Annotated in this window: 41 protein-coding genes (2 of these 41 only partly in view); 20 read left to right on the forward strand and 21 right to left on the reverse strand. The window is 72.8% G+C overall.

Annotated features, from left to right (window positions below; genetic code table 11):
• Positions 1–264 carry the final stretch of a LacI family DNA-binding transcriptional regulator gene (locus IG94_RS0108545; RefSeq protein WP_031033109.1) on the forward strand. 735 nt of this gene lie to the left of the window's left edge, so 264 of the gene's 999 nt are visible here — the last part of the coding sequence; the start codon falls outside the window, past its left edge; the stop codon is at positions 262–264.
• A gap of 83 nt (positions 265–347) precedes the next feature.
• Here IG94_RS0108545 and hisD read toward each other — a convergent pair whose 3' ends face one another.
• Complete coding sequence (hisD, locus tag IG94_RS0108550) at positions 348–1,709, reverse strand: histidinol dehydrogenase (protein ID WP_031033110.1); 1,362 nt, start codon at positions 1,707–1,709, stop codon at positions 348–350.
• Positions 1,710–1,806: 97 nt separating this feature from the next.
• A complete protein-coding gene (locus IG94_RS0108555) occupies positions 1,807–2,718 on the reverse strand; it encodes a LysR family transcriptional regulator (protein ID WP_031033111.1) in 912 nt (303 codons plus the stop codon).
• Between the two features lie 314 nt (positions 2,719–3,032).
• Here IG94_RS0108555 and IG94_RS0108560 point away from each other — a divergent pair, with 314 nt between their 5' ends.
• On the forward strand, positions 3,033–3,908 hold the full coding sequence (locus IG94_RS0108560; protein WP_031033112.1) for a carbon-nitrogen hydrolase family protein: 876 nt from the start codon (positions 3,033–3,035) through the stop codon (positions 3,906–3,908).
• 21 nt (positions 3,909–3,929) lie between these two features.
• Here the strand turns inward: IG94_RS0108560 and IG94_RS0108565 are convergent, their stop codons facing one another.
• The 4 genes from IG94_RS0108565 to IG94_RS0108580 all read right to left on the reverse strand — a co-directional run bounded on the left by IG94_RS0108565 (position 3,930) and on the right by IG94_RS0108580 (position 8,929).
• Positions 3,930–5,621 carry a glycoside hydrolase family 13 protein gene (locus tag IG94_RS0108565; protein WP_052410593.1) on the reverse strand — a complete coding sequence of 564 codons (1,692 nt, stop codon included), beginning with the start codon at positions 5,619–5,621 and terminating at the stop codon, positions 3,930–3,932.
• 148 nt (positions 5,622–5,769) lie between these two features.
• A complete protein-coding gene (locus IG94_RS0108570) occupies positions 5,770–6,618 on the reverse strand; it encodes a carbohydrate ABC transporter permease (protein ID WP_031033115.1) in 849 nt (282 codons plus the stop codon).
• Positions 6,615–7,607 carry a carbohydrate ABC transporter permease gene (locus tag IG94_RS0108575; RefSeq protein WP_043483162.1) on the reverse strand — a complete coding sequence of 331 codons (993 nt, stop codon included), beginning with the start codon at positions 7,605–7,607 and terminating at the stop codon, positions 6,615–6,617. Before IG94_RS0108575 ends, IG94_RS0108570 begins: the two co-directional genes overlap by 4 nt.
• A complete protein-coding gene (locus IG94_RS0108580) occupies positions 7,604–8,929 on the reverse strand; it encodes an extracellular solute-binding protein (RefSeq protein ID WP_031033118.1) in 1,326 nt (441 codons plus the stop codon). The genes IG94_RS0108575 and IG94_RS0108580 overlap by 4 nt, the downstream gene beginning before the upstream one ends.
• A 167-nt stretch (positions 8,930–9,096) precedes the next feature.
• Here IG94_RS0108580 and IG94_RS38460 point away from each other — a divergent pair, with 167 nt between their 5' ends.
• The 5 genes from IG94_RS38460 (at position 9,097) to IG94_RS0108605 (ending at position 15,028) form a co-directional block, all read left to right on the forward strand.
• A complete protein-coding gene (locus tag IG94_RS38460) occupies positions 9,097–10,176 on the forward strand; it encodes a LacI family DNA-binding transcriptional regulator (protein WP_308043538.1) in 1,080 nt (359 codons plus the stop codon).
• Between the two features lie 243 nt (positions 10,177–10,419).
• On the forward strand, positions 10,420–11,553 hold the full coding sequence (locus IG94_RS0108590; RefSeq protein WP_031033120.1) for a PQQ-dependent sugar dehydrogenase: 1,134 nt from the start codon (positions 10,420–10,422) through the stop codon (positions 11,551–11,553).
• A 193-nt stretch (positions 11,554–11,746) separates the two neighbouring features.
• Positions 11,747–12,652, forward strand: coding sequence for a cyclase family protein (locus IG94_RS0108595; RefSeq protein WP_052410594.1), 906 nt, complete (start codon positions 11,747–11,749; stop codon positions 12,650–12,652).
• Between the two features lie 196 nt (positions 12,653–12,848).
• Complete coding sequence (locus tag IG94_RS0108600) at positions 12,849–13,394, forward strand: EF-hand domain-containing protein (protein WP_031033122.1); 546 nt, start codon at positions 12,849–12,851, stop codon at positions 13,392–13,394.
• 131 nt (positions 13,395–13,525) lie between these two features.
• On the forward strand, positions 13,526–15,028 hold the full coding sequence (locus IG94_RS0108605; protein WP_031033123.1) for a multicopper oxidase family protein: 1,503 nt from the start codon (positions 13,526–13,528) through the stop codon (positions 15,026–15,028).
• 190 nt (positions 15,029–15,218) lie between these two features.
• Here the strand turns inward: IG94_RS0108605 and IG94_RS0108610 are convergent, their stop codons facing one another.
• Positions 15,219–17,420, reverse strand: a complete 2,202-nt coding sequence (locus tag IG94_RS0108610) for an MMPL family transporter (RefSeq protein WP_031033125.1) — start codon at positions 17,418–17,420, stop codon at positions 15,219–15,221.
• A 95-nt stretch (positions 17,421–17,515) separates the two neighbouring features.
• Here IG94_RS0108610 and IG94_RS0108615 point away from each other — a divergent pair, with 95 nt between their 5' ends.
• The 3 genes from IG94_RS0108615 (at position 17,516) to IG94_RS0108625 (ending at position 21,199) form a co-directional block, all read left to right on the forward strand.
• Positions 17,516–18,094 carry a TetR/AcrR family transcriptional regulator gene (locus IG94_RS0108615; protein ID WP_031033126.1) on the forward strand — a complete coding sequence of 193 codons (579 nt, stop codon included), beginning with the start codon at positions 17,516–17,518 and terminating at the stop codon, positions 18,092–18,094.
• A 104-nt stretch (positions 18,095–18,198) separates the two neighbouring features.
• The gene (locus tag IG94_RS0108620; protein WP_157852225.1) at positions 18,199–18,426 is read left to right on the forward strand and encodes a beta/alpha barrel domain-containing protein; all 228 of its coding nucleotides are present in this window, start codon (positions 18,199–18,201) and stop codon (positions 18,424–18,426) included.
• Positions 18,427–18,508: 82 nt separating this feature from the next.
• Positions 18,509–21,199 (forward strand): AAA family ATPase, encoded by a 2,691-nt coding sequence (locus IG94_RS0108625; protein ID WP_031033129.1) that lies wholly within the window; start codon positions 18,509–18,511, stop codon positions 21,197–21,199.
• A 56-nt stretch (positions 21,200–21,255) separates the two neighbouring features.
• Here the strand turns inward: IG94_RS0108625 and IG94_RS0108630 are convergent, their stop codons facing one another.
• A complete protein-coding gene (locus IG94_RS0108630) occupies positions 21,256–22,344 on the reverse strand; it encodes an alcohol dehydrogenase catalytic domain-containing protein (RefSeq protein ID WP_031033130.1) in 1,089 nt (362 codons plus the stop codon).
• Positions 22,345–22,739: 395 nt separating this feature from the next.
• On the opposite strand from IG94_RS0108630, the gene IG94_RS0108635 reads away from it, so the two are divergent.
• Positions 22,740–24,383: a serine/threonine-protein kinase gene (locus IG94_RS0108635; RefSeq protein WP_078892223.1), complete on the forward strand. Its 1,644-nt coding sequence runs from the start codon at positions 22,740–22,742 to the stop codon at positions 24,381–24,383.
• A gap of 31 nt (positions 24,384–24,414) precedes the next feature.
• Here the strand turns inward: IG94_RS0108635 and IG94_RS0108640 are convergent, their stop codons facing one another.
• The 3 genes from IG94_RS0108640 to IG94_RS0108650 form a co-directional block, all read right to left on the reverse strand.
• Positions 24,415–24,888, reverse strand: a complete 474-nt coding sequence (locus IG94_RS0108640) for a MarR family winged helix-turn-helix transcriptional regulator (RefSeq protein ID WP_031033133.1) — start codon at positions 24,886–24,888, stop codon at positions 24,415–24,417.
• The gene (locus IG94_RS0108645; protein WP_031033134.1) at positions 24,885–25,973 is read right to left on the reverse strand and encodes an alkene reductase; all 1,089 of its coding nucleotides are present in this window, start codon (positions 25,971–25,973) and stop codon (positions 24,885–24,887) included. The genes IG94_RS0108640 and IG94_RS0108645 overlap by 4 nt, the downstream gene beginning before the upstream one ends.
• A 98-nt stretch (positions 25,974–26,071) precedes the next feature.
• Positions 26,072–26,986 carry an NADP-dependent oxidoreductase gene (locus IG94_RS0108650; RefSeq protein WP_031033135.1) on the reverse strand — a complete coding sequence of 305 codons (915 nt, stop codon included), beginning with the start codon at positions 26,984–26,986 and terminating at the stop codon, positions 26,072–26,074.
• A 261-nt stretch (positions 26,987–27,247) separates the two neighbouring features.
• Here IG94_RS0108650 and IG94_RS0108655 point away from each other — a divergent pair, with 261 nt between their 5' ends.
• Entirely contained in the window at positions 27,248–28,942 is a 1,695-nt protein-coding gene (locus IG94_RS0108655; RefSeq protein ID WP_031033136.1) for a serine/threonine-protein kinase, read from the forward strand.
• 56 nt (positions 28,943–28,998) lie between these two features.
• A complete protein-coding gene (locus tag IG94_RS0108660) occupies positions 28,999–30,927 on the forward strand; it encodes an FHA domain-containing protein (protein WP_031033138.1) in 1,929 nt (642 codons plus the stop codon).
• Between the two features lie 57 nt (positions 30,928–30,984).
• Here the strand turns inward: IG94_RS0108660 and IG94_RS0108665 are convergent, their stop codons facing one another.
• Positions 30,985–32,805, reverse strand: coding sequence for a glycoside hydrolase family 3 protein (locus IG94_RS0108665; protein ID WP_031033139.1), 1,821 nt, complete (start codon positions 32,803–32,805; stop codon positions 30,985–30,987).
• 250 nt (positions 32,806–33,055) lie between these two features.
• On the opposite strand from IG94_RS0108665, the gene IG94_RS0108670 reads away from it, so the two are divergent.
• Both IG94_RS0108670 and IG94_RS0108675 read left to right on the forward strand, forming a co-directional pair.
• Positions 33,056–33,838, forward strand: coding sequence for a thioesterase II family protein (locus IG94_RS0108670; protein WP_031033141.1), 783 nt, complete (start codon positions 33,056–33,058; stop codon positions 33,836–33,838).
• Positions 33,839–34,059: 221 nt separating this feature from the next.
• Positions 34,060–35,163 (forward strand): serine hydrolase domain-containing protein, encoded by a 1,104-nt coding sequence (locus tag IG94_RS0108675; RefSeq protein ID WP_052410604.1) that lies wholly within the window; start codon positions 34,060–34,062, stop codon positions 35,161–35,163.
• A 78-nt stretch (positions 35,164–35,241) separates the two neighbouring features.
• Here the strand turns inward: IG94_RS0108675 and metX are convergent, their stop codons facing one another.
• From metX to IG94_RS0108700, 5 genes are all read right to left on the reverse strand, one after another.
• Complete coding sequence (gene metX, locus IG94_RS0108680; protein WP_078892224.1) at positions 35,242–36,390, reverse strand: homoserine O-acetyltransferase MetX; 1,149 nt, start codon at positions 36,388–36,390, stop codon at positions 35,242–35,244.
• Positions 36,387–37,748, reverse strand: coding sequence for a bifunctional o-acetylhomoserine/o-acetylserine sulfhydrylase (locus tag IG94_RS0108685; protein WP_078892225.1), 1,362 nt, complete (start codon positions 37,746–37,748; stop codon positions 36,387–36,389). Before IG94_RS0108685 ends, metX begins: the two co-directional genes overlap by 4 nt.
• 496 nt (positions 37,749–38,244) lie before the next feature.
• On the reverse strand, positions 38,245–38,850 hold the full coding sequence (locus IG94_RS0108690) for a dihydrofolate reductase family protein (protein ID WP_031033146.1): 606 nt from the start codon (positions 38,848–38,850) through the stop codon (positions 38,245–38,247).
• Between the two features lie 46 nt (positions 38,851–38,896).
• The gene (locus IG94_RS0108695; RefSeq protein WP_052410596.1) at positions 38,897–39,706 is read right to left on the reverse strand and encodes a helix-turn-helix transcriptional regulator; all 810 of its coding nucleotides are present in this window, start codon (positions 39,704–39,706) and stop codon (positions 38,897–38,899) included.
• 162 nt (positions 39,707–39,868) lie between these two features.
• Positions 39,869–40,741: an aldo/keto reductase family oxidoreductase gene (locus tag IG94_RS0108700; RefSeq protein WP_031033149.1), complete on the reverse strand. Its 873-nt coding sequence runs from the start codon at positions 40,739–40,741 to the stop codon at positions 39,869–39,871.
• Positions 40,742–40,871: 130 nt separating this feature from the next.
• On the opposite strand from IG94_RS0108700, the gene IG94_RS0108705 reads away from it, so the two are divergent.
• Positions 40,872–41,318 carry a winged helix-turn-helix transcriptional regulator gene (locus IG94_RS0108705; RefSeq protein WP_031033150.1) on the forward strand — a complete coding sequence of 149 codons (447 nt, stop codon included), beginning with the start codon at positions 40,872–40,874 and terminating at the stop codon, positions 41,316–41,318.
• Positions 41,319–41,376: 58 nt separating this feature from the next.
• Here IG94_RS0108705 and IG94_RS0108710 read toward each other — a convergent pair whose 3' ends face one another.
• Positions 41,377–41,661 carry an ArsR/SmtB family transcription factor gene (locus IG94_RS0108710; RefSeq protein ID WP_107060473.1) on the reverse strand — a complete coding sequence of 95 codons (285 nt, stop codon included), beginning with the start codon at positions 41,659–41,661 and terminating at the stop codon, positions 41,377–41,379.
• A 168-nt stretch (positions 41,662–41,829) separates the two neighbouring features.
• On the opposite strand from IG94_RS0108710, the gene IG94_RS0108715 reads away from it, so the two are divergent.
• The 4 genes from IG94_RS0108715 to IG94_RS0108730 all read left to right on the forward strand — a co-directional run bounded on the left by IG94_RS0108715 (position 41,830) and on the right by IG94_RS0108730 (position 46,633).
• Entirely contained in the window at positions 41,830–42,921 is a 1,092-nt protein-coding gene (locus IG94_RS0108715; RefSeq protein WP_031033152.1) for an NADH:flavin oxidoreductase/NADH oxidase, read from the forward strand.
• 83 nt (positions 42,922–43,004) lie between these two features.
• Positions 43,005–45,260 carry a telomere-associated protein Tap gene (gene tap / locus IG94_RS0108720; protein ID WP_031033154.1) on the forward strand — a complete coding sequence of 752 codons (2,256 nt, stop codon included), beginning with the start codon at positions 43,005–43,007 and terminating at the stop codon, positions 45,258–45,260.
• A gap of 9 nt (positions 45,261–45,269) precedes the next feature.
• Positions 45,270–45,827 (forward strand): telomere-protecting terminal protein Tpg, encoded by a 558-nt coding sequence (tpg, locus tag IG94_RS0108725; RefSeq protein WP_031033156.1) that lies wholly within the window; start codon positions 45,270–45,272, stop codon positions 45,825–45,827.
• A 230-nt stretch (positions 45,828–46,057) separates the two neighbouring features.
• Positions 46,058–46,633, forward strand: coding sequence for a hypothetical protein (locus IG94_RS0108730; protein WP_031033157.1), 576 nt, complete (start codon positions 46,058–46,060; stop codon positions 46,631–46,633).
• 176 nt (positions 46,634–46,809) lie between these two features.
• Here the strand turns inward: IG94_RS0108730 and IG94_RS0108735 are convergent, their stop codons facing one another.
• The 3 genes from IG94_RS0108735 to IG94_RS0108745 form a co-directional block, all read right to left on the reverse strand.
• On the reverse strand, positions 46,810–47,640 hold the full coding sequence (locus tag IG94_RS0108735; RefSeq protein ID WP_031033159.1) for an SAM-dependent methyltransferase: 831 nt from the start codon (positions 47,638–47,640) through the stop codon (positions 46,810–46,812).
• 71 nt (positions 47,641–47,711) lie between these two features.
• A complete protein-coding gene (locus tag IG94_RS44025) occupies positions 47,712–51,806 on the reverse strand; it encodes a type I polyketide synthase (RefSeq protein WP_052410598.1) in 4,095 nt (1,364 codons plus the stop codon).
• 54 nt (positions 51,807–51,860) lie between these two features.
• Positions 51,861–57,671 carry the end of a type I polyketide synthase gene (locus tag IG94_RS0108745; RefSeq protein WP_031033161.1) on the reverse strand. It continues 6,003 nt past the right edge of the window, so 5,811 of the gene's 11,814 nt are visible here — the last part of the coding sequence; the start codon falls outside the window, past its right edge; it ends in the stop codon at positions 51,861–51,863.

Consider the following 57,671-nt stretch of genomic DNA (forward strand, 5'->3'; position numbering starts at 1 on the left):
GTCGCCATCGGCGTGCTGAACGCGGCACTCGCCGCCGGCGTCAAGGTCCCCGACGACCTGACCGTCGTCGGCTTCGACGACCTCCCGATGGCCGCCTGGGAGGTCTTCCGGCTCACGACCGTCCGGCACGATCTGGGGGAGCTGTCGCGCCAGGCGGCACGCCTGCTGGTCCGGCGGATCGCCGGGGAGGTGGACCCGGGCGGCGAACGGCTGGTGCTGCCCACCGAGTTCGTGCCCCGCGCCACCCACGCCCGAGCCCACTGATCCGTCGGCGGGCCACCGGCTGATCGTGTGCCGTGGCACTGGCTGATCGTGTGCCGTGGCACTCGGTGGGGCCGCACGCTCGGTCAGAGCTGCTCGCGGAGCGCGGCCGGGATGGCGTCGAAGGCGCCGGACGTCCGCCCGACACGGTCGATGCGGAGCGTCGCCGTGGCGCCGTGGGCGGCCAGCCCCTCGAAGGCCGAGACCCGTTCGACGGCCGGTGCCAGCGACACGGTCCCCTCCTTCGAGGCGCGCTGGTACGTCAGCGGCCTGAGGAAGCGCGAGACCGAGAGCCCCGCGTTGTAGCGGGCGGTCTTTCCGGTCGGCAGCACGTGATTGGTGCCCGCGATGCCCTTGTCGGAGTAGGCGACCGTCGACCACGAACCGATGAACAGCGAACCGTAGTTGGAGAGGTTGCGCAGATAGTAGTCGTCGTCCTCGGTCTGGATCTCCAGGTGCTCGGGAGCGATCACGTCGGCCACCGCGACGGCCCCGGCCCGGTCCTCCACCACGACGACGGAACCGAAGTCGCGCCACGCCGGACCCGCGATGTCCCTCGTCGTCAAGGTCTCCAGCTGGCGCTCGATCTCCGATACCACCTTGCGTCCCAGCTCCTCCGACGTGGTGACCAGGGCGGCCGGGGAGTTGGGTCCGTGCTCGGCCTGGCCCAGCAGGTCCGCCGCGACCCAGACGGGGTCGGCGCTCCCGTCGGCGACGACCGCGACCTCCGAGGGCCCGGCCAGCAGGTCGATGCCGACCCGGCCGAAGAGCTGCCGCTTCGCCTCGGTGACGTATGCGTTGCCCGCGCCGACCAGCATGTCGACCGGTGCCTCACCGAGCAGGCCGAAGGCCATGGCCCCCAGCGCCTGGACGCCGCCGAGCGCGAACACCCGGTCCGCACGCGACAGGTGGGCGCCGTACAGCACGGCGGGGTGCGCGCCGTGCTCCCCGGACGGGGGAGTGCAGGCGAGGACCGTCGGGACGCCGGCCGTCTTCGCCACGTTGACCGTCATGAAGGCACTGGCCAGCAGCGGGAACCGGCCGGCCGGGAGGTAGGCGCCGACGCGGGAGACGGGAACGTGGCGCTGGCCGCCGGCGACGCCGGGGGCGACCTCGATCTCGAAGTCCGTCAGGTGCTCGCGTTGAGCGGCCGCGAAGCGGTGGGTGCGTTCGTAACCCATCTCCAGCGCGGTACGGACGTCCGGGGGCAGTGCGTCCCCCGACTTCTCCAGCTCGGCGGCACCGATCTCCAGGTCGCCGGACCAGCCGTCCAGCTCCTGGGCGTAGGCGCGGACGGCGTCCATGCCCTTGCGCTCGATCTCGCTCAGCATCTGCGAGACCCGCTCGACCACCGAGGGGTCGCGCTGGGCGGGCGGACCGTCCACGGCGGGCTTCTTGAGCCACTGGAACGGGGGGAGGGACTGTGCTTCGTGCTGCGTGATCTGCATGGAAGGGACGCTAAACGCCGTGCGGCCACAGGACTAGAGGGTCCTTTCCTGTCCAGTCCACAGGGAAAACCTGTGCCTTCCACGGCCCGGAGCAGGCTCAGAATCCGCGTGCGGCGCGGATCTCGCGCAGGGTGTCCTCGGCGATCCTGGCCAGCTCCCTCGTGGCCCGCGACAGGGGATGTCCCCGCCGCTTGACCAGGGCGATCGTGTCGTAGAGGGGGTCCGCGAACGGCACGGTGCGCAGCATCGGCGGGAAGGAGGCCGCGCCGACCACGGCCCTGCTGGCGATCGTGTCGCCCACCCCGGCCGCCACCAGACCCAGTGCGGCCTCCACGTGCTCGAGCTCGATCAGCGGGTCGATGCCGACGCCGGCCAGCTGCGCCCGTTCCGCGAGCTGGCGCCGGGTGGGGTCCTGCCAGCCGTAGTGCGCGTCGTACAGGACCAGGGGAGCCCGGGCGAAGGCGTCCATGGTCATCGGTGTGCGGGTGCGTTCCTCGCTCGCGCTGACGAAGAGGACCTCGTCCCGCAGCAGCGGGGTCACCGCCAGCCCCTCGTCGTCGATCGGCAGTACCACCAGGCCCGCCTCGATCCGCCCCGCCGCCACGGCCGCCGCCGTCTCGGCGGAGTTCTGCCCCACCAGCCGGACGCGGACGGACGGATAGCGGGAGTGGAACATCTGCACGAGGTTGGACAGCAGGTAGTAGTCCGCGTTGCGCAGCACGCCGAACGTGGCGGTCCCGCCGCCCAGCGAACCCAGGGACCGCACCGCCCGGGTGCCGCTGTCGGCGGCCTCCAGCGCCTGCCGGGCGTACGGCAGCAGCTCCTGGCCGGCCGACGTCAGGGTCAGGGTGCGGCTGCCGCGTGCGAACAGCTCGGCGTCCAGTTCCGTCTCCAGACGGCGCACCAGTTCGGAGGCCGACGCCTGGGCGATGTCCATGGCCCGCGCCGCCGCGGTGAACGACCCGAGCCGCTCCGCCTCGACGAAGGCCCTCAGCTGGTTGAGGGTCATGTGCTGTCCGTGTTCTGTCGAGGTTCTTTCGAGGTTCTGTCGAGCTGGTGATCCGCGTCCGGGGACGCGACGAACCTCGTTCTACCACGGCGACCGGCCGGGCACGGGCCGGGGCGACGGGCCGCGCGCGGGCCGGGGTGACCGGCCGGGCACAGGACGGGCAGCCGACCGGACAGCGGTCGGTCCGTCCCGCGCGAAACCCCAGGATCTTCCTGTGGGTGCCGCAGGAGGAAGGGATCTTGTCCCGTGGGCGGCGCAGTGGTTGGCTCGGTTCCGTCCCCGGACGTCACCGAAAGCGGAAGGCTGCCCCCACGATGACGAACCGCCTGTCCCTCGGCCTCGTCCAGACGGCCGCCCGGCACCATGCGGCCGGCGACCCGGACGCGTTCGCCGCGGACGTGCGCGGGGTCATCGCGGACCACCCGGACGTCCGGCTGCTCGCCTACCCGGAGCTGCACCTGTGCGGGCACCAACCCGGTGAGGATCCCAGGACGGTGATGACCGCGGCGGCGGAGCCGTTGGACGGACCGCGCGGCGCCCGGCTGTCCGCACTCGCCCGGGAACTGGGCATCTGGCTCGTGCCCGGCACCGTCTACGAGCTGGGCGACGACGGCCGGGTCTACAACACCGCCCCGGTCTACTCGCCCACCGGTGAACGGGTCGCCGCGTACCGCAAGATCTTCCCGTGGCTGCCCCACGAGACCACGGCGGCCGGCGACACCTTCGTGGTCTTCGACCTGCCGGGCCACGGTCGTGTGGGTCTGACCATCTGCTACGACGCCTGGTTCCCCGAGACCACCCGCCACCTGGCGTGGCAGGGCGCCGACCTCGTACTCAACCTGGTGCGCACGCCCACCGTCGACCGGGCCCAGGAAGTCGTGCTCGCCCGGGCCAACGCCATCGTGAACCAGGTGTTCATGGCCAGCCTCAACGCGGCGGCGCCGGACGGCGTCGGCCGCAGCCTCGTGGTGGACCCCGAGGGCCGGGTGCGCGGCGAGGCCGGACCAGGGGCGGAGGAGGTCCTGACGGACGTTCTCGACCTGGCCGAGGCGCGCCGGGTGCGGGAGCGGGGAACCGAGGGCATGGCCAGGGTGTGGGACCCCTTCGAGGAGGGCCGGCCACCCCTCGAGCTTCCCCTGTACGCCGGCCGGGTGGATCCGGACCGCTGGCGCCGGGGCGCCCGTCCGTGAGCCGCGGGCGGCCGGCCCTGCTCACCGGCCGGGCGCCCGCTCCGTCCGCAGCCAGACGGTGGTCCACGGGGCGAGCGCGTCGCCGGTCAGCGGGCCCGAGGCGATGAGCACCTCGCCCCGCGGCATCGGCACGGGCTCGTCGGAGAGGTTGCTGACCGTGTGCCACCCACCGGCGCGGGTGAAGTGCAGCAGCCCCTGACGGATCCGCTCCCGCGGGCCCGCCCACTCCAACTCCTCGTCGACCACGAGCGTGCGACGCAGCCGCAGTGCCTCGCGGTACAGCTCCAGGAACGAGTCCTCGTCCCCCAGCTGCCCGTCCGCCGCGTACCGCCCCCAGTCGGCGGGCTGCGGCAGCCACGAGCCGCCGGGGCCGAATCCGAAGCTCGTCCCCTCGCTCGTCCACGGCAGCGGCACCCGGCAGCCGTCCCGCCCCTTGACCCGGCCGCCGCTGCGGACCCACATGGGATCCCGCAGGTCCGCCCGGTCGAGGCCGGCGACCTCGGGCAGCCCCAGCTCCTCGCCCTGGTAGACGTACGCCGATCCGGGCAGCGCCAGCATCAGCAGCGCCGCGGCGCGTGCCTTGCGCACCCCCGCCGCCGAGTCCGGCGCCGGTTCCGTGCCGTCGGTGAGCAGCCAGGCCTCGATGTCCTGCTTGGTGAAGTCGCCGGGCAGGGCGTAGCGCGAGACATGCCGCACCACGTCGTGGTTGGAGAGCACCCAGGTGCTGGTCGCCCCGGCCCGGCGGGCGTCGGCCAGGGCGGTGTCGATGGTGGTGTGCATCTCGGCGGCGGACAGGGGCGTGCCGAGGAAGTCGAAGTTGAACGCCTGCCCCAGTCCGTCCGCGGCGGCGTAGGCGGTCCGCCTGGACGTGCCCACCCAGGCCTCGGCGACGGCGAAGCGCGGAGGGTCGTACGCGTCGAAGACCTGCCGCCAGCCGCGGTAGATCTCGTGCACCTCGTCGCGGTCCCACAGCGGATGGCTGCCGTCGACCGGCAGCGCGGCCGGCTGGTAGCTGCGGCGCTCGCCGAGGTCGCGCAGCGGCGCCCGCAGATCCTTGGCCAGCCCGTGGGCGACGTCGACGCGGAACCCGGCGACCCCCCGGTCCGACCAGAACCGCAGGGTGCGGTGGAAGTCCTCGCGCACCTCGGGGTTGTCCCAGTTGAAGTCGGGCTGCTCGGGCGCGTACAGGTGCAGGTACCACTGCCCGTCGGGCACCCGGGTCCAGGCGGGCCCGCCGAAGCTGGACGGCCAGTCGGTGGGCGGCAGTCCACCGTCCGGACCGCGGCCGTCCCGGAAGACGTAGCGCTCGCGGGCGGCGGAGCCGGGCGGGGCCGCGAGTGCCTCCTGGAACCAGACGTGCCGGTCGGACGAGTGGTTGGGCACGATGTCGACCATGATCCGCAGACCGAGCCGGTCGGCCTCCGCGACCATCCGGTCGAAGTCGTCGAGGGTGCCGAGGCGCGGGTCGACGTCGCGGTAGTCGGCGACGTCGTAGCCTCCGTCGGCGAGTTGCGAGGGGTAGAACGGGCTCAGCCAGACGGCGTCCACGCCGAGGCGGGCCAGGTAGGGGAGCCGGGACGTGACGCCGGGGATGTCGCCGATGCCGTCGCCGTCGGAGTCGGCGAAGCTGCGGGGGTAGACCTGGTAGACGACGGCCTGCCGCCACCAGCCCGCGTCGTGCGGCGAGGGGGCGGGGAAGTCGTGGTGGAGCATCGGTGAACCTTTCGGGCGCGTGCCCGGGCTGGGGTGCGGACGGGCGGGGATGTGGACGGGCGAGGATGTGGACGGGCGGGGATGCGGACAGAGACGACGCGGGCGGAAGCGGCCGGCCGTCGGGCCGGGGAGGGTGGGAGGAGACCTCTCAGCCCTTCACGGCGCCGGTGGTCATGCCGGAGACGACCGAGCGGCGGAAGACCAGTACCAGGACCGCGATCGGCACGGTGGCCACCATCGCGCCGGCGAAGATCACGCCGTACGGGACCTGGTACTGGCTGGTGAACAGCGCGATGCCGACGGAGACGGTGCGCCGGTCGTCGGAGCCGTTGAAGGTGAGCGCGAGCAGGAACTCCGACCAGGTCGCGGTGAAGGCGAAGACACCGGCCGTGAACAGCCCCGGGCGGGCCAGCGGCAGGATCACCGTCACGGCCGTGCGCAGCGGCCCGGCCCCGTCCACGACGGCCGCCTCCTCCAGCTCGCCCGGGATGCCGCTCAGGTAGTTGCGCATGATCCAGATCGCGAACGGCAGGTTCAGCGCCACATACGGGACGATCAGCCCCGGGTAGCTGTTGAGCAGCCCCGCCTGGCGCTCCATCAGGAACAGCGGAACGAGCAGCGCGATCGGGGGGAACACGGACAGCATCAGCAGCGCCGTCATGACCGCCCCGCGCCCGCGCAGCGGCAGCCGGGCGAGGGCGTACCCGGCGAAGAACGCCAGGGACAGGATCAGTACGGTCGACACGCAGGCCACGACGACGCTGTTGAGGAAGTAGTGGCCGATCCCGTTGCGTACGAAGGCGGTCTCGTAGTTGCCGAGGGTGGGGTCCTCGGGCAGCAGGGAGGGCGGCGTCGCGCTGATCTCACCGGGGCCCTTGAAGGAGGCGGACGCCATCCAGACCAGGGGCAGCGTGGCGCACCCGGCGATCAGCAGACCGCCAAGGTTGACGACGTTGACGTACCGGCGCACACCGGTGCGCGGGATGTGGCGGCTCATGCCCTGCCCTCCTCGTCGACGTGGGCGCGGAAGACGCGCAGGAACAACAGGCAGCAGCCCATGACGATGACGGCGGTCGTCACGGCCACGGCGGCACCGCCGCCGAAGTCGAGGTTCTGGAAGAGGATCCGGTACCCGAGGATCGCCACCGACTGGGTGGCCGTGCCCGGCCCGCCCTGCGTCAGCACGAACGGCAGGTCGAAGATGCCGAACGCCTGGAGGATGCGGAAGAGCACCGCGATGGCGACGATGGGCCGCAGCTGCGGCAGCGTCACCTTCCAGAACGTGGTCCAGGGACCCGCGCCGTCGATCTCCGCGGCCTCGTAGACGTCGCCGGGGATCAGCATGAGTCCGGCGAGCACCACGATGGCGACGAAGGGCGTCGTCTTCCACACGTCCACGACGACCATCGCCGCCATCGCCGGAACCGGCTCCCCCAGGATGTCCGGCTGGGTGCCGAACAGCTGCTCGCAGAGCCAGCCCACCGCGCCGTAGGTGCCGTTGAAGAGGTACGACCACAGCTGGGCGGCGATCACGTTGATCAGCGCCCAGGGCAGCAGGAGCAGGGCCAGGATCCAGCCGCGGGCGGCGCCGAGCCGTTCCAGTACGAGCGCCACGAGGGTGCCCAGGACCAGCTCGGCGAAGACGGAGACGACGGTGAAGCCCAGCGTGAACGCGAGGGCCCGGTACCACTCGGGATGGGTCAGCAGCGCCTCGTAGTGCCCGAGCGTGGGCGAGCCGAGCCGCAGCCCGCCGTAGTCCAGCCGGACCTCGCAGAATGACAGCACCAGCGAGAAGAGCACGGGGAAGACGGTCACGGCGGCGACGACCAGCAGGGCGGGGGAGGCGAAGAACCACCCGGCGCGCGCCCGGCGGCGGGCGACCGAGCCCGGCCGCGCGCTCCCCGGTGGTGGGGCCCCGGTCCGGGCGCGCCCGTCCCCGCCCTCCGCCGGCGTCTTCGACGTCCTCGTCGGCAGTGCGGAACTCACAACGCCTTTCCTTCCAGTGCCGTGCGCAGACCCTCGCGGGCCTCGCGGACGCCGTCCGCGGGGGAGAGGTCACCGCGTACGACCGCGTTCGCGGGGGTGTAGAGGGCCTTGCTGACCTGCGGGTAGTAGGGGGTCACGGGCCGGGCGACGAGTCGTAGATCGGCGGCGCGCAGGACGGTCGGGTCGCCCGCGGCGCGCGCCTCGGGCCCGGTGAGCACCGAGGTCATGGCCGGGACGACGCCGGCTTCCCGAGCGAGCAGGCGCTGCACCTCCTCCCCGGCGCAGAACCGGGCGAACTCCATGGCGGCGCCCAGCGCCTGCGAGCTGGGGTTGACGAAGTTGCTCCAGCCGCCGGCGCACGAGACGCCGGAGCGGCCGGTGCCCTCGAAGCCCGGTCGCGGCACCGCCCCGATCCTCCCCGCCACGTGGGAGACCCCCGGGGCGCTCGCGTTGACCCACGCGTACGACCAGTTGCGCAGGAACAGCCCCCGACCGCCGGTGAAGGCGTCCTGGGAATCCGACTCCTCGTACGTGGCCACGGTGCCGGGCGTGACTCCGCTCCCGGTGAACTCGGCCATCAGGGAGAACGCCCGTTCCGCCGCGGCTCCGCCCAGCGCGGCCCGGCCGCGCCCGTCGAGGACGGCGGCACCCGCGTCGGCCAGAAACTCCGTGACGTTGGCCGTCAGGGACTCGGTCACCGCCGCCTGCCACAGGAACCCGGCCTCGACGTCACCGGCCCGCTGCACCGTGCGGGAGGTGTGCAGCAGCTCCTCCCAGCTGCGGGGGAGGCGCAGGCCGTGCTTGGCGAGGAGGTCCTTGCGGTAGAAGAGGTAGGCGCTGTCGGTGAAGAACGGGACCGCGTACACCTGGCCCCCGTGGGTGGAGCCGGTGCGCAGGGCCGCCGGGTAGGCGTCCCAGAAGCCGTCCGGGAGCAACCGTTCCACGGGCAGCGCGAGCGACGAGTCGCCGAACTGCGCCGGCCACGTCGTGTCGCCCAGGTAGACGTCGGGCTGGGGGGAGCCGCCGGCGAGCTGGGTGGCGATGGCGCTGCGGTTGCCGTCCGAGGTGGACAGCGCGTTGATCTTCGAGACGCTGATGCGGGGATGCCGCCGCTCGAAGGCCTTGATGATCAGGTCCGCGACGATGCCGCCCCGGCGCGAGGGGATCTCCGAGACCCACCAGGTCAGCCGCGCCGGACCCCGGGGAACGGCCGCGGCCCGCGTGAGCAGGTCGTCGAGGTCCTTCCCTCCGCACCCGGTCAGCAGGCCCGCCGCGGCGGCGCCGAGGGCGCCGGTGAGCAGTGTTCTGCGGCGCAGGGACATGGCGTACCCCTCCTCTCTGGGGCTGCCCTATGACAGCGCTGTCACGCTAGGGAGTGCCATTCTGATATGTCAATGGTCGAAACGTGTAGCGAGTTGAAAGATTCGGAATGGCAGCGCTGTCATGGTGCCTGACCTGGTGCGGCGGTCCCTGTGTTAGCGTCCCGCACATGGTCGGTGAAGCCGTTGAAAAGGGCGCCACGCTGGCGGACGTCGCCGAGAGGGCCGGAGTCTCACCCTCGACCGTCTCACGCACCCTGCGCGGTCTGTCCACCGTCTCGCCCCAGACTCGCGCGCGTGTGGAGAAGGCGGCACGCGAGCTGTCGTTCGCCATCTCCCGCAGCGCCTCCAGCCTGGTCACGGGACGCACCGGCCGGGTGGCCGTGCTCGTGCCCAACCTGGACTCCTGGTTCCTCGGCGCGGCGCTCGCCGGCCTGGCCCCCGCCCTCAACGCGGCCGGCCTCGACATGCTGGTCTACAGCGTCACCACCGCCGAGCAGCGGGCCGAGTTCTTCGACCGGCTGCCCGCCCGCCGCAACGCCGACGCGCTGCTCGTCGTGAGCTTCGCGCTCTCCCCGCGGGAACGGGCGCGGCTGGACGACCTGGGCATGCCGCTGGTCTTCGTGAGCCAGCACGAGCAGGGCAGGGCCGGCGTCTACGTCGACGACGTGGAGGCCGCCCGCCGGGGTACCCGGTACCTGCTCAACCTCGGCCACCGGCGCATCGCGTACCTGGAGCCCGCCGACCCCTCGGGCTTCGCCTGGAGCAGCAGGGCCCGCCTCGACGGCTACCGGGAGGCCCTGGCCGAGGCCGGCGTCGACCGGGACGACGAACTCGTCCGGCGGGTCGCCGACTGGCAGGGGCCGAGCCTGGATGCCGCGGTGGGGCGCCTGCTCAGCCTCGCCGAACCCCCGACAGCGGTCTTCGCGGAGACGGACGACATCGCCTTCCGGCTCCTCACGGTGCTGCGCGGCGTCAACGTCCCCGTCCCGGCGCGGATGTCGGTCCTCGGCTTCGACGGGCACGCGATGGCCGAGCCGTGGGACCTGTCCACCCTGGCCCAGCCCGCCCGCCGACTGGGCGAGGCGGCCGCGGAGTTGGCCCGCCAGGTGATCCAGGACCCCGCAACGCACGGGGAGCGCCACGTGGTCCTGCCTGTCGAACTCGTCCCCCGGGGCAGCACGGGACCGGCACCGGGTTCGCGGGACGAAGGGGACAAGGGCGAGGAGGACGTCCGCAACGGGGGGTGACGGTCGCCTCCGCCTCGGCGGCGTGCGCGATGCGTGCGATGCGTGCGCGATGCGTGCGCTCGGGCGGGCGAGAAGGTGGCGTGCATTGGTATGGGCCAGAACGCCTGGGACTCGTATGCTCTGTGGGGCCGGTGGCACGACCCTCCCCCACCCGAGTTGTGTGCCGGCTCGGGCGACGCCCCATCCACTCCGACCCGAGCAGCCGGGTGAACTCCCCCCACTCACCGCCTCAGGGAGGCCATGGTGAAAGTCCGCACCAGAATATCGGCGATCATCGGCGCGCTGGGACTGGTAGGGTCCCTGGCCGTGGCGACGGCGACCGCCGAGCCCGCGACCCGAGAGGGCGCCGCGCAGATCGCCCTGACGGAAGTGGCCAGTGCCACGAACCCGACCGCCGGTGCCGCGGGACCCGGTGGGACGGTGTGGATCGCCGAACGCGCGGGCACCGTCCGGGTCCTGTCGGACGGCGGACTCGGCGAACCGGTCCTCGACATCTCCGACGAGACCACCACCGACGGCGAACGCGGTCTGCTCGGCCTGGCCTTCGATCCGGACCTCGCCCACCTCTACATCTCCTTCACCGACCTCGAAGGCACCAGCACCATCGACGAGTTCGCCGTGCAGGACGGGACGGTCCAGCAGGACACCCGGCGCACCGTCCTCACCCAGGAGCAGCCCGAGACCAACCACAACGGCGGCGACATCAAGTTCGGCCCCGACGGCTACCTCTACGTCGCGTTCGGCGACGGAGGCGGCGGCGGAGACCCGGACGGCAACGGACAGAAGCTCGACACCCTGCTCGGCAAGCTGCTGCGCATCGACCCGCAGGGCGGCGACCCGTACGCGATCCCGGAGGACAACCCCTTCGCGGGCGACCCGGACGCCCGGGGCGAGATCTGGTCGTACGGGCTGCGCAACCCGTGGCGGTTCTCCTTCGACGCCGGCTCGGGCGACCTGCTGATCGGCGACGTCGGCCAGAGCGAGTGGGAGGAGATCGACTGGGCGCCCGCGGACAGCAAGGGCGGTGAGAACTACGGCTGGTCCCAGATGGAGGGCACGCACCCCTTCCGCGGCGGCACCGAGCCCGACAACCACGTCCCGCCGGTCCACGAGTACGACCGCACCGGCCTCGGCTGCTCGGTCACCGGCGGCTACGTCTACCGCGGGGACGCCGTCGAGGACCTCGTGGGACAGTACGTGTACAGCGACTACTGCGACGGCATGCTGCGTTCCCTGGAGATCGAGAACGGGGCGGTGACGGCCGAGAACGACCTCGGTGTGAACGGCGGCGAGGTGGTGTCCTTCGCCCAGGACGCCGACGGCGAGTTGTACGTCCTCGCCATCGGCGGCACCGTCTCCCGCGTCGACCCGGCGTGATCCCGGCACCCGGCTGAGCGTCACCGCGGCCCCCTTCGGACAAGGAGGGGGGCCGCGCTCCGTCCGGGGACTCCGCGCCGGACAGCCGTCGATCCAGGTGCTTCCCACCGACGCGAACACCGGCCGGGCCGTGAGACGTTGAGACCGGAGGCGATCCGGCCTCCGCCCGACGGACACGAAAGACGGCCCCACCATGCCCGAGCCCACTGAGCCCACCGAGTCCGAACTGCCCGTCGAGCCCGAACTGCCCGACAACTGGGGCAGGTGGGGGGACGACGACGAACTCGGTACGCTCAACCTGATAACCGACGCGGTGCGCGCGAGCGCCGCCGCCGAGGTGCGAACCGGCCGCTGGGCATCGCTGGCGCAGCCGATCGCGCCCAACCCGATGATCAGCAGCCCCTTCGCTCCCACGACGGTGGACGTCTCTCCGGTGCAGCACATGATGGCCCACACGGGGGTCGCCGTGGCGGCCGACTGGATGCTGGTGACGAACCACCACGCGAAGTCGACGCACCTCGACGCGCTGGCCCACTGGTCGCGGGACGGCGACGTCTACCCCGGGCGCCCCCGGGGCGAGGTCGTGACTCCGGCGGGCGTCACCCACGCGTCGTCGGCGTCCTTCGCCGCCGGGATCGTGACCCGGGGCGTCCTGCTCGATCTGGCCTACCAAGGGCCCCTGCCGCCCGCCTACGCGGTGACCTCGCGGGACTTCGAGGAGGCCGAGGAACGCCAGGGCGCCGAGGTGCGCTCGGGCGACGCGCTGGTCCTGAGGCTCGGATGGCCGAGTACGCCGGTCCCCGGCACGCCGACGCCGGGGATCAGTCTCGACGCCGTGCGCTGGATGCACCGCCGGGGAGTCTCCGTGTGCGCCGCCGACAGGGGGGACGCGCACCCCCCGCTGGAACCGGGGGAACCCTCCCCGCTGCACGGGGTGGCCCTGGGCCGGATGGCCATGCCGCTCATCGACGCGGCCGAACTGGACGACCTCGCGGCGCTCTGCGTCGAACTGCGGCGGTACAGCTTCCTGCTCACCGTCGCCCCACCGCGCATCCACGGTCTGACCGGAGTCCCCGTCAACCCGATCGCCACCTTCTGACCGGGCCGCCGGACCTCACGGACGGAAGCACTGCGGGGCACCGTGACCTCGCACCGGGAGCCGGGCCAAACCGGCGCCCGGTGCGTTCGCAGGGGGTGCGGCCGCACGCGCGGTCACCCGAGTGCTCCGGGGCGCCGTTGAGGAGCGGACGGTACTGGACAGCCTGTTCCCGACACGAGGAGTGAGGGGGCTCGGGATGGCCAGTGGGTTCCAGCGGGCGAAGGTGCAGGCGATGTTCGACGCGTTCGACGCGGACGGCAACGGCTGCCTGGACGAGGACGACTTCGAGGCGCTCGCGGCGCGGTGGGGGCGGATGCCCCGCGTGGCCGGGGACCCGGAGCTGGCGCAGCGGGTGCGCAGCGTGATGATGGGGTGGTGGGAGCACCTGTCGGCCGTGGGGGAGACGGCCGGCAGCGGCAGGGTCGACATGGACGCGTTGATGGCCATGGTCGACCGTCTCCCGGCCATGCCCTGGACCGTCACGGCCACGGCCGACACCGTGTTCGACGCGGTGGACGAGAACGCCGACGGCCGTATCTCCCGGGCCGAGCACCAGAAGCTGATCGACACGTGGCACGGCCGTCGGACGCCGACGCAGCACGTGTTCGACCGGCTCGACCAGGACGGCGACGGCAGTCTCAGCCGGCCGGAGTTCGCCGTGCTGTGGACGCAGTTCTGGATCAGCGACGACCCCGCCGAACCCGGCAACCTGATGTGCGGGCCGCTCCCTCCCACCGCCTGACACCGCGGCCCCGCCTGCTCCACTCCGACTGGGGGCGGGTCGGCCGCAGCCCTCCGGCCCAGGAACGTGCGCGCGGCTGTACGTAGTTCTCGCCGACGCGACGACCTCCGCGGCCGGGGCATCGTCGTCCCATGAAACGCCGCACACTCTTCAAGGCCCTGGGCTTCGGTGTCGGGGGCGCGGTCGTCCTCGGCGGCGGTGGCTTCGGTGTCTACTACGCCACCGCGAAGCAGGACACCGTCGGGGACGTCTCCTTCGACACGCCTCTGTCGATTCCCCCGACGGCCGCGGCGGAACGCGGTGGGTCGGGAAGCCGGGTGTTCAGGCTGGGCATCCAGTCCGGTGAGACCCGGTTCAAGGACGGCCCGGCCACCCGCACCTGGGGCGTGAACGGCACCTACCTCGGCCCGACCGTCCGCGTCCGGCGCGGTGAGCAGGTCGCGTTCGCCGTGCACAACGGCCTGTCCGAGGAGACCTCGCTCCACTGGCACGGCATGCACCTTCCCGCCGCCATGGACGGCGGCCCGCACCAGCCGGTTGCGCCCAACGGGACCTGGGCACCGCGGTGGACGGTCGACCAGCCCGCCGCGACCCTCTGGTACCACCCGCACGTGCACGGCTCGACCGGGACGCACATGTACCGGGGCCTGGCCGGACTGCTCATCGTCGACGACGAGGAGACCGACGCGCTGAACCTCCCGTCCGAATACGGCGTCGACGACGTACCGATGATCGTCCAGGACCGGGCGTTCGACGGGGACAACCAGTTCGAGGAGCGGGTGCCCCTGGGAGGGTCGCTGGGCATGATCGGCGACGAGATACTCGTCAACGGCACGCTCGGACCGTACTTCGACGTCACGACCAGGCTCGTGCGGCTGCGCCTGCTGAACGGCTCCAACGCCCGCCTCTACCACTTCGGCTTCTCCGACGACAGGAAATTCTCCCTCGTCGCGACGGACGGCGGCCTGCTCGCCGAGCCCTGGCAGACCGAGCGGCTGTACCTGTCGCCGGGCGAGCGCGCCGAGATCGTCGTGGCCTTCGAACCGGGGGAGCGGGTCGAGCTGCGTTCCCACCCCTCCGAGTACGGGGGCACCCTGGGGCGTCTCGACGGCTTCGACGACCGCCTGGACATCTGCCAGTTCCGGGCCGCCGCCACCCTGTCCGACGACACCGAACTCCCCGCCGTGCTCGGCACCGCGCCCGCCCTGCAAGGCGAAACGGTCGCGGAAGAACGGTCCTTCGTACTCGCGTCGGACCAGATCAACGGCAAGTCCATGGCCATGGACCGTATCGACTTCGGCGTGCACGAGGGCACCGTCGAGGTGTGGGAGGTGAGCAACGACAACGGCTTCCTGCACAACTTCCATGTGCACGACGTGCAGTTCCAGGTGCTCACGGTCGACGGCGAGAGGCCGCAGCCGCCCCTGCGCGGCTGGAAGGACACCGTCATGCTGGTCCAGGGGAAGCGGTACCGCCTGGCGATGCGCTTCCGCGACCACACCGACCCGAACGTGCCGTACATGTACCACTGCCACCTGCTCCAGCACGAGGACGACGGCATGATGGGCCAGTTCGTCGTCCTGGACAAGGGCGAGCGGGTCGGGGCGGTACCGCACGTGCACCACCACACCTGAGCCGCCGTCGGCCCCGGTCCGATCATGTGTGGGCGCGTTCTGCGGCGTCGTCCAGGCGGACGCCGGAACCGGGGCCCGATGTCCCAGTGCGCCCGTCCCGCAACATGATTGACATGGTGGGCGCCCGGACGACGCCACCCCGGCCGCCCACGCCGGTGCACGGCGCGGGCGGCCGGGGTGGCCCGCCGGATCAGACCGGGTTGGTGACCCGCTCGGCGGATCCGGCATCGTCGGAGGCCGTGCCGGACGGCAGCCGGGCCCCTTCGATGTCGATGTGCGGGATCAGGCGCTCCATCCGCGCCGGAAGCCTCCAGGCGCGGTCGCCCAGGAGAGTGAGGGCGGCCGGGACCAGGATCATGCGGACGACGAACGCGTCGGCGGCGACACCGAAGGCCAGGGCGAATCCGATGGACTTGACGATCGGGTCGTGGTTGAAGATGAAGCCCGCGAACACCGCGGTCATGATCAGGGCGGCCGCGCACACCACGCGTCCGCTGCGCGCCATGCCGTGCACCACCGCCTCCTTGGCGTCGCCGGTGCGCTCGTAGTGTTCGCGCATGCGGCTGACGAGGAAGACCTCGTAGTCCATCGCCAGGCCGAACAGGACACCGATCAGCAGGACGGGCAGGAAGCAGGCGATCGGTGCGGCGGCGGCCACGGCGAACGGGCCGCTGAGATGACCGTCCTGGAAGACCCAGACACTGGCGCCGGTGGCGGCCGCCACCGACAGCAGGAACCCGACCACCGCCTTGAGGGGCACGAGCAGGGAACGGAAGGCGGCGGTCAGCAGGACGAGGGCCAGCAGGACGATGATCGCCACGAACAGCGGGAGGGCGTCGGCGAGTTTGTCCGAGACGTCGATGGTGGACGCGGTGGTGCCGGCGATGTACAGGGTGCCGCCGGCGTCGTCGACGGCGGCCGCCTCGTCGGCGCGCATACCGTGGACGAGGTCGGTGGTGGCCGGGTCGTCGGGCCCGGTGGCCGGGACGACGCCGATCAGGTAGACCGTCTTGTCGGCGTTGGCCTGGGGCATCGCCGCGGCGGTGACGCCCGGCCGGCCACTCAGATCGGTGTGCAGGTTCTTGACGGTGGTGGCGCGCCGGTCGGCGGGTATGCCGCGCACGTCCACGACCGCGGCGAGGGTGGCGTTGAAACCGGCGCCGAAGCCCTCGCTGAGCAGGTCGTAACTCTGGCGCTGGGTGGAGTCGGTGGCGCGCGCGTTGTTCCCGGGCAGGCCCAGGCGCAGGTCGAGGGCGGGCACGGCGACGGCCAGCAGGGCGACGGTGCCGGTGAGGAGGGAGACCAGGGGCCGCCGGGTGACGAAGCGGCCCCAGCGCAGTCCCCAGGTCCCCGGCTCACGGCCGGTCTCCTGGGGGGTACGGGGCCGGGGGCGCAGCCGTTCGCCGGTGAAGGCAAGCAGGGCGGGAACCAGGCTGACGGCGATCAGCACGGCGAGCAGGACGGTGACGGCGGCGGCCACGCCCATGGCGCTCAGGAAGGGAATCCCGGTCGCGCAGAGGGCGACGAGCGCGATGACGACGGTGGCGCCGGCGAAGACGACGGCACTGCCGGCCGTCGCGACGGCACGGGCGATGGAATCCTCGAGGTCCGTCCGCGGGTCGGCGAGTTGCTCACGGTGGCGGGCGAGGATGAACAGCGCGTAGTCGATGCCGACGGCCAGGCCGAGCATGACCGCGAGCACGGTCGCCGTGCCGGTGAGTTCGACGAAGCGCGAGACGAACATGACGCCCAGCACGCCGATGCCGACGCCGACGGCCGCGGTGAGCAGCGGCAGGCCGGCGGCGATCAGGCTGCCCAGGGTGACGGCAAGGACGACGACCGCGACAACGACCCCGATGGCCTCGGCGACACCCCCGATCTCGGTGGGCGGCGACATCGCGTTGCCGCCGAACTCGACCTGGAGGCCCGCGTCCCGGGCGGCCGAAGCGGCCTTCTCGACCTCGTCGGGGACCGAGGCGGCCAGGTCGGAGGGCGGGTCGGAGAAGGTGACGTCGGCGTAGGCGACGGTGCCGTCCCGGGAGACGGTGCGCGCGGCCGACGGATCGGAGACGTTCGTGACGCCGTCCACCTCCGCCGCCTTCTTCAGGGTCGCCTCGATCCCCGCCTTGTACGCGGCCCCGGTGACGGGTTCCTGACCGGGCGAGGCGAAGACGATCCTGGCCTGGGCGCCGGACGCCTGCGGGAACTCCTTCTTGAGCAGATCCTGCGCCTGCTGCGACTCCACCCCCGGGACGGTGAACTCGTTGCTGGTCTTGCCCGGCAGCGCCAGGGCCAGGGCGGCTACGGCGGCGAGCAGCACCAGCCAGGCCGATGTCACTAATTTCCGGTGGCGGATCACCCACCGCGCCCACGAGTACAGGCGAGAGGCCATGCCGTTGTCCCTTCCGTACGAACCGGGGAGTCGTCACACACTAAGCTGATTTTGCACTCAGTGTAAATTTCTCGGTGTGACGGTACGATGGGGGCATGGGGAGTGGCGAAGGGCTGCGCGAGCGCAACAAGACCAGGAAGCGGCAGGCGATCCTGAAGGCCGCGTACGAACTCTTCATAGAGCGCGGGTACGACGCGGCCACGCTCACCGACATCGCCCAGCGGGCGGAGGTCTCCCGCCGGACGCTGACGCTGTACTTCCCCACCAAGCTTAGCCTCGCCCTGGCCCACCTCGACGCCGTCGACCAGCGCCTGTACGCCGCACTGGACCGCCGCGGACCGGACCAGAGCTCCATCGACGTGCTGGAGCAGTGGCTGTACAGCGAGCGGGAGCATCATGACGACGAACTGAGCACCCTCGCCGACACCATGCTCGCCGTCAATCCTCAGCTGCAGGGCGCCCAGCAGGCGCGCATCGCCGAAAGCGTCGAGAGCGGTGCCCGCCACCTGGCCGAGGAGAGCGGCGCGGCACCCGGCGACCGGGACGCCCGCATGACCGCGGCCGCCGCGGCGGCGGTCATCGGGGCGCTCGACCCGCGCCCCGCCCGGGACGACATCGCCGCCGCCGTGGCCTTCCTCCGGGCCGGCATGGCCGCGTTGGAGGAGCGCCGCTGAGCCCGTCGTCCGACCGCGCCCGTCCGGACGGCGGGCGCGAAGGCGTCCGTCCAGGTGGCTTCAGAGGCGTCGGGCCACGTCCAGGGCCGCCTCCCGTACCGCGGGTGCGAACGCCCGCAACTCCGCCGGGCCCCTTCCAGGTGCCGGAGGTGCGGCCGGTGGCCGACGCCGCGGACCGGCTCCTCGTCGAGGGCGGCCTGACCCCCTCGGAGCTGCGGACCGCCGCGAACCGCGGAGTGGCCAAGCTCTTCCCCGCCCACGTCGGCGGAATCCAGTACCTCAAGCCGCTGCTCGCCGTACTCCCCGGCGCCCGCGTCATGGCCACCGGGTAGACCTGCGCACACGGGGACGGCGGAAGCGCGGCCCCCGGAGCCCCTTTGTCCGGGCTCCGGCGGCTGGCCTACCGTATGCGCCATGAGAACGGTGCACTTCTCCGGTCGGCTCGTCGGCAGGCAGGAGGAGACCGGTCGTCTGGCCGGACTGACCGCCGCCGCACGAGCCGGACGCGGCGGCGCCCTCGTCCTGACGGGTGAGCCGGGCACGGGAAAGAGCGCCCTTCTGGACCACGCCCGGCGGACGGCCGACGGGATGCGACTCGTGCGGGCGTGCGGCTCGCGGTTCGAGAAGGAGCTGCCGTTCGCCGCCCTCCACCAGCTCTGCCTGCCGATGCTGGGGCACCTCTCCGAGCTGCCCGCGCAGCACCGTGACGCGCTGCGGTCCGCGTTCGGGCCGGCGGCCGGTGCGCCCGACGTCTCCCGCGTCGGTCCGGCCGCGCTGGACCTGCTCTCCCGCGCGGCCCGTGCGCAGCCGCTGCTGTGCCTGATCGACGACGCCCACTGGCTGGACTCCGCGTCGTCGCACGTGCTGGCCTTCCTCGCCCGGCGCATCGCGGGCGAACCCGTCGCCATGGTGTTCGCCGCCCGACCGGTGGGCGTGGCGGGGGAGTTGACCGGGTTGCCCGGCCTGTCGCTGAGCGGGCTGAGTGACACCGACGCACGGATGCTGCTGGCATCGCTCAGCCACACGGCCGTCGACGACCAGGTGCGCCGGCGGCTCGTCCTGGAGGCGCGCGGCAACCCCCTGGCGCTGCTCGAAGTCCCGTCGGCCGGGGGATACGCACCGCTGGACACGTCGTCGGTGCCGTCCCCCACGGAACGCGGCCACCGGTCCAGGATCGAGGCGCTGCCCGCCGCCGTGCGGCTGCTGCTGACGGTGGCGAGCGCCGACCCGACGGGCGACGCCGCGCTGCTGTGGGCCGCTGCCCGGCACCTGGGCATCGACGCCACGGCGTCCGCCGCGGCCGCGACCGCGGCCGGGTTGGCCGAGTTCGCCACGCAGGTGCGCTTCTGTCACCCACTGGCCCGTTCCGCGGTCTACCGGGCCGCCGCGCCCGGGGAACGCCGGCGGGTCCACGGGGCGCTGGCCGCGGTGACCGACCCGGCCACCGACCCCGACCGGCGGGCCTGGCACCGCGCCCAGGCAGCCTCCAGCCCCGACGCCGACGTCGCCGCGGAACTGGAGCGCCACGCGCCGCGTGCCCAGACGCGCGGCGGTACGGCGGCCGCGGCGGCGTTCCTCGAACGGGCCGCCGCGCTGTCGCCCGACACCGCCGAGCGGACCGCGCGGACGCTCGCCGCGGTGCGGGCGCACATCGACGCAGGCATGGGGGAGAGGGCGCGGCAACTCCTCGCGACGGTCGAGGACACGGCCATGGGCCGGCACCGGCTCGCCAGGGTCGACGTCCTGCGCGGACAGCTCGCCCTGTTACGTCAATCCGGGGGCAGCGGACCGGTGTTCGCCCTGCGCGCCGCCCGGCGACTCGCCGAGGTGGACCCGGCAGGCTCCCGCGCCCACCTCCTGGACGCGCTCGAGATGAGCCTGAGCACCGGCCGCGTCACCGGGGCACTGGACGTCGTCCTGGCGGCCGCCCGGACCGCGGCACCCGCACCGCGCTCCCCGGACGCCCTGGACGCCTTCGTCCGGCTGACCACGGAGGGCCCCCGGGCGGCGTATCCCTTGCTGCGGAGGGTCCTCGACGGGGAGGACGCCCCGATGTGGACCCGGCGGCCCGCACTCGCCGTCGTACTCGCCTCGGAACTGTGGGATCCGCACACCCACACCGAGATCACCGAGTGGCTGATGAAGACCGGCCGTGCCTCGGGCTCTCCGCCGCTGCTCCGACTGGGTCTGGTGCGGACCGCGACCGGCAGCGCCCTCTCCGGCGACCTCGGGCGGGCGCAGGCGGCGATCGCCGAGGAGGAGGCCGTGGCCCACGCGGTCGGCGGGCCCGCGGTGACGTACCACAGGCTGCAGCTGGCCGCGATGCGCGGCCGCCGCGACGAGGCCGTCGCGCTGTTCGAGGCAGTCGGTGCGGCGGCGAGGGCCGACGGTACCGGGCAGCCGGACACCGACGTCCACTGGGCGGCCGCCGTACTGCACAACGGCCTGGGCGAGTACCCCGCAGCGCTGGCCGCGGCCCGGCGGGCCGTCGCGCACGGTGGCCTCCAGCCTGCCGGACTGGTCCTGCCGGAACTGGTGGAGGCGGCCGTCCGGTGCGGCGAGCACGCCGCCGCGGCGGCCGCTCTGGAGCCGCTGACCGAGAGCACCGGGGCCGGCGGAACCAGCTCGGGTCTGGGCATCGCGGCCTATGCGCGCGCCCTGGTCACCGGGCGGGAGGAGCACTACCTGGAGGCCGTCGAGCACCTGGAGAAGAGCCCCCTGGCACCCTACCGGGGCAGAGCCAGGCTGCTGTACGGGGAATGGCTGCGCCGCCGGGGCCGCAGACGCGACAGCCGCGCCCAGCTGCGCGCCGCGCACGAGCTGCTGTCGGCGGCCGGGGTCGAGGCGTTCGCCCGGCGAGCCGCGGACGAACTGCGTGCGACCGGAGAACGGGCCCAGAGCCGCTCCCGGGCGGCGGCGGACCGGCTCACCGAACAGGAAACGCACATCTCACGGCTGGTGTCCACCGGTGCCACCTCGAAGGAGATCGCCGCCAGGCTGCACCTCAGCCCGCGCACCGTCGACGCACATCTGCGCAACATATTCCGCAAACTCGGCATCACCTCGCGCCGACAGCTCACGGGCCACCCGGCGCTGGACGTCTGACGCCTTCCGGCCGCCGGGGCAGAACCGCGTCCCGGCCCGCCGCATACCCGTTCCCGTCAGCCGGCCGGAGGAACGAGGACCGTGCGGTCGAACGGGCCACCGTGCGCGGCGGCGTGGGCGACGGCGTCGTTGACGGCGTCGAGGCCGAACGTCCGCACCCGCTCGGGGGCGAGATCCAGGGCGCCCGACGCCACGAGGCGGACCATGCCGACGTTGGCGGTGCGCGGGTACATCCACTGGCCGCGCACGGTGACCGAGTTGCGCATGATCCACCGGTACGGAAGCGCGATGTCCTCGCCGCCGAGCATGCCGACGCCGCCCATGAGGACGACGCGGCCGTTCGCGCGCACGGTCATGGCCGCCGTGCGCGACACCGAGCCGGGCGCGCTCGGCGGGAGCAGGTCGATCACCATGTCGACCGGGCCGTCCGCCGCCGCCGACATCGCCGCGCGGTCGGCGGCCTCGTCCCCGGTCAGCAGGACCGGGCGGAGACGGGAACCGAACCGGTCGGCCAGCAGGTCGAGGGCGGCCCGGTTGCGGCCCGGGGCGACCACACGGCCCGCCCCCATCGCGACCGCGACGGCGACCGCGCTGCTGCCCAGGTTGCCGGTGGCCCCGCTGACGAGCAGCGTCTCGCCGGCCGCGAGCCCGCCTGCCAGCAGGCCCCCGTAGGGGATGCAGTGCACACCGAGCGCCGCCCAGCGCGCCGGATCGTCCGCCGCAGCGGCCGGCAGCGGGTAGGCGTTCTCGGTCGGAATCCGCATGAACTCGGCGAACGAACCGTCGGGCCAGTTCCGGGCGAGCCGCGCCCCGCCCTCACCGCGCGAACTCCAGCCCTGGAGCGCGATGTCGGGTGCCAGGGCGTCGTCCCGCGAGCGTACCGTCGAGTCGCACCACACCAGGTCGCCGGGGCGCAGCCGGGTGGCGTCCGGGCCGACGCGGACGATCCGGCCCACACCGCCGACGCCGGGCACCACGGGAGGGACGAGGGGGTAGTTCCGTTCGCCGCTGAAGACCTCGGCGGCGTAGGGCGCGACACAGGTGGCGAGGACCTCGACCACCGTCTCGCCGCCCCCCGCCTCGGGCCGGGCCACCCGGCGCACCGAGAGGGGTGCGCCGAAGCGTGTCAGGACTGCTGCTCGCACGTGATGACCTCCGTGTTCGACCGTGCCGGTGCGAACGACACTAGGAGCCGCACCGGCCTGCGGGAAGCGACGATCAGGCATGCCCGCCATGCGTACGTCGCATGGCCACCGGAGCTAGGGGGTGTCGTTTGGATCTGGTCGGTTCCAGGCAACAGTGCCTTGTTGCCGACCCGAGCGGGGTCTGGTGCGTGCAGCTGCAAGGCGGAGGAGGGCGACAGGGCGGAGCCCTGGCAACCGACGACAACGCCGCAGATGCGCGTGCCGGGCCCCGCGACCCCGACAAGATCCAAACGACACCCCCTGGGGCGGGTACTGGCCCACCGGTGCCGCGGAAGTGCGGATATCTTGACGGCACGCGGCTCAAGAGGGCCGCGGCGAGAACGGGAGGTCGCGCGATGCCAGCCGGAGGCACTCCGAAACGGCCCGTCGACAGGCACGCGTCGGAGCAGCACCGGCTGATCGCCGGGCGGTACCGGCTGCGGGAGCTGCTGGGCAGCGGCGGCATGGGCGCGGTCTGGCGGGCCGAGGACGAATTCCTGGGCCGGGACGTGGCGTTGAAGCGCATACACGTCCAGCCGCACCTCTCCGACGACGAACGCGAGCGTCTCCACGAGCGCACCCGCCGCGAGGCCCGCAGCGCCGCGAGGATCACGCACCCGAGCGTCATCGTCGTGCACGACGTCGTCGACGACACTCCGGGCGGCGACGAACCGGCGGGCGCCGCCGGCCCCGCGCTGCCGTGCATCGTCATGGAGTACGTCCGTTCCCGCACCCTCGCGGAGGTACTGGACGAGAGGGGCACCCTGCCCCCGGCCGAGGCCGCCCGGATAGGCCACCGGATGGTGACCGCACTGAGCGCCGCGCACGCGGCGGGGGTGCTGCACCGGGACGTGAAACCGGGCAACGTCCTGCTCGGCGCCGACGGCCGGGTGGTGCTCACCGACTTCGGCATCGCCGTGTCCACCGGTACCTCCACCCTCACGAGGACCGGGGAGATCGTCGGCTCGGTCGGCTACCTGGCCCCCGAGCGGGTCCGGGGCCGCACTCCGGGCCCCGCCTCCGACCTGTGGTCGCTCGGGGCGACCCTCTTCGAGGCCGTCGAGGGCTACAGCCCGTTCCGGCGCGACACCGCCATGGAGACGGTGTACGCGATCGGCGTCGACCCGCTCCCGGCCCTCACCGCGCGGGGACCACTGGCCGACCTGATCGCCGAACTCCTGCGCAAGGAGCCCGAGTCACGGCCGGGAGCCGCGGAGACCGGGCAACGCCTGGAGGCCGCGGCGGTGTCCACGGCGACGGCGGACACCGCGCGGCTCCCCGCACCCGCCACCCACACCGCGGATGTGCCGGTCCCCTCCGGGACGGTGCCCGCCGGCGACGGCGCGTCCGGCACGCCCGCCCGACGGCGTGCCGTGCGCGTGGGGCTCGCCATACTGGCCGCCGCGGCGGTCGCCGGCGGGGGCGTGGCCTATCTCGCCGGTCAGGACGGGGAGTCCCGGAACGCCGCACCGGACACCGCGGCCACCGGGCCGTCGCCGTCCCCGGAGGCATCGGACGGCAAGGAGCCCTCCGCCACCCCGTCGGGCCCGCGGTACGCGACCGCCGAACCACTGGGCCCCGGGCTGGCGATGCCCGTGCCCGAGGGCTGGCGGCGGGACTCGGCGGGGGCCGACGTGCTGTACGTGGACCCCACCGGCACGGTGCGGCTGCAGATCGGCGCGACCGACTTCGAGGACGTCGGTCCGAAGGCCAACCTCGAACAGGACGAGGAGTCCTCACGGGCCGGGGGCAAGCTTCCGGACTACGAGCGGCTCCGCCTCGACGGAGCGGAGTACCGCGGACAGGACGCGGCCGTCTGGGAGTTCACCTTCGCCGGCGAGACCCGCCGCTTCCGCGCGATCAACTTCGGGTTCGGCACCGCCGACGGCCGCCACTTCGCGCTGTACCTGTCCGCTCCGGCGGACCGCTGGGGCGACTACGTGGGCGTCTACGAGACGGTCCGGGACGGCATCGACACCGGGGACGGGGAGTCCGCGTAGGCCCGCTGTGCGCCTTCGGCCGCCGCGCCGGTCACTCTCGCTCCGCCCGGCCGTGGTCCCGGATGGACTGCTCGACGGCGTACGCGGTCACGGTGAACGCCTCGATCTGCTCCGGCGTCAGGTGCCGGACCGAGATCTCCTCCAGGCTGCGCCACATGTCCGTGATGGGTTCCCGCAGGGCGCGGCCCTCGTCGGTGAGACGGACGACCATGACCCGCCGGTCGTGTGCGGCCGGCTCGCGGGTGAGCAGCCCTGCCTCCTGCATGCGGCGCAGCGACTTGGAGACCGTCGAGTGATCGAGACCGACGGTCTCCAGGAGTTCGGACTGGGTCTGGCCGTCGCGGTCGAACAACTGCATGAGCAGCAGCTCCTGGCCCGGGTGGAGATTCATGTCGCGGAGCATGGCGGCGGCGTGGCCGCGGTGGACGCGGGCGAGCTGGAAGACGGCGTAGCTGAGGCGTCCGTCGCGCGCCGTGCCGGGGGTCCTGGACGCGGGGTCGGTCATCGTGCTCCTCGTGCGTCGCCGCGGGTCGGGTAGTCGGTGTAGCCGGTCTCGCCGCCGCCGTAGAAGGTGGCCGGGTCGGGGCTGTTCAGCGGCGCTCCGGAGCTTATCCGCTCGACCAGGTCGGGGTTGGCCAGCGCCATCGTGCCGACGCTGACGACGTCGGCCCGGCCCTCGGCGACGTCCCGGGCCCGGGTAAGCAGGTCGGCGCCGGGCCGGTTCAGGACCAGGGTGCCCGGCCACAGCGACCGCAACGTGCCGAGGAGCCGGTCGTCCCCGGCGTGGACCAGGTGCAGGTAGGCGAGGTCCAGTGGGGCGAGCGCGCGCACGAGCGCCGGGTACAGGGTGTGCACGTCGTCCTCGCGGACGTCGTTGTACGGGTTGCCGGGGGAGAGGCGGATGCCGGTGCGCCCGGCGCCGATCTCGTCCGCGACGGCCGCGGCGACCTCCACGGCGAAGCGGATGCGGTTGTCCACGGAGGCGCCGTAGCGGTCGGTGCGGCGGTTGGCGTTGCCGGACAGGAACTGGTGGAGGAGGTAGCCGTTGGCGCCGTGGATCTCCACTCCGTCCGCGCCCGCCTCGACGGCGTACGCGGCGGCGCGGCGGAAGTCGCCGACGGTCGCGGCGATCTCCCCGAGGGAGAGTGCCCTGGGTTCGGGCATCTCCCGCGGCCCGTTCGCGGTGAACATCGTGCCGGCCGGGCGGACCGCGGAGGGCGCCACCGGCTGCCGTCCGTGCGGGGTGTTGTCGGGGTGGGCGATGCGCCCGGTGTGCATGAGCTGGACGACGAGGCGGCCTCCGGCGGCGTGTACGGCGTCGGCGACCTTGCGCCAGCCGGTCACCTGCTCCTGGGAGTGGATGCCGGGTGTGAGCAGGTAGCCCTGCCCGTCGGGCGAGGGCTGGGTGCCCTCGGTGATGATGAGCGCGGTCGAGGCGCGCTGGGCGTAGTACTCGGCGTTCATCCCGGTCGGCACGCCCTCGGGCGTCGACCGGTCGCGGGTCATCGGGGCCATGACCAGACGGTGCGGCAGCCGGAGGTCTCCGGCACGGGCGGGCTGCCACAGGGCGTTGAGGTCGGTGGTGGACATGCGGGGTTCTCCTCGGGTGCGCGAGAGACGGGTGACGAGAGGCGCCGGCGGGGCCGGTGCGGGTGCCGGCCCCGGTGGGACCGGCACCCCCGGGGCGGTCAGTCGACGGTGAGGACGAGCTTCCCGCGGCTGTGGCCCGCGTCGCTGGCCTGCTGGGCCTTGGCCGCGTCGGACAGCGGGTGGGTCGCGCCGACGGTGGTGACCAGGGTGCCGTCGGCGGCCTGCCGGGCGAGTTCGGCGAGGCGGGCCGCCGAGCGGCGCTGGGGGCCCTCGGAGAAGACGACGCCCAGCTCGCGGGCGCGGAAGTCGGCGGTGGTGACGATCCGGTCCGTGCCACCGCGCAGCGTGATCGAGTCCTCCAGCGCGCCCTTGCCCGCGGCGTCGAGCACGGCGTCGACGCCGTTCGGGGCGAGCGCGCGGACCCGCTCGACCAGGCCCTCGCCGTAGACCAGCGCGGTGGCGCCGAGCGAGGACACGTACTCCTGGTTGGCCGGGCCCGCGGTGCCGATGACGCGGGCGCCGCGGGCGACGGCGAGCTGGACGGCCACGGTGCCGAGTGCGCCGGACGCGCCGTGGATCAGCAGGGTCTCGCCGTTCTTGACGTCGAGCAGGTCCAGGGCCCGGTCGGCGCCGTCGCCGGCCACAGGCAGCGCGGCGGCATGCGTCCAGTCCAGACCGGCCGGCTTGTGGGCCAGGACGGTCGCGGCGGCCAGTGCGTACTCGGCGTACGAACCGGTGTCCGACCACCCCAGCACTTCGTCACCCGCCTTGAGCCGGTCGACGCCCTCGCCCACGGCGTCGACGATCCCGGCGATCTCACCGCCGGGGACGGCCGGCAGCGTGGTGGGAAAGATGTTCTCCATGGCACCGGAGCGGATCTTCCCGTCCACCGGGTTCACGCCGACCGCCCGGACGCGCACCCTGACCTGCCCGGTGCCGGGCTGCGGGACCTCGGCCTCCGTCTCGTGGAGGACCTCGGTACCGCCGAACGTGTCGAAAACGATGGCCTTCATGGCTGCTGTCTCCTCGAAGAGTGAACCCGAACCAATTATGTGGCTGGACACGTAAAACGTAGCACCAGTTAGGTGGCTAGCCAAGTAAGTCTGTGGAGTCGTCTCCCCGGACCCGTCTCCGTGCGACGGGTCCGCCGGTACTGCGGCTGATGTTCCGGAGGGTTCGGTCGGCGCTCAAGTGCCTTGCGCACGTGGTGAGTCGGTGCCGGACGAGGACTCATAATGTCTGTGGCGGTACGGCCGAGACAGGGAGTTGAACCCATGCACAACCAGGACGCGGCCTCGCCCGGCACCGGGGGCGAACGGCTGGTCGCCGGGCGGTACCGACTGCTGTCCGTGCTCGGAGAGGGCGGCATGGGAACGGTGTGGCGCGCCCGCGACGAGGTGCTGCACCGCGACGTGGCGGTCAAGGAGGTGCGTGCCGCGACGGAACTGCCCGCGGCCCGGCGCGCCCAGCTGTACACCCGGTTGGAGCGGGAGGCGTGGGCGGCGGCCCGGATCAACGCCCGTGGGGTGGTGACCGTTCACGACGTGGCGACCTTCGACGGCCGGCCGTGGATCGTGATGGAGTTCGTCCGCGGCCGGTCACTGGCCGACGTGATCGGCGCCGAGGGGGCCCTGCCCTCCGCGGAGGCCGCCCGCATCGGCGCCGAGGTGCTGGCCGCACTGCGGGCGGCGCACGGTGCGGGAGTCCTGCACCGGGACGTGAAGCCCGCCAACGTCCTGCTCGCGGACGAGGGCCGGGTCGTGCTCACCGACTTCGGGATCGCCACGGTCGAGGGTGACACGGCGCTGACGCTGACCGGCGAGGTCGTCGGTTCGCCCGAGTACGTCGCGCCGGAGCGGGCGCTGGGCCGCACCCCCGGCGCCGCCTCCGACCTGTGGTCGCTGGGCGTGCTCCTCTACGCGGCGGTACAGGGCCGGTCGCCGTTCCGCCGGACGACGGCTCTCGCGACGCTGCGGGCCATCGTGGACGACGCTCCACCCGCGCCGCACCGGGCGGGGCCGCTCGCACCGGTCATCGAAGGCCTGATGCACAAGGACCCCGGCAGGCGGATGACCGCCGAACAGGCCGAGCGTGAACTCCGCCTGGCCGCAGGGGAGTCGGCTCCCGCCCCGGAGACCGACGGCGACCCCGGCACCGGCACCGACCCCGGCACCGTCACCGACATCGGCAACGAGACGGCAACGGCCACTGCCACCGCCCTCGCCGTCCCGTCCTCGGCGACCTCGCCGGCCACGGCCGAGGCCACGGTGGCGGAGGAACCGCCGACCGTCGTCAACGGGCCGCCGGAACAGCCCGGGACGACGGCCGAGCCGCGCGCCACAACCGTACCCACACCCCCACCGGCGTCTGCGCCCGCACCTGCGCCGTCCTTCGGACCTCCGCCCCCGGGGCCGGGCTTCGGACCGGTGATCGCGCCGCCCGGCCCCGGGTCCGAGCCCGCCACCGCTGCCGCACCGGCCCGGCGCAACCGGCGCACCGCGTACCTGATCGGTGCCGGTGCGGCCGTGCTGGTGCTGCTCGGCGGCGGCCTCACCTACGCGCTCGTGGACAAGGACGGCGGCACAGAGGGCGGCGGGAAGGAGGGGGACGGCGCGTCCGCGTCGCCGCCCGTTTCCGTGACGGTGGCGGGCGGCGCGACGGCGTACGAGGGCAGTTGCCCGCCGGGAGAGGGGCAGGCACCCTGGTTCACCGCCACGTTCACGGCACGCTCACCCTTCCAGGTCTCCTACCGGTGGGTCTCGGAGAACGGAACGGTGGTCGACCGGGAGTGGCGGACGCTCACCTTCCGGGAGGGCGACCCGGCCACGAAGAAGGAAACGGTACGGCTGTCGACGTACGCGCGGGAAGGGACGCTGCGCAGCGCCATGGCGGTGGAGATCCGCGAGCCCTTCGACGCCAAGTCCAACTCGGTTGCGTTCTCGGTGACTTGCCGTCCGGCCGGTGAGTGAACCGGACGACATGCAGTAGATACTTCAACCAGCCGCATTTTTCCGAAGGAGTATCCATGTTGTCGGTTCTCGTGGGACGCACCGGTCCCTTCGCCGGTCAGAGCGTGGTCCTCGGCGACGCTCCGCTGACGTTCGGACGCAAGAGCGACAACGACATCGTGATCGTCAATGTCAGCGCCTCCCGACTGCACGCGGAGATCGTCGTCGAGGACGGGAGGTACGTGCTGCACGACCGCGACAGCAGGAACGGCACGTACGTGCACGACCGGCGCGTGACCCGGCACGAGCTGACGCCCGGCGACACCATACGCATCGGTGACGAGACCTTCCTCTTCGAGACGCAGGAGGCGGTGGAGACGGTCATGGACCTCTCCCAGCTCGCCCTGCCCCGCGCCGACGCGACGAACGACCCCGGCGTGCTCCGAGTGACGGTGACCGGTGGCGGCCCGGTCGGGCTGGCCTTCGCGCTGCTTCTGGAGGACGCGCTGCCCGGCCGGGTCTCGGTCACCGTCCACGACGGCCGGTGGATCCGCAGCGGCACCTCGGTCGTCTGGAAGGACGAGAGCCACGGCAACGTCCGCCGCCAGCAGGTCGTCACCGTCCAGAGCCGGCAGTACCTGGCGCTGACCGAGGAGATGCGGACGACGGTGTTCGAGGAGGGCCACTTCTCCGAGATGTGGCCGCTCGGCCCGGACTCCGTGAGCGGGCGGCCGCCGCGCAACATCCGCATCGCCCACATCGAGGACCGGCTGCTGGAACTGGCCAACACCAAGCCGGCGATCCGGCTGGTGCCCAAGCGTTTCGACCCGGCCGAGAGCGAGCACCTCGTCGCGCGCGACCACGTACTGGTCGTCTGCGAGGGCGGCCGCTCCCGCACCCGCGAGCACTTCGCGGACCGCTTCGGCGCGGCCGACGCCTCCATCTACTCCGTCGACGGGGAGCACCTCCAGGACGTGGTGCTGGGGCTGCGGGTCAAGTCCCGTCTCCCGGACCCGATGAGCGTCCTGCTGACCGTGGCGCAGAACCGGTTCCTGCTCAACTCGCTGCGCGGCGAGGGCTTCCTGAACATGCGCCTGACCCGGGAGGAGGCGCGCAGCATCGTCGGCATCGACCCGGTGCGGCAGGTCTTCGAGGAGTGCATCGCGGCCCGGCCGTGCGTGATGAGCCGCCAGGAGGACAACGAGTTCGTCTGCCCGACCCACGGCACGCTCTTCCTGCCCGCCCTGCTGCGCGGTTCGCCGCTGTGGAAGCGGATCCTGGAAGGTCTGCGGCTGTTCGGCGTGGCCGAGGACGACCTCAGCGCCGTCACGTCGTTCCGGCTGGACATGGTGCAACGGCCCCGGTTCACCGCACAGCTCACCCGTCCGGTCGGCGACCGCCCCGGGACGTACGGCTTCCTGCTGGGGGACGCGGCGAACGCCATCCACTTCTGGCCGGGCCGCGGTCTGAACAGCGGCCTCGCCTCAGCCGTGTCCCTGGCCCGCTCCCTCAGCCGGGTCTGGCAGGGGCGCCCGCTGCGCGACGCGGACTTCATCCGGCACGAGGCGGCGATGTCGATGCTCCAGTACCGCCACAAGAGCCGCGCCTGGAACGCGATGGTGTCGACGGACGAGCGCGGCGTGACCCGGGCGATCAAGGACATCATCGACCGCAGCATGGAGGGCGCACCGGCTGCCGGGAGCCCCGCGCCGGCCGGGACGACGGGTGGGGACCTGGAGGTCCTCCTCGACCGCATGCGGTCGATCCGCGACCGCCTCGCGGCCCGCCTGCCGGGCCTGCCCGACGACGAGGAGCTGCGGACCCACCTCTCCGCGCTGGCCCCCGCCACCCTGCGGACACTCCAGGAGAGCGGCGCCTGGGACACTCTGATCGTCGGCGGCGAGGAAGCGGACATCGACATCTTCTACCAGCAGGACGCCCCCGTCTTCGTCCCCGCGGCGCCCCGCGCGACCGACCCGGCCCCGGATCCCCGGACGCCGGCCTGACCCCGCGCCCCGCGCCCCCGCGGGCCGTTCCCTCAAGCCGGCGGCGGGCCGCGGACGTCAGGCGTCGTAGGACAGGCCGTGCCCGGCGCGGAAGAGGACCTCGGCAGGGTCGTCGGCCCGCTGGACGGGCACCGGCAGCCGTCCGAGGGGTGCGACGCGGCCGGCGATCACCCGCGCTGCGGCGCGCAGTTCGACCTCGGTCCAGCAGTAGGAGGCAAGGGAGGCCGGGACGTCGCCGAGATGGGCGATGTCGTAGGGGTTGCGCACCGCGAGGTGGACGACGGGGACACCCGTCGCGAGCAGCCGGGACACCAGCGTGCGCTGGGCGCTGGTGGCGCCGACGTTGTCGGTCGTGACCACCACCGCGTCCCGTCCCCGCGCCGCGGCCACGGCCTCGTCGATCTTCGCCGCGTCGGGCTCCCCGCCGGTCGCGAGGTGGGTGGTGCGGTAGCCCAGTTCGTCGAAGGCCCCGGCCAGTTCGGGCACCGTGGTGCGGCTGTCGTCGGTCGGGAAGGCCGGGCTGGCGCCGACCACCAGCAGCTTCCTGTGTCCGCGGGACAGCGGGAGTGCCGCGTTCTCGTTGACCAGCAGGGTGGTGGTGCGCTCGGCGATCCGTGCGGCGGCGGCCCGGTGGCCGCGGGCGCCGACGACCCGGTCGACCTCCGTCCGCGAGACGTAGGGACTGCCGCTGAGCAGGCCCGCCTTGTCCTTGATGCGCAGGATGCGCAGGACGGACTCGTCGAGTCGGTCCTCGGTGATCTCTCCGCTGCGGACGGCGGCCAGAACCCCGTTGTAGGCGACGCCGATGTCCGGCGGGAACAGCAGCTGGTCCGCCCCGGCCCGGAGGGCGAGGACGGGTACCCGGTCGTCGCCGTACTTGGTGCGCACGCCCTCCATGTTGAGGGCGTCGGTGACGATCACGCCCTCGAAACCGAGTTCGCCGCGCAGCACTCCCTGAAGGATCGCGGGCGACAGGGTGGCCGGTTCGTTGCTGGGGTCGAGTGCGGGAACCTGGAGGTGCGCGGTCATGATCGAGTCGACGCCGGCGGCGATCGCGGCCCTGAAGGGCGGGGCGTCGACCCGGTCCCACTCCTCGCGGGTGTGCGTGATCACGGGCAGGCCCGTGTGGCTGTCCTGCGCGGTGTCGCCGTGCCCGGGGAAGTGTTTGGCGCAGGCGATGACGCCGCTCTGCTGGTAACCCGTCACCTGCGCCGCCACCATGCGGCTGACCTCGCGGGCGTCGGCGCCGAACGAGCGGACGTTGATGATGGGGTTGGCCGGGTTGACGTTGACATCCGCGACCGGGGCGAAGTTCTGGTGGATGCCCAGGGCGGCGAGTTCGGTACCCGATATCCGTCCGGCGGTGCGCGCGTCCGGGAGCGAGCGGCCCGCGCCGAGAGCCATCGCGCCCGGCAGCTGCGTCGCGCCGCTGCCGATACGGACGTTGACCCCGTGCTCCTGGTCGATGGAGATCAGGGACGGAATGGGCGTGGGCAGCGCGAGCGAGGCCCGCTGCACACCGTTCGACAGGTCCGCGATCTGGCGGGGATCCCGGATGTTGTTCGTCCAGCCGTGGAAATAGATGACACCGCCGATGTGATATTTGGCGATCAGCTCGGCGACGGTGCGGACGCCGAGTTCCGCGAGGTTGCGGTCCTGGTCGGACCGGCTGGGAGAAGTCGCCGACGTACCGTGGAAGTACGGGACGAACAGCTGGCCGATCTTCGCCTCGACGCTCATCCCGGAGATGATTCTCCTGAGGCGGTGGTCGCGCCCGTGCGCGGCCGCGGGGGCGGCGCCCACGACACCCGTCGCGCCCGCGGCGGCCAAGGTCGCGGAGGCGAGAACGGTCCTCCTGGACAGACTCCGGTTCTGCATGCGGGCGTCTCCTTCCAGTCTTGCCCGGCAAGGGGATTGAAAGAAACGTGCAGACTCCGATCAGCGGGAAACGTAGCCCGCGGATCACGGGCGGGCAAGAGGCCGTGACGCTGCGGGGGGCCGGCGGGCCCGCGGAGCAGGACGGGCGGACCGGCCGTGTAACGGTGGCATGCACGGATACCGTGACGACCAAAGACCGAGAAGGTCGGTGGGTGCGGCTACCCGCCGGGCCGAAGGGAGCAGTTCCACGATGGCACCACCCGCCCCGTCCAAGAACTCATGGTTCCGTACGTTTCACCCGCGTCCGCAGGCCCGGTTCACCCTGGTGTGCCTGCCGTATGCCGGAGGGTCCGCGAGTGCGTTCTTCTCGCTGTCCCGGCGGCTGCCCTCCGACGTCGAGGTCCTTGCCGCGCAGTACCCGGGGCGACAGGACCGGTTGCGGGAGCCGTGCCTCGAAACGGTGCCGGACCTGGCCCGTGGTGCGTTCGACGAACTGGGGGCGCTGGTCGCGGGCCGGCCCTTCGCCCTGTTCGGGCACAGCCTGGGCGGTGCCGTGGCCTTCGAACTGGCGCGGCTGCTGGAACGCGGGGGTCCGGCCGCGCCGTGTGCGCTGTTCGTCTCCGGGCGGCGTGCGCCGTCCGTCGAGGGGGACCGGGGCGTACGCTTCCGCGACGACGAGGGGCTCGTCGACGAGCTGCGGGAGCTGGAGGGTACGGACAGCCGCGTCCTGGACGAGCCCGAGCTGCTGCGACTCGTGCTGCCGACGCTGCGCGCCGACTACGGTGCGGCGGAGACGCACCGCACCGGGGCGGATGCCGTGGTGGCCGGGCCGGTCGTGGCGCTCGCGGGGGACCGGGACCCGCATGTCGGGCTCGACGAGGTGGAGGCGTGGCGCGGGCACACCACCGGTGCCTTCGAGATGAAGGTCTTCCCGGGCGGTCACTTCTTCCTGACCGACCACGAACCCGAGATCGCCGCACTCGTCACCGACACCCTGCACGCCACCCTCCGCCCGGGCCCCGTCGCGGGCTGAGAGCGAGGGTGGACAGGCACCTCCCGTGCACCACGCACCGCGGCTTGCCGCACGGTGGTGCTGGGGCTACCCGAGACACGGGCGCCAACGCTACTGACCCGCGCCCGTGTCACCGGCATCGTTCTCCATGTCGAATTCGGAGAACCCAAGGAGTGCCGGTGCACAGGAAACCCCTCTCGAAGCTGCGCAGGAGCCTGCTGGTCCTGACGGCGGCAGGGCTGATGAGTACGGCCGTGACCTATGTGGCGGTGGCGGACCAGCCCGACGCCACCCGTGATTCGGCCCTCCAGAAGAGCCTCGACTCGCTGGTGAGCCGGGACAAGTACCCGGCGGCGATCGCCTGGACGAGCAAGGACGGCCGGACGACCTCACTGGTCGCCGGCTCCTCCCGGCTGGACAAGCAGGTGCCGGTCCCGCACGACGGCCAGGTCCGGGCAGGCAGCAACACGAAGACCTTCACCGCGACCGTGGTCCTCCAACTGGTGGCCGAGGGCAAGGTCGACCTGGACGCGTCCATCGAGACCTACCTGCCGGGGGTGGTCCGCGGCGACGGCATCGACGCCGACAGGATCACCGTGCGGAACCTCCTGCAGCACACCAGCGGTCTCCCCAACTACACGGAGCACATCGGCCTGGAGGACTTCGAGAAGGTCCAGCACAAGTTCTTCCACCCCCACGACCTGCTCGCCGCGGCCCTGGCCCAGCCCGCCGACTTCCCTCCCGGCACCGAGTGGGCGTACAGCAACACCAACTACCTGCTGGCCGGTCTGCTGATCGAGCGGGTGACCGAGCGACCGGTGCAGGAGGAGATAACCGAACGAGTGATCAAGAAGGCGGGTCTGCGCCACACCTACTGGCCCCAGCCGGGCGACCAGTCCATTCGGGGGCCGCACCCGCACGGGTACACGACGGGTAACCTGGACAAGGGCAACGTCGTCGACGCCACGGAGATGGACCCGTCCTGGGGCGGAGCGGCCGGTCAGCTGATCTCGACACCGAGTGATCTCGCCACCTTCGACCGCGCGCTGATCGACGGCAGACTGCTCCCGGCCGAGCAGCTGGCCCAGATGCGGGACACGGTCGACGCACCGCTGTTCCCCGGATGGCGCTACGGGCTCGGCCTGTTCAGCGTGCCGCTCAGCTGCGGCGGGGTGTACTGGGGGCACGGCGGCGACATCGACGGATTCGAGACCCGCGGCGGCGCGACCGACGACGGCCGTGCCGTGGGGCTCGCGGTGACCGCGCTGCCGGGGACCTTCGGCGACGACCCGGAGAAGGCGGCCGAGGCGGTCGTGTCCGCCGTGGACACCGCGTTCTGCGAGTGACCGAGCAGTCCGCAGCGCGGGGCCCGGCGCGACGTGGCAACCCCCGCCGTCCCGTCCGGAGGCGTCCTGTGGACGGGGTCAGGCGGCGAGCAGTTCCGCCACGAGTGCGGCGACCTGTTCCACGGCGATGAGGAAGCCGTCGTGGCCGTGGCGGGACTCGATCAGCCGGAGACGGTCGGCCGTGGTGATGCCCGCCGCCAACTCCGCCTGCTGGGACGGCGGGTAGAGACGGTCGGAGTCGACACCGGCCACCAGGGCGGGGGCGGTCACCCGGCGCAGGGCGGCGCGCACACCACCGCGGCCCCGGCCGATGTCGTGGCTGTTCATGGCCTCGGACAGCACGACATAGCTGCCCGCGTCGAACCGCCGTACCAGCTTGGCGGCATGATGGCCCAGGTAGGAATCGACCTGGTACCTGCCACCGCGCCACGGGTCCTCGGCCCCCTGGTGCGCACGGCCGAAGCGGTCCTGGAGCTCCGGTTCACTGCGGTACGTGAGGTGGGCGAGCCGCCGGGCCAGGCCGAGACCGGCGTGCGGCCCCGGGCCGGTGCCGTAATAGTCCCCGCCGTGCCAGTGGGGGTCGGAGCGGATGGCCTGCACCTGGGCGCCGGCCCAGGCGATCTGCTCGGCGCTCGCCGCCGCGGCCGTGGCGAGCAGCAGCAGCGCACCCGTCCGCTCCGGGTACGCCACGGCCCACTCCAGGGCCCGCATCCCGCCCATCGAACCGCCCACCACCAGGGCCCAGCGGCCGATGCCCAACTCGTCGGCGAGCAGGGCCTCGGCGGCCACCTGGTCGCGCTGGGTCAGGAACGGGAAGTCACCGCCCCACGGGCGCCCGCCGGGGCGCGGGGAGGACGGCCCGGTGCTGCCCTGGCAGCCGCCCAGTACGTTCGGGGCGACGACGAACCACCGGTCCGTGTCCAGTGCCCGGCCGGGCCCGACCAGCCCGTCCCACCAGCCGGGGGTGGGGTGGCCCGGCCCGGCGGGACCGGCGACATGGCTGTCGCCGGTCAGGGCGTGCAGCACCAGCACGGCGTTGGAGCGATCCGGTGCGAGACGGCCCCAGGTCTCGAACGCGAGCCGTACCCGCGGCAGTTCGCCCCCGGCCTCCAGAGGCAGCGGGCGGCCGCGGTCGAACCACCGGCGCCGCCCGGGCGGGTCCCCCTCCCGCCAGGCACCGGTGGCCGGCGGAAGGGGAGCCTGCGAAGACGTCAGTACGGTGTTCAGGACGCGCCCTTCGCCGCCCGGAACCCCGCGTCGAGGTCGGCCCTGAGGTCGGCGAGGTTCTCGATGCCGACGGACAGGCGCACGAGGCCGGGGGAGGCGCCGGCCGCCGCCAGCTGCTCCTCGCCGAGTTGGCTGTGCGTCGTGGACGCCGGGTGGATGATGAGGCTGCGGACGTCACCGATGTTGGCGAGGTGGCTGAACAGCTCGACGGCGTCCACGAACCGCTTGCCCGCCTCGACGCCGTCCCGCAGCTCGAAGGAGACGATCGCGCCCGCGCCGTGCGGCAGGTAGCGCTGCCCCGCCTCGTACCACTGGCTGGAGGGCAGCCCGGGATAGTGGACGGCGGCGACCTCGTCCCGCTGCTCCAGCCACTCGGCCAGGGCCAGGGCGTTCGCGGAGTGCCGCTCGATGCGCAGACTGAGCGTCTCCACACCCTGCAGCAGGAGGAACGCCGAGTGCGGGGAGATGGCGGGCCCGAGATCACGCAGCAACTGGACGCGCAGCTTGACGGCGAAGGCACCCGGGCCGAGCGCGGGCCAGTACCGCAGTCCGTGGTAGCTGGGGTCGGGGTCGCTGAAGCCGGGGAACCGCTCGGAGTGCGCCCCGAAGTCGAAGGTGCCGCCGTCCACGACCACACCCGCGACGGCGTTGCCGTGCCCGCCCAGGAACTTGGTCGCCGAGTGCACGACGACGTCCGCCCCGTGCTCGATCGGCCGCAGCAGGTAGGGCGTCGGCACGGTGTTGTCGACGATCAGCGGTACGCCCGCCTCGTGGGCGACGTCCGCGACCGCCCGTACGTCCAGCACGTTGCCGCGCGGATTGCCGAGCGTCTCCGCGAACAGCGCCTTGCTGTTCGGCCGGATCGCCGCCCGCCAGGCATCGACGTCGTCCGGGTCGTCGACGAACGACACCTCGATGCCGAGCCTGGGCAGCGTGTGCCGGAACAGGTTGTACGTACCGCCGTACAGCGACGCGCTGGAGACGATGTGGTCGCCGGCGCCCGCCAGCGTGAGGATCGCCAGGGCCTCCGCCGCCTGACCGGAGGAGAGCGCGACGGCGGCCACCCCGCCCTCCAGGGCGGCGACCCGCTGCTCGAAGGCGTCCTGGGTGGGGTTGTGGATGCGGGTGTAGATGTTGCCGGGTTCGGCCAGTGAGAACAGGTCGGCGGCGTGCTGCGTGTCCCGGAACACGAACGACGTCGTCTGGTAGATCGGGGTCGCCCGGGCGCCGGTCGCCGGGTCCGGCGCGGCACCGGCGTGCACCTGCTTGGTCTCGAAGGACCAGGCGGAGGTGTCGAGGCCGGTGGGCTCGTCGTCGGGGGTGTGTCCGGCGGTGACGGAGTCGAGGGGCTGGGACATGGTTCTCCCTTGTGCGGGTGCGGAGTTGCGGCGCGCGGAGTGTCGAGCGCGCGGCCGTGCGACGGTGGTGTGCTCCGGGTGGTGACGGCTTGCTTCGGACACGGCGGAACACGCCGTGGCACGACGCACCGCTGGACCGCGACCGCTCCCGAACAGGGCGGCGGCCGGTATCAAACGGTGGGAAAGGGCCGGTCAGCGACCGGAGCGCGGACTCAGCGCGCGGTCGAACAGCCCGTGGTGGTGACGCGCGCGTAGTCGACGTGGCGGCGGGTCACGAGCACGGTCATGGCACCCAGGTAAGCACACGGCGGACGGGGCGCACCAGCACTCCGCGCCCGACCTCCGGCATTGACACACGCAGGACACAAGCCTGTTGCGGAACGATCCGCAGCGGCTCCGGCACGGGTGGGGAAACGGACGTCCCGGCGCGCACGCCAGGCGCCGGCCGGCCGCGTCCCCGGAAGCTGCGCCCTGCGGTCCGCGGCCGTGCCGTGCCTCAGTAGCTGTCGTGGTCGGGCTCGCCGGCCGGCCGGTAGACGCCGACGACGGTGCCGCCCTTCGTGGTCGAGACGCCGACCGGTGCCAGCGCCGTGGGAATCGCTCCGTCGGCGAACAGCCGCTTGCCGGTGCCGACGATCACCGGGTGGATGGTCAGCCGGTACTCGTCGACGAGGCCGTGCCGCATGAGGGTCTGGGCGAGGTCGCCGCTCCCCACGACGTTGATGTCGCCGCCGTCGGACGCCTTCAGCCTGCGTACGGCCTCGGCGACGTCGCCCTCCAGCAGCGTGGAGTTCCGCCACGCGACGGACGTCAGGGTCCGGGACGCCACGTACTTGTGCATGCCGTTCATCCGGTCGGTGAACGGATCGGCGGGGTCGGCGGTCGGCCAGTACGACGCGAAGATCTCATAGGTCTTGCGGCCGAGCAGCATCGCGTCGGAGCGCTCGTACCAACCCGCCACGGCCGTGCCGACCTCCTCGTCGTCCACCGGCCGCTGCCAGCCGCCGTGCTCGAAGCCGCCTTCGGCGTCCTCGTCCGGACCGCCCGGCGCCTGCATGACGCCGTCCAACGTCAGGAAAGTGCAAACGATGATCCTGCGCATGGTGCGCTCCCTTCCTCCACGGGTAGACGGCACAACCGGCGGGAACTCATCGGTCGGCATGCGGCGGGAGCACGGGGGAGCCCGGCCGCAGCAGCCCCAGCGACTGGGCCAGCAGCACCGTCTCCATGCGGTCCCTGGTGCCCAGCTTGCGATACAGGTTCTGCGTGTGCTTGTGGACGGTGCGTACGGAGATCCCCAGCCGTGTCGCCACGCCCTTGGCCGGGAGCGCCTCGCCGAGCAGCGTCAGGACCGCGAGCTCACGCTGGGTGAGGCCGTACTCCCGCGCCCGGCGCGACGCGCGCCGGCCGGCCCCCTCCTGCATCCGCCCCATGACCCGTTCCTGCGCGTCGACCGCGGCCAGCAGCGGCTGCGCCCGCCGCAGGAACAGGTGCTGCGCCGGTGAGAAGCGGGTCCTGCTGTAGACGACGCACCCGCGCAGTACGCCGGAGTTCGCTGAAGGCAGGGCGCACGGCAGGCCCAGGATGTGTCCGGCACCGAAGTGCTCCCGGGCCACGGACCGCGCCGCGCTGTTGCGCCACACCGCGCTCCCCGCCAGGTCCTCCGCGGTCCGCGGCACGGAATCGCGCGCCTGGCGGTAGTGGCCGACGAGCGGATGCCCGCTCCGCATGGACTGCCGGGACAGTTCGCGGACGCGGCCCTCACCGACGCGGCCCGGCGCCCAGGCGAGCGGGCGGCTGCGCTCCCGGGCGATCTCCGTCAGCGTCACCGCCTCCACGCCGAGGTGCCCGCGGAGGGCCCCCACCAGAGCGGGCCACGGCGACGCGGAGCCGGCCTGCTCCAACGCGTGGACCGAGAGCGCCAGCAGGGCCTCGTAGTCACGGTGATCCAGTCCCACGGTGCCTCCACGCCCCCTACGCCCACGAACGCTCCCAGCATAGGAGGGGACACCCCTGCGCGACGGGGCGCAGTCACTCCGGAGGGCGGTGCTCCGCAAGCGGCCGACGACGGGTCCGGCCCGGTCCCGGCCCCGTGCGGCTCGGCGACGAGCGCCGTGCGGTCAGGCGCCGATCTTCTCCAGTTCGGCGAGATCGTCGTCGGACAGCCGGAGCCCCGCGCCCGTGACGTTCTCACGCAGGTGTGCCACCGACGAGGTGCCGGGGATCAGCAGGATGTTCGGCGACCGTTGCAGCAGCCAGGCCAGGGCGACCGACATCGGCGTCGCGTCCAGCCGGTCGGCCACGGCCGTGAGCGCCGAGGACTGCAGCGGGCTGAAGCCGCCGAGGGGGAAGAAGGGCACGTAGGCGATGCCCTGCCCGGCGAGCTCGTCGATCAGCGCGTCGTCGTTGCGGTGGGCGAGGTTGTACATGTTCTGCACACACACGATCGGCGCGATCGCGCGTGCCTCGGCGACCTGCTCCGCCGTCGCGTTGGAGACGCCGAGGTGCCGGACCAGACCCTCCCGCTGGAGGTCGACCAGGGTCCCGAACGCCTCCGCGAGCGACCCCGGCACGGGCCCTCGGGCGTCGCCGAGCCGCAGGTTGACCACGTCCAGGGCGTCGAGGCCGAGGTTCTCCAGGTTCTCCGTGACGGCCCGGCGCAGCTCCGCGGGCTCGCGTGCCGGAGGCCAGCCTCCCTCCTCGTCCCGCGTCGCGCCGACCTTGGTCACGAGGTGCAGCGCGTCGGAGTACGGGTGCAGCGCTTCGCGGATCAGCCGGTTCGTGATGTGCGGCCCGTAGGCGTCGGCGGTGTCGATGTGGGTGATGCCGAGGCCGACGGCCTCGCGGAGTACGGCGAGTGCGCCGTCGCGGTCGGCCGGCGGGCCCATGACCCAGGGACCGGCGAGCTGCATGGCGCCGTAGCCGAACCGCGTGACGGACAGGTCGCCCAGGGTCCAGGTGCCACCGGGCAGCGGGGCGGCGGGGGTGTTCATGGTGTGCCTTTCGTCATGCGTCAGGGGGTGGTGCCTGATGGCGCCGTGCACCACTATTGGTGCGTAGCTTCCTCTGGGGAAGTAGGCACTTCGAAGTGCGTAAGGCACCCGCTGGTGAGAGGAACGCCCCATGGCGACGACGACGGCAGCACAGCAGAGGGCACAGGCCAAGGCGGAGTACGACGCCTTCGTGGCCGCCTGCCCCAGCCGCGAGCTGCTCGACCGGATCTCCAACAAGTGGGTCACCCTGGTCCTGGCCGCGCTCGGCAGCGGCAGCACGCACCGGCCCGGCACCGACTGCGCCGGCGGGCCCCGGGTGATGCGCTACTCGGAGTTGCAGCGCCTGCTGGCCGGCGTCAGCCAGAAGATGCTCACCCAGACCCTGCGCTCCCTAGAGCGCGACGGCCTGGTGTCCCGCACCGTGGTGCCGACCGTGCCGGTCACGGTCTCCTACGAGCTGACCGGTCTCGGCCTGTCGCTGTACGAGACGATGCGCGGCCTCAAGTCCTGGGCCGAGGGGCACATGGACGACGTACTGGCCAACCGGGACGCCTACGACGACGCCCGCGCCGCCTGAACCACCACCGTGCCGTCCCCGTCTCGCCCCGCGGCTCCCGGACGCGGCGCGGCGCCGGCTACGGATGCTGCAGGTGCTGCGCGCGGAAGACGGCGTCCAGGAGTCCGGGGAACCGCGCGTCGAGGTCCTCGCGGCGCAGCGCGTTCATGATGGACGTGCCTTCGTAGGTCTGCCGGATGATGCCGGCCTCCCGCAGCACCCGGAAATGGTGCGACGCCGTGGACTTGGTGACGGGGACCTCGAACGAGAAGCACGCCTGATCGTGGTCGCTCTCGACGAGGCGGCACGCGATGTGGCGCCGTACCGGGTCCGCGAGGGCCATCAGGACGGCGTCGAGCCGCATCTGCTCCCGAGCGGGATGGTCGAGTGTGCGCACGCCGCCTCCCTCGTCTTCCACCCAGGGTACGTGACGTTGTTCGATGACCGTCGTAGTACGGTGATTTTCGTATTACGAGAGTCATCGAACTTCCGGTCCGGCGTCCCGCGTCCTCCGGAGCGAGAGGAATCCACCGTGTCCAAGCAGCTCTTCGAACCCCTCACGCTGCGCGGCGTCGAGATCCGCAACCGCGTCTGGGTTCCGCCGATGTGCCAGTACGCCGTCGAGAACCGCGACGGCGTGGCGACACCGTGGCACGCCGCCCACCTCGGGGGCCTCGCGCGCGGCGGGGCGGGCGCCGTCATCATCGAGGCGACCGGGGTCGTGCCGGAGGGGCGGATCTCACCGACCGACCTGGGGCTCTGGAACGACGAGCAGCGTGACGCGCTCGTACCGATCGTGCAGTTCATGCGTTCGATGGGTGCCGTGGCCGGGATCCAGTTGGCACACGCGGGACGCAAGGCGAGCGTCTTTCCGGAGTGGGGAACAGCGGGCCAGGGCAGCATCCCCGTCGAGGAGGGCGGGTGGGAGGCCGTCGCCCCTTCGGCGATCCCCTTCACCGGGCTGGCCGAGCCCCGCGCACTCACCCCTTCCGAGATGGACGACATCGTGCAGGCGTTCGCCGCCGCCGCCCGCCGGGCCGTCGACGCGGGCATCGAGCTCATCGAGATCCACGCCGCCCACGGCTATCTGCTGCACGAGTTCCTCTCGCCGCTCAGCAACCACCGTGAGGACGAGTACGGCGGGTCGCTCGAGAACCGCGCACGGCTCCTGCTGCGGATCGTCGACGCGGTGCGCGCCGAGACAGGCGACGGACTCGCCCTGCTCGTACGCCTGTCGGCCACGGACTGGACCGAGGGCGGTATCACTCTCGAGGACACGATCCAGGTCGTCGACCTGCTGCGCGAGCACTCCGTCGACCTCATCGACGTGTCCACGGGCGGCAACGTCCTGGCACAGATCCCCGTCGGCCCCGGCTACCAGGTGCGCTTCGCGTCCGAGATCCGCCGGCGGACCGGCGTGCCCACCGCCGCGGTCGGGATGATCACCGACCCGCACCAGGCGGAGCAGATCCTCCTGTCCGGGCAGGCCGATGTCGCGCTCATCGGCCGTGAGATGCTGCGCGATCCGAACTTCGCGATCCGGGCCGCACTCCGCCTCGGCCACACCGACCTCCCCGTTCCCGCGCCCTATCTCCGCGCCTACGCCCGCGGCCGCGCGAACTGAGACACCGGCCGTACGCGCAAAATGCGGTGAAGGTACGCGATCCGTACGGTGCCCGAGGGTAGGGTGAGGTCCGGAGGTGTTCCATGTCCGAGTTGTTCGACGCGGTCGACGCGCTGGTCGCGTCTCGTTCCCCGCTGCCGCCGGCTGAGGAGCGCAAGCGGCTGCGGGTCGCGCACGGCCTGACGCTGGACGAAGTGGCCGCCGCGCTGAAGGTGCGCCGGGCGACGGTGTCGGGCTGGGAGTCGGTCAAGAAGACCACCGAGCCGCGCGGCCCGGAGCGTGAGGCGTACGCCCGGCTGCTGCGGCGGCTCGCGGACCTCTACCCCGCTCCCGCAGAGACGGCGGCCGTCGCGGAGGCACCCGTCACGTCCACGGGCGCGTCCGCTCCGGCGGAGGCACGGACCCCGTCCGCCGGGCGGGAGCCCGACGTCGCGGGCATGACCGCGACCGAGGACACGCAGGCCCCTGCCTCTGCCCCTGCCTCTGCCTCTGCTCCCGTCACCGAAGCTCCGGCCGGCCCGGCACGGCGCACCGGACCGCCGCCGGCGTCGCGCCGTCCGGGCGCGAAGAGGGCGGCCCCCGCGCCCACGCCGGCGGGCAGCACCGACACGCGCTTCGAGCACGGACCGCTGGCGGTCGTCGACGCCGGCGCCGACGGGCAGGTGCTGGCGTACTGCACGGGCGGCCTGGTCCTCGACGTGCCTGCCAAGACCGTCCCGGCCCTGGTGGAATGGGCGCTGACCAAGGCGCGGCTCGGACAGCCGAGGCTGTCCGCTCCCGGCAAGGACGCCGACCCGCTGCTCGTGCTCACCGAGGCCGCCCTGAAGCGCTACGGCCTGCCCGTCGCCCTCAGCGAGGAGGAACGGCTCGCCGGCCGGATCCCGGAGAGCCACAAGGTCGTCAAGCAGCTCGCGCGCGCCGAGTGGCAGCTGACCAAGCGGGGCTTCGGCCCATGGGCACGGATCTACCGCCCGGCCAAGGGCTCGGACCGCCAGTGCGTGCAACTGTGCATCCCGCTCTGGCAGGCGCTGGACGCGCGCCACTGGGGGAACGCCGCGCAGCTCCCGCCCGCGGAACTCGCCCGCGTGCTGGGCGTGTACGCCGCCCGGGTGATGACGCCGCGCGGCTCGACCGCCGTGACCGGCCTGGAGCTGATGACCGCCCTGCATCCGCCCACCCGCGCGTCCCAGCAGGACGCCGAGGGCAGGCGGCACTCCGAGCACAACCCCGGCTCGCTGGGCAAGGACCCGGTCGACCCGGCGCCGTGCGAGGCCCCCGACGGGCACCCGCTCCTGGCAGACCTGCCCCGCTTCCACGTCCGCGGTCCGGCGGAGAAGCTGTTCGAGGAGGCGTACGACTGGGCGCGGCCGATGACCGATGACGAGTGCACCCTGCGGCACCTGGTCGGCATCGACGTGAACATGGCGTTCGCGGCCGGCGCCAACGGCCTGATCGTCGGCCTCGGTTCGCCCACCCGCGTCCAGGAGCCGGTGTTCGATCCGAAGCTGCCGGGCTCGTGGCTGGTGGACCTCTCCCACGTCGACCTGTCCCGGGTCAAGGCCGGAAAGGACACGTGGGCGGAGCTGGACGCCGGCCGGCTGCCCAGCCCGTTCACGCCGAAGGGCGAGCGGCCCGAGGGCCCGGCCTGGTACGCGACGCCCACCGTGGCGTACGCGGTGGAGCTCGGTTACGGGGTACGCCCGATCGAGGCGTACGTCCGGTACGAGAACGGCCGTTACCTGGACGGCTGGTACCAGCGGCTCCGGGACGCCTACCTCGCCACGATGGCCGACCTCGGCGTGGGCGCGGACATGGCGCCGGAGGACTTCCTGCAGGCGATGGCCGGCCACAAGGACGGCGATCCGGAACTGGCGGCCGTCGTCTCGGCGATCAAGGCGACGGTCAAGGGCGGCCTGGGCAAGCTGCGCGAGCGGCCCCGGGGCGAGGGCTGGCGGCCGGGCGAGCCCTGGCGGGCGTTGTCCCGCCCGACGTGGCGGCCGGACATCCGCGCGGCGGTCATCTCCCGCACACGGATCAACCTGCACCGGAAGATCGTCAAGCACGCGGCCTTCACCGGCCAGTACCCGGTCGCGGTCCTGTCCGACTGCGTCGTCTACGCGGCAGGCGGTGAGAGCCCTCTGGACTTCCTGCCCTACCGCGAGGGCAAGCCGCTGCCCGGCGGCTTCAAACTCGGCGTCAACCCGGGCCTGGTCAAGCACGAGGGCACCCAGAGCGTCCTGTGGGGCGAGGAGGTCCGCGAGCGGTTCGACGCGCCGGAGCTCAACCTGGCCCGGTACATCAAGGACGGCACCGTCACCGACGCCGACAGCGGAGAGTAGGAGCCGGCGATGAGCCTGTTCGAGGACGGCCTGGACGCCGCCGTGCAGAAGGCCTTCACCCGGCCCGCGCCCAAGAGCGCGGGCGCCCGGATGAGGTACCTGGTCAAGCAGATGAAGGGCACCGGTCCGGTCGCCCGGATGCTGCGGGTCTCCCAGCGCACCGTCGAGCGCTACGTGAAGGACCAGATCAAGAAGCCCCGCCCGGACCTCGCCGCACGCCTGGAACGCGAGGTGAAGAAGCGCTGGCAGCCCCAGATCCGCGCCAGGGCCCGGCAGAAGGCGGCCACCACCGGCGGCATCGTCATCGACACCCGCGCCCGCCTCGGCTACACCGCACCGATCGGATCGACGGACCAGGACCGCGTCCGCCACCTGACCGTCGCACTGCCCCCGCAGTACGCCGCCCGCCTCTTCACCGCCCAGGAGTCGGGCGCCGACGACCGGCAACTGCGGGAGATCGCGGCCGAAGCACTCAAGGAGGTCTACTTCCAGGACGCCGGCCGTCGCGCCGGCTCCTTGGAAGAGGTCCGGTTCACGGACATCGAGCACCTGGAGTTCGACCTGTGACCACCGCGCCCCGAACCGCCCCCGGGCCCCGGTCGTGAACGAGGGCTTCAGTTGGCGGGTGAGGGCGCGAGTTGGCGACTTGAGCGGGCAGCGTCGACGGGCTCGGACGAGCTGGGCGGCGTAGGCGTCGAGAAGCGGCTTCATCTGCGGGCAGAAGGGCACTCTGTTCTGCCGGATCCAACGAACGGGCTCGGTGACGTGCTGTCGGTGACTGCTTCTATTGTTGGCTCATGGGGAACTATTTTCAGACCGTCGTCGACCTCGACGCCACGCATGCGGACGCTCGCACCTGGGCAGACAGCGGACTCGACTGGCTGGTCAGGGAGGGGATAGTCCGGGCCGAGCTCACCGACTGTGTTCTCGGGGCGCCTTCGGGGCATCCGCCTGGTCCTTCATGGGCCAAGGCGGTCGGTCAGGAGGACTGGGAGCCCAGCGACGGACTGAGGATCGAGACCAGCCGCACCGTGTTCAACTGCGGTCAGGGCGAACCCAGGTTCGCCGTGTGCCCTCACTGTGCCGGGCGTGCGGATTTCTACACCGACCGGCTGCAGGAGATCGAGGGTGTGTGGGAGCCCTTCGGCAAGGCCATCAACGCCTGGAGCGACACGGGCAGCGCGGCAGTCGCCTGCCCGCGTTGTCGACGCCCTGGTGACCTGACTGCGTGGACCTGGTCGGACGACTACTTCGCCTTCGGGTACCTCGGTTTCGAGTTCTGGGACTGGCCCGACTTCAGCCCCGGGTTCCTCACAGGTCTCTCCCAAGCGATTGGGGGGCATCGCACGGTTCTCATGGAGGGCAAACTCTGAGCGAGCCGGGAGGGCTCGGGTGCGGGTTTTACGCGGGCGCGTTGTTCACGACGAGAATCACCTTGCCCACCAGGCGCTTCACGGCTGTCCGGCTCCTCCTCGCCGAACGCTCCGACAGCAGGCGCTGCGCGTCAGAGCGCCCGGCCGCGCTCCCGCTTCGACGGCCGGCGACGCGCTTACGGCGTCTTGTGCGCCGTGGCCACCAGGTAGCCGAACTCCGGCAGTGCGGAGACCGGGTGGACCAGGACCTCGATCAACTGCCGGGCCGTGTCGCCGAACTGCTCCTCCAGGGAGCCACGGTGCTCGCTCGCGCCGTCGGCCATGATCCGCAGCGTCCGCCTGGTGTGCTCGCTGACGTCCAGCAACTCGTCCAGTACCAGGCCCGCGCCGGTGATCAGGGCCCGGTAGTCGTCGATGCCGGGAAGCTCGACGATGGCGAACTTCCCCTTCGCGTCGTCGAGTACGTCCTGGTACTCCGGCCCGATCGGCTCGCGCTGGCAGGTGTCGGCGATCACCAGGCGGCCGCCGGGGCGCAGCACCCGATTCATCTCCGCCAGCGCGCGGGAGCGGTCCATGTGCAGGAGCGATTCGAACGCCCACGCCACGTCGAACGAGGCGTCCGGATAGGGCAGCGCCATCGCGTCGGCGTGATCGAACCGGACGCGATGGGACAGGCCCGCCGCCGCGGCGCGGGCATTGGCCTCCTGCGCCTGTCCCCAGTTGATCGTGACGCCGGTGATGTCCGCCTCGACCGTACCGGCCAGGCGGAGCGCGGGCGTTCCGATACCGCAGCCGACATCGAGCATCCGCTGGCCGGGCCGCAGCCCCAGTTGCTCGATGAGCACGTCGGTGAGCCGATCCGTGGCGACGTCCACGGAGCTGTCGTCCTCGTCGGAGAGCCAGTATCCGTAGTGGAAGTTCTCACCCCAGAAACGCAGGAACATGTGGGTGAACACGTCGTAGAAGTCCGAGACCCGCTCCGGCTGGGTATCCATGTGGTCAGTCATGTCCTTTTTCTCTGAGGCGTGCTCATTGGCCGCGTGTCCGTATGCGGGGCGGTTCGACCGGCGCGTATCGGTCACGGGGCTTCTTGCCCGATCGAGTCGGTGTGCGGGGGACGGGCGGGCCGTCGGGCCAGCCAGTCGCTGATCGCCGAGGCGGTGCTCGCGGCGTGTTCGTCGATCATGCTCAGGTGGGTGCCGGGCACGTCGACGGTGTCATGCTCGGGGCCCCAGTGGGCCCGCCGGTGCTCGCCCGTGCGCGGCTGACCGCCCATCCGTCCGGTGGCACACAGCAGCAGCGTGGACACGCCGTCGATGTCGGTCGGTGCCCAGTCGTCGAACAACTGGAGATGGTGTGCCATCGCGGTCAGTTCGGCGCCGCGCGGCGGCTGCGTCGCGGTCCATTCGGCATACGCGTCGCCGAGCAGGCCGGACTGGATCTCGGCCAGACCCGTACTGCCGGGCAGATGGCTGTCCAGCAGCACGAGCGACTCCGGTGCAGTGCCGAGGTCCTTGAGACGGGCGGCTGCCGCGTGTGCGATCCAGCCGCCGGAGGAGTATCCGACGAGGACGTAGGGGCCGGTCACGTGGGAGAGCACCGTCTCGGCGACCGCAGCCACCAGATCGGTCCGGGTGCGGTGAAGGGACTCGTGGTCGGCGTAGCCCGGCAACGACAGCACAGCCATGTTGTGCGTCGTGCGCAGCGTGTCGGCCGTCCGAGCGTACTGGTAGACGTTGGAGGGAGCCATCACGGACGGGACGCAGACCAGGGTCGGGCCCGCGAATCCCTGGGAGAAGCTGACCGGTTCCCGCATACGGGGCGAGCCGGCACCCACGCGCATCCGGGCGGCGACGGCCAGCAGCTCCAACCCGTCCTTCACCTGGTTCTGCGCGCACGCCTGGGCGAAGAGGGCCGGCAGCGGATCGGTCGCGGGCGGCGTCGCCCGGTCCGCGCCCGCCGGCGTCGGACGCGCCGGTGCGGCGGCGGGCACGGCCGGTGGTGTTCCGAGGTCGCCGAGCGCGGCGAACCGGTCGGCCAGATGTGTGGCCACGGCATGCGGCGTCGGCCAGTCGACGACCAGTGTCCGGGACAGCTCCAGCCCGGTGACGTCCCCCAGGCGCTCGGTGAGCCAGACCGCGGTCAGCGAGTCGAAGCCCAGCTCGGCGAAGCCCCGCTGGGGGTCCACGTCCTCGGGCGCGTCGTAGCCCATCAGCTGTGCCGCTTGGTCGCGCACCGCGGCGAGCAGGATCTCCGCCCACTCCCCGCGCGGGCGATCGGCCATCGCGGCGCGTACGGAGGGGATCCCGGGGACCGTCTCGGCCGTCACCGCCTTGGGCAGCGGGGCCCCCGTCCCGCCGACGACCCCCTGGTCGGCCAGCAGACTCGCCCCGGTCGGCAGGTGGTCGACCAGCCAGTAGCGGCGGCGCTGGAAGGCGTACGTGGGCAGGTCGAGCTGGGCGGCTCCGGTGCCCGCGTAGACCGCGCGCCAGTCGACCGGCACGCCGCGGACGAAAAGGGCAGCCACCGCGTCCAGCAGCGCGGCGGGCTCGGCCCGGCCCTGACGCAGCGTCGGCACGAAGGTCCGCTCGGGCAGGCCCGGACCGGCCGGCGGCAGGCAGTCCCGGCCGAGAGCGGCGAGGACCCCGCCCGGCCCGAGCTCAAGGAAGGTGGTGACACCGGCCTCGCTCAGGCGCACGACACCGTCGTGGAACCGTACCGCCTCACGGGCCTGGGCGACCCAGTAGTCCGCCGAACGCATCCGCTCGCCCCGGTCCGCCCCGCCCGGAGCGAGCGGCACGACCGGGATGCGCGGCGCGGCGTACGAGAGGCTTTCGATCGCCGACCGGAAGTCGGCCAGGATCGGGTCGATCCGCGGTGAGTGGAAGGCGTGGCTCACCCGCAGTGCGCGCGGGCGGAGACCCTTGTCGGCGAGCGTCGCCGTCAGCGTGGCGAGTGCCTTCTCGTCGCCGGAGAGCACCACCGAGGCAGGGCCGTTCACCGCGGCCACGGACACGAGGCCGGTCAGCTGGTCGAGCATCGGCAGGATGTCTTCCTCGGCCGCACGGACGGCGACCATCGCGCCGCCGGGAGGCATGTCCTGCATGAGGCGCGCCCGGGCGGCGACCAGCGCGCAGGCGTCCTCGAGCGACAGTATCCCGGCCACGTGCGCGGCAGTGACCTCGCCGATGGAGTGCCCCGCGACGAAGTCCGGGCGTACACCCCACGACTCGACGAGCCGGAACAGCGCGGTCTCGACGGCGAAGAGGGCCGGCTGGGCGAAACCGGTGCGGTCGAGCAGGTCCGGCGGGTCGTCCCCGGCGAAGGTCAGGTCACGCAGCGAACGGCCGAGCGGGCCGTCCAGGTGCGCGCAGACGGCGTCGAACGCCTCGGCGAAGACGGGGTGCTCCGCGTACAGCTCGCGGCCCATGCCCGGCTGCTGCGCCCCCTGGCCGGTGAACAGGAAGGCGAGCCGTCCGCGCACGGTGGTGCCTGTCGTGACCGCGGCGTGCGGCGTGCCCCGGGCGAGTGCGCCGAGCCCGGCGATCAGGTCCTCCCGGTCGGAGGCCACGACGACGCCGCGGCTGTCCAGGGCGGCACGCGTGGTGGCCAGTGAGTGTCCGACGTCGGTGGGGTCGGCCGGCTCGGCCCGGTCCGTCAGGAAGGCGGCCAGCCGCGCGGCCTGGGCGCGCATCGCGGCCGCCGTGCGGCCGGAGACCAGCCAGGGAACGGCCGCGAGCGTGCGGTGCGCGACGCCGTCCCCCTCCCTTCCGGGCTCGTCCTCGGGCACCGCTTCGAGGATGGCGTGCGCGTTGGTACCGCCGATGCCGAAGGCGGAGACCGCCGCACGCCGCGGCCGGTCCCCCGTCTCCGGCCACGACCGCGGCTCCTGCAGGAGTTCGATGTCGCCGGCCGTCCAGTCGACCTCGGTGGACGGCGGGTCGGCGTGCAGCGTCGGTGCCAGCGTGCCGTGCCGGAGCGACATCACCGTCTTGATCAGACCGCCCACTCCGGCGGCGGACTGGCTGTGGCCCAGGTTGGACTTGAGCGACCCCAGGAACAGCGGACGACCGGGCCGCCGGTCACGCCCGTACGTGGCCAGCAGCGCCTGGGCCTCGATGGGGTCGCCCAGGGTCGTGCCGGTGCCGTGCGCCTCGACGGCGTCGACGTCGGAGGACGTGAGCCCGGCCGCGGCCAGCGCGCGCCGGATCACCCGCTGCTGGGACGGGCCACTCGGCGCGGTCAGCCCGTTCGACGCCCCGTCCTGGTTGATGGCCGAGCCGCGCAGCACCGCCAGCACCGGGTGCCGGTGGCGGCGGGCGTCGGAGAGCCGCTCGACCACGACCATGCCGACACCCTCCGCCCAGGCCGTACCGTCCGCGGCGTCGCCGAAGGACTTGCACCGGCCGTCGGGAGCGAGCCCGCGCTGGGTGCTGAATTCGACGAACGAGCCCGGCGTGGCCAACACGGAAACGCCACCGACCAGGGCGAGTGAGCAGTCCCCGGCGCGCAGCGCTCCCGCCGCGAGGTGCAGGGCGGTGAGCGACGAGGAACAGCCGGTGTCGAGGGTCACCGCCGGACCCTCCAGCCCCAGAAGGTAGGAGATCCTGCCCGAGATGATCGCTCCTGCCAGGCCGCCGAGCAGGAGCCCCTCGAAACCGGCCGGGTAGCGCGCCAACAGGGCCGCGTAGTCGGTCACACTCGGGCCCACGAACACCCCGGTCTCGCTGCCGTGCAGCGAGTGCGGATCGATCCGGGCCCGCTCCAGGGCCTGCCACGACGTCTCCAGCAGCAGCCGCTGCTGCGGGTCCAGGGCGGTGGCCTCACGGGGCGAGATGCCCCAGAACTGCGCGTCGAAGTCCGCGACGTCGCTCAGGAAACCGCCCTCCCGGGTGTAGCTGGTCCCCGGGCGACCGGGGTCGGGGTCGTAGAGCGAGTCGAGGTCCCAGCCCCGGTCCTGGGGGAACGGGGTGATCGCGTCCCGCCCGGTGACCGCCAGCTCCCACAGATCCTCCGGTGAGCGCACGCCGCCCGGGTAGCGGCACGCCATGCCGACGATCGCGATCGGCTCGCCGACCCGCCGCTCCAGTTCCTCCGACCGCTTTCGGGCCTGTACCAGGTCTGCCGTGACCAGGTTCAGGTAGTGCCGCAGTTTGTGATCGTTGTCGTCCATCTGCTCCTCGACCTCTCGTCCGACGCCCCGGCACGTTCCACGTGCGTACGGGGATCACTCGTCCCGGCGGCCGAGCTGCGTGTTGATGAAACTGAACAGTTCGTCGTCGGAGGCCGCCGTCAGTGTCGCCACGTCGCCCTCGGCGCTCGCCGCCTCCGCCGGACCCGAGAGCCGGCTCAGCAGGTCTCGCGCCCGGCCGACGAGCACGTCGCGCACTTCCGTCTCCTCGGTCGGCAGCGCGGAGAGCGACGCCTCCAGCCGGTCGAACTCGGCCAGTGCCGCGTCCGTCGGCGACGGCACGGCGGCGGCCACCTCGGAGCGCAGGAACGAGGCCAGGATCGTCGGATTCGGGTAGTCGAAGACCAGCGTCACCGGCAGCCGCAACCCGGTCGCCGCGTTGAGCCGGTTGCGCAGCTGGACGGCGATCATCGAGTCGAAGCCGACGTCCTTGAAGGCCCGCCTGTGATCGATCTCCTGCGGAGAGTCGTGGCCGAGCACGGCCGCGACGTGCGAGCAGACCAGATCGAGCACGGCCGGTTCCCGGTCCTCCTCCGGCAGCGCGGCGAGCTTCTCGATCAGGGCCGCGCCGCGTTCGGCCGAGGCCGGGGACTCCGCCGTCCGCAGCTGGCGGACGTCCGGCAGGTCGGCCAGCAGCGGGCTGGGCCGCAGCGAGGTGAAGCGGGCATGGAACCGGGCCCATTCGACTCGTGCGACGACCGGGCACGGTTCGTCCTCGGCGACAATCCGGTCCAGGGTCGCCAGACCGGAGTCCACCGGCAGCAGGGGCAGACCTCCGCGGCGCAGCGAGTCGGCCGTCTCCTCGTCCTCGGCCAGCATTCCGGCCTCCCACGGGCCCCACGCCACCGAGACGGTGCGGCCGCCGCGGTCGTGCCGTTCCCGCGCCAGGGCATCGAGGTAGGCGTTGGCCGCCGAGTACGCGGACTGGTTGCCGACGCCCCAGGTCGCCGAGATGGAGCCGAACAGCAGCACGGTCTGGATGCTGTCGTGGTCGAGCAGCTCGTCGAGGTGCGCCGCACCGAGCACCTTGGCCGCCAGGATGTCGCCGAACTCGGTCAGCGTCGTGTCGGCGATCGGTCCGCCGTCGAGACTGGCCGCGGCGTGCACGACCGCGGTCAGCGGGCGATCGGCGGGAACGGAGGCCAGCAACTCGGCCACGGCGGCCCGGTCCGTGACGTCGCAGGCCGTCACCGAGACCGAGACGCCCCGGGCGGCCAGTTCCTCGACCAGGCGCCGGGCCCCTGCCGCCTCGGCGCCGCTGCGGCTGGCGAGCACCAGATGTTCGGCACCGCGGTCGGCCAGCCAGCGGGCCACTTCGGCACCGAGGCCACCCGTGCCACCCGTCACCAGCACGGTACCGCTCGGCCGCCACTCGGGCGGCTCCTGGTCGGGTGCCGCCGCCCTGACCAGACGGCGGGCCAGGACGGCCCCGGAGCGTACGGCGACCTCGTTCTCGCCGTTGCCCGCGAGCACACCGGCCAGTTCGGCGACCGCGTGGTCGTCCACCGTCTCCGGCAGATCGATCAGGCCACCCCAGAGCCGCGGGTGTTCGAGGCCGGCGACACGTCCGAATCCCCAGACCAGCGCCTGGGCGGGCGAGCCGATGCGGTCCTGGGGGCCGGCCGCCACCGCGCCCCGGGTCACCGCCCAGACCGGGGCGTCGAGTTCGGCGTCGAGCAGGGCCTGGGTGAGCACCACCGTGCCCGCGAGCCCCTGGGGCAGCGCCGCCGCGTCCTCGCACGGGGTCTCGTCCTCGGCCAGCAGCGACAGCACCCCGACCGGGCCCGTGCCGTTGGCCGCGAACTCGCGGAGCCGCTGGGCCAGCGCCGCCCGGTCGAGGTCGCCGCACGGTACGACCCAGGTCTCCAATTTCGGTGTGTGGGCGGCGAGTCGGCGCACGGTCTCCGAGGCCCAGCCCCCGGCCGGCTGCCCCTCGGGGACCACCGCCAGCCAGGTACCGTCGATCGGCGTACGCGTGCCGTCGGGCAGCGCGCGCCACGTGACGCGGTAGTTCGCGTCGTCGGCGTCCGTGTCGTCCGCGGCGTTCACGGCGCTCCGCAGCTGTGCACGACTGACCGGCCTCGCGACGACGGAGTCGAAGGAGGCGACGGGGTCGCCCGCGCCGTCGGCCAGCAGCATCGTGGAGGAGTCGGGGCCGTTGCGCCGGAAAGCGACCCGGAGCGAGCTGGTTCCCCGGGTGTGCACGGTGATGCCGTTCCAGGAGAACGGCATCACCGCCTGGCTCTCGCTGTCGATCAGTCCGGCGACCGGCACCTGCAGGGCGGCGTCCAGCAGCGCCGGGTGCAGGCCGAACCGCCCCGCCTCGGCACGGACCGTGTCCGGCAGCGCGACCTCGCCGTACATGTCCTCGCCGTCCCGCCACAGCGCACGGATCCCGGCGAAGGCGGGCCCGTAGGCGTATCCGCGCTCGGCGAGCCGTTCGTAGAGGCCGGTCACCTCGACCGCCTCCGCGCCGGCCGGCGGCCAGGCCCTCAGGTCGCCCGGCACCGGGCCGGTACCGACGGGAGCGAGCGTGCCTTCCGCGTGCAGGATCCACCTGCTGTCGGTGCCCGACCCGGTGCGCCGCGAGTGCACGGTGACCGGACGCCGACCGGTGGAGTCGGCGGCGCCGACCGCGACCTGCACCGCCACACCCGACTTCTCCGAGAGCACCAGCGGTGCCTGGAAGGTTAGTTCCTCCAAGCGGGCGCAGTCGACGTGACGCCCGGCGTGGGTGACCAGCTCGACGAAGGCGGCTCCGGGGAGCAGGAGGGTGCCGAGCACGACGTGGTCGGCCAGCCACGGATGGGTCGCCAGCGACCACCTGCCGGTGAAGAGCACCTGGTCCTCGCCGGCGCGTTCCACGGCGGCGCCCAGCAGGGGGTGATCGGCGGACGCCAGCCCCAGGTCGGCGGCGCTCGCGGTCACCGCGCCGGCGGGCTCGACCCACAGCCGGCGGTGCTGGAACGCGTAAGTGGGCAGGTCGATCCGGCCACCGGCGGGAAACACCTTCCCCCAGCCGACCGTTGCCCCGTGCACGAAGGCCGTGGCCAGGGAGCGGGTGAACGCGACGTCACCGCCGTTGCGCCGCAACGACCACGACGCTGCGACCTCGGCGTCCCGCGCCTCGGCCACCGCCTCGACCGCGTCGACGAGGGCCGGGTGCGCGCTCAGCTCCACGAAGCAGCCGTGCCCGTCGTCCAGAAGAGCCTCGACGGCCTCGCTGAACCGCACCGTCTCCCGGAGATTGCGGTACCAGTAGTCGGCGTCCAGCCCGGTGCCGTCGACCCGCCCGCCGGTGACCGTGGAGTAGAACGGTACTTCCGCCTCCGCGGGCACGACGTCGGCCAGCGCGTCGACGAGCTCGGCGCGCAGTTCGTCCACCGCGTTCGAGTGCGACGCGTAGTCGACCAGGAGCGTGCGCACCGGGACCTCCTCGGCCGCGAGCGCCGCGCACAGGCTCTGCAGTTCGTCGGCGGCGCCGGAGACGACCACCGACCGCGGCCCGTTGACCGCGGCGACGCCGAGCCCCGGGTGGTCGGCGAGCCGTTCCCGGACCCGGGCGACCGGCAGACCGATCCAGCCCATCCCGCCGCGCTCGGTCAGGCCGGCGATCAGACGCGAGCGCAACCCGGCGATGCGGGCGCCGTCGGCCGGCGTGAGGACACCGGCCACCACGGCCGCCGCGATCTCGCCCTGCGAGTGACCGACCACCGCTGCCGGTTCGACCCCGAGCGACCTCCACAGCCGTGCCAGGGACACCATCACCGCGAACAGCACGGGCTGCACCACGTCCACCCGCTCCAGACCCGGCGCGCCCGGAGCGCCGGTGAGCACGTCCGACAGCGAGGCGCCGTTCCAGTCGACGTGCGGGGCCAGCGCCGCGTCGCACTCGGTCATGGCGGCGGCGAACAGCGGGCTGCTGTTCCAGAGATCGAGGGCCATGCCACTCCACTGGCCACCCTGACCCGCGAAGACGAAGACCGGCTGGTTCGCGTCGCCGCCGTCGCCCAGCACCACGTCCTCGTGGGAGTCCGTCGTGCCGCCGGCGATCGCCGTGAGCCCCGCGGTCAGCGCGCCCAGGTCCTCGGCGAGCACCACGGCCCGGTGCTCCAGCGTGGCCCGGCCGCCGAGCGAGCGGCCGAGGGCGTCGAGGTCCACCTCCGGGTGCTCCGCGAGGTGGGCGCCGAGCCTGGCCGCCTGATCGCGCAGTGCCGCCGCGCCGCGAGCCGAGAGGACGAACGGCTTGACGGACTGCGCGAGCACCTGACCGGACCCGGGCGGAGCGGGCGGCCCCTCCAGCCCCTCCGGCTCCTTCGGTGCCTCTTCCAGCACCACGTGCACGTTGGTGCCGCTGATTCCGAACGCGGAGACGGCACCGAGCCGGGGCCGGTCGCGCTCCGGCCACTCCTGTGCCGAGGTCAGCAGCTTCACGCCACCGTCCGACCAGTCCACGTGCGGGGTGGGCTCCTCGGCGTTCAACGTCCGGGGCAGCCGGCCGTGCCGCAGCGCCTGGACCATCTTGATCACCCCGGCCACGCCGGCGGCCGCCTGCGCGTGGCCCAGGTTCGACTTCAGGGAGCCGAGCCAGAGCGGGGCCTCCTCGGTGTGCTCCCGCCCGTACGTCGCCAGCAGCGCCTGCGCCTCGATCGGGTCGCCGAGCCTGGTGCCGGTGCCGTGCCCCTCCACGACGTCCACATCGGCGGCGGAGACACCGGCATTGGCCAGCGCCTCTCGGATCACCCGCTGCTGCGAGCGGCCGTTGGGCGCGGTCAGCCCGTTGGAGGCGCCGTCCTGGTTCACCGCGGAGCCCTTCACCACCGCGAGGACCTGGTGGCCGTTGCGGCGGGCGTCCGACAGACGCTCCAGTACGAGCAGCCCGACGCCCTCGGCCCAGCCGGTGCCGTCCGCGTCCGCGCCGAACGCCCGGCAGCGGCCGTCCGCGGAGAGGCCGCCCTGCAGCGCGAACTCCTGGAACACCACCGGCGTGGACATCACGGCCACACCGCCGGCCAGCGCGAGGTCGGACTCACCGGTCCGCAGCGCCTGGGCCGCCATGTGCAGCGTGGTCAGCGAGGACGAGCAGGCGGTGTCGACCGTCAGCGCGGGGCCCTCGAGGCCGAACTCGTAGGCGATGCGGCCCGAGGCCACGCTGGGCGCCGTCCCGGTCAGCAGGTGGCCGTCGAGACCGCGCGATTCGAGCGCGAGCAGGTTGGCGTAGTCGTGGGCGCTGAGGCCGACGAACACGCCGGTCTTCGTGCCGCGCAGCGCCGACGGGTCGATACCGGCACGCTCGAACGCCTCCCACGCCGACTCCAGCAGCAGCCGCTGCTGCGGGTCCATCGCGGTGGCCTCACGCGGTGAGATGCCGAAGAACTCGGGATCGAATTCGGTAGCTCCGTGCAGGAAGCCGGCCGCCCGGGCGTTGGTCGTGCCCGAGCGGCCGGGCTCGGGATCGAACAACTCGGCCAGGTTCCAGCCGCGGTCGGACGGGAACTCCGTGGCGGCGTCCCGGCCCTCCTCGACCATGGCCCACAACGCCTCCGGCGAGTCGACCCCGCCGCCGTAGCGGCACGCCATGCCGACGACGGCGATCGCGTCGCCGCCGGTGTCCGCCGCGGCGACCGCGGGTGCCGCCGACGCGGAGGAGCCGGCGCTGAGCACCTCGCCGAGCACGTACTCGGTCAGCGAAGTGAGGTCCGGGTAGTCGAAGACCACCGTTGCGGGCAGCCGCAGGCCGGTGAAGGCGGTGATCCGGTTGCGCAGCTCCACCGCGGCCAGCGAATCGAAGCCGATGTCCCTGAACGTCCGGTCCGGCGAGAGTTTCGACGCCGACGCGTGCCCGAG

The organism is Streptomyces olivaceus (assembly GCF_000721235.1).
Taxonomy (GTDB): Bacteria; Actinomycetota; Actinomycetes; order Streptomycetales; family Streptomycetaceae; genus Streptomyces; species Streptomyces olivaceus.

Excerpts from the sequence above, each read along its gene's own strand:
- hisD (WP_031033110.1), bottom strand. The coding sequence starts at position 1,709 with ATGCAGATCACGCAGCACGAAGCACAGTCCCTCCCCCCGTTCCAGTGG.
- IG94_RS0108555 (WP_031033111.1), bottom strand. The coding sequence starts at position 2,718 with ATGACCCTCAACCAGCTGAGGGCCTTCGTCGAGGCGGAGCGGCTCGGG.
- IG94_RS0108560 (WP_031033112.1), top strand. The coding sequence starts at position 3,033 with ATGACGAACCGCCTGTCCCTCGGCCTCGTCCAGACGGCCGCCCGGCAC.
- IG94_RS0108565 (WP_052410593.1), bottom strand. The coding sequence starts at position 5,621 with ATGCTCCACCACGACTTCCCCGCCCCCTCGCCGCACGACGCGGGCTGG.
- IG94_RS0108570 (WP_031033115.1), bottom strand. The coding sequence starts at position 6,618 with ATGAGCCGCCACATCCCGCGCACCGGTGTGCGCCGGTACGTCAACGTC.
- IG94_RS0108580 (WP_031033118.1), bottom strand. The coding sequence starts at position 8,929 with ATGTCCCTGCGCCGCAGAACACTGCTCACCGGCGCCCTCGGCGCCGCC.
- IG94_RS38460 (WP_308043538.1), top strand. The coding sequence starts at position 9,097 with ATGGTCGGTGAAGCCGTTGAAAAGGGCGCCACGCTGGCGGACGTCGCC.
- IG94_RS0108595 (WP_052410594.1), top strand. The coding sequence starts at position 11,747 with ATGCCCGAGCCCACTGAGCCCACCGAGTCCGAACTGCCCGTCGAGCCC.
- IG94_RS0108600 (WP_031033122.1), top strand. The coding sequence starts at position 12,849 with ATGGCCAGTGGGTTCCAGCGGGCGAAGGTGCAGGCGATGTTCGACGCG.
- IG94_RS0108605 (WP_031033123.1), top strand. The coding sequence starts at position 13,526 with ATGAAACGCCGCACACTCTTCAAGGCCCTGGGCTTCGGTGTCGGGGGC.
- IG94_RS0108610 (WP_031033125.1), bottom strand. The coding sequence starts at position 17,420 with ATGGCCTCTCGCCTGTACTCGTGGGCGCGGTGGGTGATCCGCCACCGG.
- IG94_RS0108615 (WP_031033126.1), top strand. The coding sequence starts at position 17,516 with ATGGGGAGTGGCGAAGGGCTGCGCGAGCGCAACAAGACCAGGAAGCGG.
- IG94_RS0108625 (WP_031033129.1), top strand. The coding sequence starts at position 18,509 with ATGAGAACGGTGCACTTCTCCGGTCGGCTCGTCGGCAGGCAGGAGGAG.
- IG94_RS0108635 (WP_078892223.1), top strand. The coding sequence starts at position 22,740 with ATGCCAGCCGGAGGCACTCCGAAACGGCCCGTCGACAGGCACGCGTCG.
- IG94_RS0108640 (WP_031033133.1), bottom strand. The coding sequence starts at position 24,888 with ATGACCGACCCCGCGTCCAGGACCCCCGGCACGGCGCGCGACGGACGC.
- IG94_RS0108645 (WP_031033134.1), bottom strand. The coding sequence starts at position 25,973 with ATGTCCACCACCGACCTCAACGCCCTGTGGCAGCCCGCCCGTGCCGGA.
- IG94_RS0108650 (WP_031033135.1), bottom strand. The coding sequence starts at position 26,986 with ATGAAGGCCATCGTTTTCGACACGTTCGGCGGTACCGAGGTCCTCCAC.
- IG94_RS0108655 (WP_031033136.1), top strand. The coding sequence starts at position 27,248 with ATGCACAACCAGGACGCGGCCTCGCCCGGCACCGGGGGCGAACGGCTG.
- IG94_RS0108660 (WP_031033138.1), top strand. The coding sequence starts at position 28,999 with ATGTTGTCGGTTCTCGTGGGACGCACCGGTCCCTTCGCCGGTCAGAGC.
- IG94_RS0108665 (WP_031033139.1), bottom strand. The coding sequence starts at position 32,805 with ATGCAGAACCGGAGTCTGTCCAGGAGGACCGTTCTCGCCTCCGCGACC.
- IG94_RS0108670 (WP_031033141.1), top strand. The coding sequence starts at position 33,056 with ATGGCACCACCCGCCCCGTCCAAGAACTCATGGTTCCGTACGTTTCAC.
- IG94_RS0108675 (WP_052410604.1), top strand. The coding sequence starts at position 34,060 with ATGAGTACGGCCGTGACCTATGTGGCGGTGGCGGACCAGCCCGACGCC.
- IG94_RS0108685 (WP_078892225.1), bottom strand. The coding sequence starts at position 37,748 with ATGTCCCAGCCCCTCGACTCCGTCACCGCCGGACACACCCCCGACGAC.
- IG94_RS0108690 (WP_031033146.1), bottom strand. The coding sequence starts at position 38,850 with ATGCGCAGGATCATCGTTTGCACTTTCCTGACGTTGGACGGCGTCATG.
- IG94_RS0108700 (WP_031033149.1), bottom strand. The coding sequence starts at position 40,741 with ATGAACACCCCCGCCGCCCCGCTGCCCGGTGGCACCTGGACCCTGGGC.
- IG94_RS0108705 (WP_031033150.1), top strand. The coding sequence starts at position 40,872 with ATGGCGACGACGACGGCAGCACAGCAGAGGGCACAGGCCAAGGCGGAG.
- IG94_RS0108710 (WP_107060473.1), bottom strand. The coding sequence starts at position 41,661 with ATGCGGCTCGACGCCGTCCTGATGGCCCTCGCGGACCCGGTACGGCGC.
- tap (WP_031033154.1), top strand. The coding sequence starts at position 43,005 with ATGTCCGAGTTGTTCGACGCGGTCGACGCGCTGGTCGCGTCTCGTTCC.
- tpg (WP_031033156.1), top strand. The coding sequence starts at position 45,270 with ATGAGCCTGTTCGAGGACGGCCTGGACGCCGCCGTGCAGAAGGCCTTC.
- IG94_RS0108730 (WP_031033157.1), top strand. The coding sequence starts at position 46,058 with ATGGGGAACTATTTTCAGACCGTCGTCGACCTCGACGCCACGCATGCG.
- IG94_RS0108735 (WP_031033159.1), bottom strand. The coding sequence starts at position 47,640 with ATGACTGACCACATGGATACCCAGCCGGAGCGGGTCTCGGACTTCTAC.
- IG94_RS44025 (WP_052410598.1), bottom strand. The coding sequence starts at position 51,806 with ATGGACGACAACGATCACAAACTGCGGCACTACCTGAACCTGGTCACG.